The organism is Pseudomonas sp. G166, assembly GCF_037027455.2.
Taxonomy (GTDB): Bacteria; Pseudomonadota; Gammaproteobacteria; order Pseudomonadales; family Pseudomonadaceae; genus Aquipseudomonas.
Genome location: NZ_CP146985.1, coordinates 1,546,434 through 1,601,244 on the forward strand (window position 1 = coordinate 1,546,434; position 54,811 = coordinate 1,601,244).

At 60.6% G+C, this 54,811-nt stretch carries 57 protein-coding genes, 1 tRNA gene, 1 pseudogene and 1 riboswitch (2 of these 60 only partly in view); of the genes and pseudogenes, 27 read left to right on the top strand and 32 right to left on the bottom strand.

What is annotated here, in order from left to right; translation table 11 throughout:
* Nucleotides 1-1,370 carry the 5' portion of a beta-glucosidase BglX gene (bglX, locus tag SGN16_RS06930; RefSeq protein WP_210643246.1) on the bottom strand. Its footprint begins 922 nt before the window's first position, so only the first 1,370 of its 2,292 coding nucleotides appear in the window; the start codon lies at nt 1,368-1,370; its stop codon lies beyond the left edge, outside the window.
* Nucleotides 1,371-1,622: 252 nt separating this feature from the next.
* On the opposite strand from bglX, the gene SGN16_RS06935 reads away from it, so the two are divergent.
* The 6 genes from SGN16_RS06935 to SGN16_RS06960 all read left to right on the top strand — a co-directional run bounded on the left by SGN16_RS06935 (nt 1,623) and on the right by SGN16_RS06960 (nt 6,327).
* Entirely contained in the window at nt 1,623-2,231 is a 609-nt protein-coding gene (locus SGN16_RS06935) for a LemA family protein (RefSeq protein ID WP_210643247.1), read from the top strand.
* A 43-nt stretch (nt 2,232-2,274) separates the two neighbouring features.
* Nucleotides 2,275-3,027 (top strand): TPM domain-containing protein, encoded by a 753-nt coding sequence (locus SGN16_RS06940; protein ID WP_210643248.1) that lies wholly within the window; start codon nt 2,275-2,277, stop codon nt 3,025-3,027.
* A 28-nt stretch (nt 3,028-3,055) separates the two neighbouring features.
* Nucleotides 3,056-3,673: a TPM domain-containing protein gene (locus SGN16_RS06945; RefSeq protein WP_210643249.1), complete on the top strand. Its 618-nt coding sequence runs from the start codon at nt 3,056-3,058 to the stop codon at nt 3,671-3,673.
* Nucleotides 3,674-3,869: 196 nt separating this feature from the next.
* Entirely contained in the window at nt 3,870-5,087 is a 1,218-nt protein-coding gene (locus SGN16_RS06950) for an SAM-dependent methyltransferase (RefSeq protein ID WP_210643250.1), read from the top strand.
* Nucleotides 5,088-5,319: 232 nt separating this feature from the next.
* Nucleotides 5,320-5,901: a DJ-1/PfpI family protein gene (locus SGN16_RS06955; RefSeq protein WP_210643251.1), complete on the top strand. Its 582-nt coding sequence runs from the start codon at nt 5,320-5,322 to the stop codon at nt 5,899-5,901.
* Between the two features lie 81 nt (nt 5,902-5,982).
* Nucleotides 5,983-6,327 (top strand): YegP family protein, encoded by a 345-nt coding sequence (locus SGN16_RS06960; protein ID WP_335943585.1) that lies wholly within the window; start codon nt 5,983-5,985, stop codon nt 6,325-6,327.
* A gap of 179 nt (nt 6,328-6,506) precedes the next feature.
* Here SGN16_RS06960 and SGN16_RS06965 read toward each other — a convergent pair whose 3' ends face one another.
* Nucleotides 6,507-7,526, bottom strand: a complete 1,020-nt coding sequence (locus tag SGN16_RS06965) for a DUF4917 family protein (RefSeq protein ID WP_210643253.1) — start codon at nt 7,524-7,526, stop codon at nt 6,507-6,509.
* A 140-nt stretch (nt 7,527-7,666) separates the two neighbouring features.
* On the opposite strand from SGN16_RS06965, the gene yiaY reads away from it, so the two are divergent.
* Entirely contained in the window at nt 7,667-8,815 is a 1,149-nt protein-coding gene (gene yiaY / locus SGN16_RS06970; RefSeq protein WP_335943586.1) for an L-threonine dehydrogenase, read from the top strand.
* On the opposite strand, the gene SGN16_RS06975 is transcribed toward yiaY, so the two are convergent.
* Together SGN16_RS06975 and SGN16_RS06980 are read right to left on the bottom strand one after the other, a co-directional pair.
* Nucleotides 8,812-9,975, bottom strand: a complete 1,164-nt coding sequence (locus SGN16_RS06975) for an MFS transporter (protein ID WP_335943588.1) — start codon at nt 9,973-9,975, stop codon at nt 8,812-8,814. The genes yiaY and SGN16_RS06975 overlap by 4 nt on opposite strands.
* 13 nt (nt 9,976-9,988) lie before the next feature.
* Nucleotides 9,989-11,224: an aminotransferase class I/II-fold pyridoxal phosphate-dependent enzyme gene (locus tag SGN16_RS06980; protein ID WP_210643256.1), complete on the bottom strand. Its 1,236-nt coding sequence runs from the start codon at nt 11,222-11,224 to the stop codon at nt 9,989-9,991.
* Nucleotides 11,225-11,529: 305 nt separating this feature from the next.
* Here SGN16_RS06980 and SGN16_RS06985 point away from each other — a divergent pair, with 305 nt between their 5' ends.
* The 4 genes from SGN16_RS06985 (at nt 11,530) to SGN16_RS07000 (ending at nt 15,232) form a co-directional block, all read left to right on the top strand.
* Nucleotides 11,530-11,946, top strand: a complete 417-nt coding sequence (locus SGN16_RS06985; protein ID WP_210643257.1) for a VOC family protein — start codon at nt 11,530-11,532, stop codon at nt 11,944-11,946.
* Nucleotides 11,947-12,116: 170 nt separating this feature from the next.
* Nucleotides 12,117-13,466: a diguanylate cyclase gene (locus tag SGN16_RS06990; protein WP_210643258.1), complete on the top strand. Its 1,350-nt coding sequence runs from the start codon at nt 12,117-12,119 to the stop codon at nt 13,464-13,466.
* A 277-nt stretch (nt 13,467-13,743) separates the two neighbouring features.
* Nucleotides 13,744-14,247 (top strand): DUF4142 domain-containing protein, encoded by a 504-nt coding sequence (locus SGN16_RS06995; RefSeq protein ID WP_335943589.1) that lies wholly within the window; start codon nt 13,744-13,746, stop codon nt 14,245-14,247.
* Nucleotides 14,248-14,323: 76 nt separating this feature from the next.
* Nucleotides 14,324-15,232 carry an SDR family oxidoreductase gene (locus SGN16_RS07000; protein ID WP_210643260.1) on the top strand — a complete coding sequence of 303 codons (909 nt, stop codon included), beginning with the start codon at nt 14,324-14,326 and terminating at the stop codon, nt 15,230-15,232.
* Between the two features lie 48 nt (nt 15,233-15,280).
* Here the strand turns inward: SGN16_RS07000 and SGN16_RS07005 are convergent, their stop codons facing one another.
* A complete protein-coding gene (locus SGN16_RS07005; protein ID WP_210643261.1) occupies nt 15,281-15,685 on the bottom strand; it encodes a low affinity iron permease family protein in 405 nt (134 codons plus the stop codon).
* Nucleotides 15,686-15,859: 174 nt separating this feature from the next.
* On the opposite strand from SGN16_RS07005, the gene SGN16_RS07010 reads away from it, so the two are divergent.
* Nucleotides 15,860-16,006 (top strand): hypothetical protein, encoded by a 147-nt coding sequence (locus SGN16_RS07010; RefSeq protein WP_210643262.1) that lies wholly within the window; start codon nt 15,860-15,862, stop codon nt 16,004-16,006.
* A gap of 131 nt (nt 16,007-16,137) precedes the next feature.
* Here SGN16_RS07010 and SGN16_RS07015 read toward each other — a convergent pair whose 3' ends face one another.
* From SGN16_RS07015 to SGN16_RS07025, 3 genes are all read right to left on the bottom strand, one after another.
* Nucleotides 16,138-16,548, bottom strand: a complete 411-nt coding sequence (locus tag SGN16_RS07015; RefSeq protein ID WP_210643263.1) for a type II toxin-antitoxin system HicB family antitoxin — start codon at nt 16,546-16,548, stop codon at nt 16,138-16,140.
* 1 nt (nt 16,549) lies between these two features.
* Nucleotides 16,550-16,765: a type II toxin-antitoxin system HicA family toxin gene (locus SGN16_RS07020; protein ID WP_210643264.1), complete on the bottom strand. Its 216-nt coding sequence runs from the start codon at nt 16,763-16,765 to the stop codon at nt 16,550-16,552.
* Between the two features lie 282 nt (nt 16,766-17,047).
* Nucleotides 17,048-17,677: a LysE family translocator gene (locus SGN16_RS07025; RefSeq protein ID WP_335943590.1), complete on the bottom strand. Its 630-nt coding sequence runs from the start codon at nt 17,675-17,677 to the stop codon at nt 17,048-17,050.
* 143 nt (nt 17,678-17,820) lie between these two features.
* Here SGN16_RS07025 and SGN16_RS07030 point away from each other — a divergent pair, with 143 nt between their 5' ends.
* Nucleotides 17,821-18,300 (top strand): Lrp/AsnC family transcriptional regulator, encoded by a 480-nt coding sequence (locus SGN16_RS07030; protein ID WP_335943591.1) that lies wholly within the window; start codon nt 17,821-17,823, stop codon nt 18,298-18,300.
* A 23-nt stretch (nt 18,301-18,323) separates the two neighbouring features.
* Here the strand turns inward: SGN16_RS07030 and SGN16_RS07035 are convergent, their stop codons facing one another.
* The 13 genes and pseudogenes from SGN16_RS07035 to SGN16_RS07095 form a co-directional block, all read right to left on the bottom strand.
* Complete coding sequence (locus SGN16_RS07035) at nt 18,324-18,878, bottom strand: hypothetical protein (RefSeq protein ID WP_335943592.1); 555 nt, start codon at nt 18,876-18,878, stop codon at nt 18,324-18,326.
* Between the two features lie 144 nt (nt 18,879-19,022).
* Nucleotides 19,023-19,096: transfer RNA gene (locus tag SGN16_RS07040), tRNA-Gly, on the bottom strand.
* Between the two features lie 162 nt (nt 19,097-19,258).
* On the bottom strand, nt 19,259-20,143 hold the full coding sequence (locus SGN16_RS07045) for an alpha/beta hydrolase (RefSeq protein ID WP_210643274.1): 885 nt from the start codon (nt 20,141-20,143) through the stop codon (nt 19,259-19,261).
* Between the two features lie 308 nt (nt 20,144-20,451).
* On the bottom strand, nt 20,452-21,144 hold the full coding sequence (locus SGN16_RS07050) for a pseudouridine synthase (RefSeq protein ID WP_335943593.1): 693 nt from the start codon (nt 21,142-21,144) through the stop codon (nt 20,452-20,454).
* Nucleotides 21,145-21,179: 35 nt separating this feature from the next.
* The gene (locus SGN16_RS07055) at nt 21,180-21,398 is read right to left on the bottom strand and encodes a cysteine-rich CWC family protein (RefSeq protein WP_210643276.1); all 219 of its coding nucleotides are present in this window, start codon (nt 21,396-21,398) and stop codon (nt 21,180-21,182) included.
* Nucleotides 21,391-22,008 (bottom strand): annotated as a pseudogene (locus SGN16_RS07060) (GGDEF domain-containing protein); the annotation flags it as partial. The gene SGN16_RS07055 and the pseudogene SGN16_RS07060, both read right to left, overlap by 8 nt.
* 251 nt (nt 22,009-22,259) lie before the next feature.
* Complete coding sequence (atzF, locus tag SGN16_RS07065) at nt 22,260-24,038, bottom strand: allophanate hydrolase (protein WP_335943594.1); 1,779 nt, start codon at nt 24,036-24,038, stop codon at nt 22,260-22,262.
* Nucleotides 24,039-24,060: 22 nt separating this feature from the next.
* A complete protein-coding gene (gene uca / locus SGN16_RS07070) occupies nt 24,061-27,702 on the bottom strand; it encodes an urea carboxylase (protein ID WP_335943595.1) in 3,642 nt (1,213 codons plus the stop codon).
* Nucleotides 27,703-27,995: 293 nt separating this feature from the next.
* Nucleotides 27,996-28,637, bottom strand: coding sequence for an urea amidolyase associated protein UAAP2 (locus SGN16_RS07075; protein ID WP_335943596.1), 642 nt, complete (start codon nt 28,635-28,637; stop codon nt 27,996-27,998).
* Between the two features lie 11 nt (nt 28,638-28,648).
* On the bottom strand, nt 28,649-29,374 hold the full coding sequence (locus SGN16_RS07080; RefSeq protein ID WP_335943597.1) for an urea amidolyase associated protein UAAP1: 726 nt from the start codon (nt 29,372-29,374) through the stop codon (nt 28,649-28,651).
* A 13-nt stretch (nt 29,375-29,387) separates the two neighbouring features.
* Entirely contained in the window at nt 29,388-30,176 is a 789-nt protein-coding gene (locus SGN16_RS07085; protein WP_335943598.1) for an ABC transporter ATP-binding protein, read from the bottom strand.
* Nucleotides 30,173-30,988 (bottom strand): ABC transporter permease, encoded by an 816-nt coding sequence (locus SGN16_RS07090; protein ID WP_210643282.1) that lies wholly within the window; start codon nt 30,986-30,988, stop codon nt 30,173-30,175. Before SGN16_RS07090 ends, SGN16_RS07085 begins: the two co-directional genes overlap by 4 nt.
* Nucleotides 30,989-31,003: 15 nt before the next feature.
* On the bottom strand, nt 31,004-32,071 hold the full coding sequence (locus SGN16_RS07095; RefSeq protein WP_335943599.1) for a putative urea ABC transporter substrate-binding protein: 1,068 nt from the start codon (nt 32,069-32,071) through the stop codon (nt 31,004-31,006).
* 60 nt (nt 32,072-32,131) lie between these two features.
* Nucleotides 32,132-32,233: riboswitch (guanidine-I (ykkC/yxkD leader) on the bottom strand.
* A 304-nt stretch (nt 32,234-32,537) separates the two neighbouring features.
* Between SGN16_RS07095 and SGN16_RS07100 the strand changes: the two genes are divergently transcribed.
* Nucleotides 32,538-32,927: a hypothetical protein gene (locus SGN16_RS07100; RefSeq protein ID WP_335943600.1), complete on the top strand. Its 390-nt coding sequence runs from the start codon at nt 32,538-32,540 to the stop codon at nt 32,925-32,927.
* 167 nt (nt 32,928-33,094) lie between these two features.
* Here the strand turns inward: SGN16_RS07100 and SGN16_RS07105 are convergent, their stop codons facing one another.
* Nucleotides 33,095-34,207, bottom strand: a complete 1,113-nt coding sequence (locus tag SGN16_RS07105) for an enoyl-CoA hydratase/isomerase family protein (protein WP_335943601.1) — start codon at nt 34,205-34,207, stop codon at nt 33,095-33,097.
* A 131-nt stretch (nt 34,208-34,338) separates the two neighbouring features.
* Here SGN16_RS07105 and ung point away from each other — a divergent pair, with 131 nt between their 5' ends.
* Entirely contained in the window at nt 34,339-35,031 is a 693-nt protein-coding gene (ung, locus tag SGN16_RS07110; RefSeq protein WP_210643286.1) for a uracil-DNA glycosylase, read from the top strand.
* A 111-nt stretch (nt 35,032-35,142) separates the two neighbouring features.
* On the opposite strand, the gene SGN16_RS07115 is transcribed toward ung, so the two are convergent.
* The 4 genes from SGN16_RS07115 to SGN16_RS07130 are packed head-to-tail and all read right to left on the bottom strand — an operon-like array spanning nt 35,143 to nt 39,183.
* Nucleotides 35,143-36,180, bottom strand: a complete 1,038-nt coding sequence (locus SGN16_RS07115) for an AbrB family transcriptional regulator (protein ID WP_335943602.1) — start codon at nt 36,178-36,180, stop codon at nt 35,143-35,145.
* Nucleotides 36,173-37,687, bottom strand: a complete 1,515-nt coding sequence (locus SGN16_RS07120) for a tripartite tricarboxylate transporter permease (RefSeq protein WP_335943603.1) — start codon at nt 37,685-37,687, stop codon at nt 36,173-36,175. Before SGN16_RS07120 ends, SGN16_RS07115 begins: the two co-directional genes overlap by 8 nt.
* 1 nt (nt 37,688) lies before the next feature.
* Nucleotides 37,689-38,150 carry a tripartite tricarboxylate transporter TctB family protein gene (locus SGN16_RS07125; RefSeq protein ID WP_003198775.1) on the bottom strand — a complete coding sequence of 154 codons (462 nt, stop codon included), beginning with the start codon at nt 38,148-38,150 and terminating at the stop codon, nt 37,689-37,691.
* A 55-nt stretch (nt 38,151-38,205) separates the two neighbouring features.
* The gene (locus SGN16_RS07130) at nt 38,206-39,183 is read right to left on the bottom strand and encodes a tripartite tricarboxylate transporter substrate binding protein (RefSeq protein WP_335943604.1); all 978 of its coding nucleotides are present in this window, start codon (nt 39,181-39,183) and stop codon (nt 38,206-38,208) included.
* A 178-nt stretch (nt 39,184-39,361) separates the two neighbouring features.
* On the opposite strand from SGN16_RS07130, the gene SGN16_RS07135 reads away from it, so the two are divergent.
* Genes SGN16_RS07135 through SGN16_RS07145 form a run of 3 tightly spaced genes read left to right on the top strand, consistent with a single transcriptional unit; the run spans nt 39,362 to nt 41,666 of the window.
* On the top strand, nt 39,362-39,595 hold the full coding sequence (locus SGN16_RS07135; protein WP_158296349.1) for a hypothetical protein: 234 nt from the start codon (nt 39,362-39,364) through the stop codon (nt 39,593-39,595).
* Between the two features lie 15 nt (nt 39,596-39,610).
* Nucleotides 39,611-40,282, top strand: a complete 672-nt coding sequence (locus tag SGN16_RS07140) for a response regulator (protein WP_025212358.1) — start codon at nt 39,611-39,613, stop codon at nt 40,280-40,282.
* Nucleotides 40,275-41,666 (top strand): sensor histidine kinase, encoded by a 1,392-nt coding sequence (locus SGN16_RS07145; protein ID WP_210643290.1) that lies wholly within the window; start codon nt 40,275-40,277, stop codon nt 41,664-41,666. The genes SGN16_RS07140 and SGN16_RS07145 overlap by 8 nt, the downstream gene beginning before the upstream one ends.
* An 85-nt stretch (nt 41,667-41,751) precedes the next feature.
* On the opposite strand, the gene SGN16_RS07150 is transcribed toward SGN16_RS07145, so the two are convergent.
* Together SGN16_RS07150 and SGN16_RS07155 are read right to left on the bottom strand one after the other, a co-directional pair.
* Nucleotides 41,752-42,573 carry an HDOD domain-containing protein gene (locus SGN16_RS07150; RefSeq protein ID WP_210643291.1) on the bottom strand — a complete coding sequence of 274 codons (822 nt, stop codon included), beginning with the start codon at nt 42,571-42,573 and terminating at the stop codon, nt 41,752-41,754.
* A 35-nt stretch (nt 42,574-42,608) separates the two neighbouring features.
* Nucleotides 42,609-43,550, bottom strand: coding sequence for a folate-binding protein YgfZ (locus SGN16_RS07155; RefSeq protein ID WP_335943605.1), 942 nt, complete (start codon nt 43,548-43,550; stop codon nt 42,609-42,611).
* A 149-nt stretch (nt 43,551-43,699) separates the two neighbouring features.
* On the opposite strand from SGN16_RS07155, the gene SGN16_RS07160 reads away from it, so the two are divergent.
* The gene (locus SGN16_RS07160; protein WP_003184348.1) at nt 43,700-43,954 is read left to right on the top strand and encodes a succinate dehydrogenase assembly factor 2; all 255 of its coding nucleotides are present in this window, start codon (nt 43,700-43,702) and stop codon (nt 43,952-43,954) included.
* On the top strand, nt 43,938-44,390 hold the full coding sequence (locus SGN16_RS07165) for a protein YgfX (RefSeq protein ID WP_335943606.1): 453 nt from the start codon (nt 43,938-43,940) through the stop codon (nt 44,388-44,390). The genes SGN16_RS07160 and SGN16_RS07165 overlap by 17 nt, the downstream gene beginning before the upstream one ends.
* On the opposite strand, the gene nadB is transcribed toward SGN16_RS07165, so the two are convergent.
* Nucleotides 44,359-45,975 (bottom strand): L-aspartate oxidase, encoded by a 1,617-nt coding sequence (gene nadB / locus SGN16_RS07170; protein WP_335943607.1) that lies wholly within the window; start codon nt 45,973-45,975, stop codon nt 44,359-44,361. The genes SGN16_RS07165 and nadB overlap by 32 nt on opposite strands.
* Nucleotides 45,976-46,534: 559 nt before the next feature.
* On the opposite strand from nadB, the gene rpoE reads away from it, so the two are divergent.
* From rpoE to SGN16_RS07190, 4 genes are all read left to right on the top strand, one after another.
* On the top strand, nt 46,535-47,116 hold the full coding sequence (rpoE, locus tag SGN16_RS07175) for an RNA polymerase sigma factor RpoE (RefSeq protein ID WP_003172477.1): 582 nt from the start codon (nt 46,535-46,537) through the stop codon (nt 47,114-47,116).
* Between the two features lie 30 nt (nt 47,117-47,146).
* The gene (locus tag SGN16_RS07180; RefSeq protein ID WP_210643295.1) at nt 47,147-47,734 is read left to right on the top strand and encodes an RseA family anti-sigma factor; all 588 of its coding nucleotides are present in this window, start codon (nt 47,147-47,149) and stop codon (nt 47,732-47,734) included.
* Nucleotides 47,735-47,743: 9 nt separating this feature from the next.
* On the top strand, nt 47,744-48,691 hold the full coding sequence (locus SGN16_RS07185; RefSeq protein WP_335943609.1) for a MucB/RseB C-terminal domain-containing protein: 948 nt from the start codon (nt 47,744-47,746) through the stop codon (nt 48,689-48,691).
* Nucleotides 48,692-48,919: 228 nt separating this feature from the next.
* The gene (locus SGN16_RS07190; protein WP_210643297.1) at nt 48,920-50,350 is read left to right on the top strand and encodes a DegQ family serine endoprotease; all 1,431 of its coding nucleotides are present in this window, start codon (nt 48,920-48,922) and stop codon (nt 50,348-50,350) included.
* A gap of 63 nt (nt 50,351-50,413) precedes the next feature.
* Here SGN16_RS07190 and SGN16_RS07195 read toward each other — a convergent pair whose 3' ends face one another.
* Nucleotides 50,414-51,847 carry a M48 family metalloprotease gene (locus SGN16_RS07195; RefSeq protein ID WP_335943610.1) on the bottom strand — a complete coding sequence of 478 codons (1,434 nt, stop codon included), beginning with the start codon at nt 51,845-51,847 and terminating at the stop codon, nt 50,414-50,416.
* 97 nt (nt 51,848-51,944) lie between these two features.
* Here SGN16_RS07195 and SGN16_RS07200 point away from each other — a divergent pair, with 97 nt between their 5' ends.
* Together SGN16_RS07200 and SGN16_RS07205 are read left to right on the top strand one after the other, a co-directional pair.
* Nucleotides 51,945-52,184: a sulfurtransferase TusA family protein gene (locus tag SGN16_RS07200; RefSeq protein WP_335943611.1), complete on the top strand. Its 240-nt coding sequence runs from the start codon at nt 51,945-51,947 to the stop codon at nt 52,182-52,184.
* A 30-nt stretch (nt 52,185-52,214) separates the two neighbouring features.
* Nucleotides 52,215-53,285 carry an AI-2E family transporter gene (locus tag SGN16_RS07205; protein ID WP_335943612.1) on the top strand — a complete coding sequence of 357 codons (1,071 nt, stop codon included), beginning with the start codon at nt 52,215-52,217 and terminating at the stop codon, nt 53,283-53,285.
* A 117-nt stretch (nt 53,286-53,402) separates the two neighbouring features.
* On the opposite strand, the gene SGN16_RS07210 is transcribed toward SGN16_RS07205, so the two are convergent.
* Together SGN16_RS07210 and SGN16_RS07215 are read right to left on the bottom strand one after the other, a co-directional pair.
* Nucleotides 53,403-53,876, bottom strand: a complete 474-nt coding sequence (locus SGN16_RS07210; RefSeq protein WP_210643301.1) for a peroxiredoxin — start codon at nt 53,874-53,876, stop codon at nt 53,403-53,405.
* 10 nt (nt 53,877-53,886) lie between these two features.
* Nucleotides 53,887-54,447: a glycine cleavage system protein R gene (locus SGN16_RS07215; protein ID WP_210643302.1), complete on the bottom strand. Its 561-nt coding sequence runs from the start codon at nt 54,445-54,447 to the stop codon at nt 53,887-53,889.
* A gap of 316 nt (nt 54,448-54,763) precedes the next feature.
* Here SGN16_RS07215 and dapA point away from each other — a divergent pair, with 316 nt between their 5' ends.
* A protein-coding gene (gene dapA, locus SGN16_RS07220; protein WP_210643303.1) for a 4-hydroxy-tetrahydrodipicolinate synthase crosses the window boundary here: on the top strand, nt 54,764-54,811 show its 5' end (the start). Its footprint extends 831 nt past the window's final position; the window shows 48 of its 879 coding nt (coding positions 1-48); the start codon lies at nt 54,764-54,766; its stop codon lies off the right edge, out of view.

Genomic DNA, 54,811 nt, shown 5'->3' on the forward strand with positions numbered 1-54,811 from the left:
GCACCACGGGCGTAGATCAGTTTCGACTCAGCGCCCAGGGCGCGGGTCATGCCATCGAACAGGGTGACCGACTGCGCAGGGCGCCCGGCGGCGGCCCAACTGCCCATCATGTCGATCGGTGCCTTGGCCAGCGGGCCGACCAGGGCGATTTTCGCGTTTTTGTTCAGGGGCAGGGTCTGGTTGCGGTTTTCCAGCAGCACCAGGCTGCGGCGTGCCACGTCACGGGCATCGGCGCGGTGCAGGCGGCTTTCGGCGTAAGTGTCGGCCGGATCGTCCTCGGCCTTGCCGATGCGCAGGTACGGGTCCTTGAACAGGCCCATGTCGTATTTGGCCGCGAGCACTTCCCGTACCGCGTTGTCGATGTCGCTCTGCTCGATCTCACCGGCCTTGAGCAGCCCTGGCAGTTCCTTGCCGTAGAGCGAGTCGTTCATGCTCATGTCGATGCCGGCCTTGATTGCCAGCTTCGCCGCTTCGCGACCGTCCTTGGCGACACCGTGCTTGATCAACTCGAAGATGGCGCCATGGTCACTCACGGCCAGGCCCTTGAAGCCCCACTCCTTGCGCAGCAGGTCGTGCATCAGCCAGGTGTTGGCGGTGGCGGGCACGCCGTTGATGGAGTTCAGCGCGACCATCACCCCGCCGGCTCCGGCGTCGATGGCGGCGCGGTAAGGCGGCAGGTAGTCCTGGTACATTTTCACCGGGCTCATGTCCACGGTGTTGTAGTCCCGGCCGCCTTCCACTGCGCCGTAGAGGGCGAAGTGCTTGACGCTGGCCATGATGCTGTCGGCCGCGTTGGCGCCATTACCCTGGAACGCCTTGACCATCACCCCGGCGATGCGCGACACCAGGTAGGTGTCCTCGCCAAAACCTTCGGAGGTCCGGCCCCAGCGTGGGTCGCGGGAAATGTCGACCATCGGCGCGAAGGTAATGTCCAGGCTGTCAGCCGCGGCTTCCTGGGCGGCAATGCGGCCGGAGTGGTAGATGGCGTCCATGTCCCAGCTCGAGGCCAGGGCCAGGGGGATCGGGAAAATGGTGCGATGGCCGTGGATCACGTCATAGGCGAAGAACATCGGGATCTTCAGCCGGCTGCGCATGGCCGCGTCCTGCATCGGACGGTTTTCAGCGCGAGTGATGGAGTTGAACGTGCCGCCGATGTTGCCGGCAGCGATTTCCTTGCGGATCATCTCCCGGGGCATTTCCGGGCCGATGCTGATCAGGCGCAATTGGCCGATCTTTTCCTCTAGGGTCATCTGCTTCATCAGGTTGCTGATGAACGCGTCCTTGTTCTCTATGGGGGCAGGCAGGTTGTCGGCTAATACGGATTGACTGGCCAGACTGACAAACAGGCCCAGCAAACACAGCTTCTTCATGAATAGTTTTCTCGCAAGCCTAAAGGGCGGTAATCAGGACACGCCGGTCAGCCAAAATGTGAGGAGCGGCTATTGTTGTTCGGTTAAATGCAGCACACTTTCGAACCCATTGGGCTGAACTTAGTTTCGCACTGCGCATCTTTTAGCCCATCGACCCGATTCAATCCAGTGTGGCGGCAGATTATGCCCCAGACGCCGGTGAGATAGGTGGCAGTGTTTTTTCCAATGTATCGCAAGGGAGAGCTTCACCCGATGAATCTACGACTGAACCACCGCACAGGCCTGCAAATGCTGGCCCTGATGCTGTTCACCACGCTGCTGGCCGGTTGCGGTATCAACAACATCCCGACCCTGGACGAGCAGGCCAAGGCCGCCTGGGGCCAGGTGCAGAACCAATACCAGCGCCGTGCCGACCTGATTCCCAATCTGGTGGAAACCGTCAAGGGCTATGCCCAGCATGAGCAGGAAACCCTGACCGCGGTGATTGAAGCACGGGCCAAGGCCACCTCGATCCAGGTCGATGCCAGCACCCTGGATAACCCGGAAAAACTCAAGCAATTCCAACAGGCCCAGGATCAGTTGACCGGTGCGTTGAGCCGGTTGATGGTGGTGTCCGAGCGTTACCCGGACCTCAAGGCCAACCAGAACTTCCTGGCCTTGCAATCGCAGCTCGAAGGCACCGAGAACCGCATCGCCGTGGCCCGCCGTGACTTCATCCTGGCGGTGCAGAAGTACAACACTGAAATCCGCACCTTTCCCGGTCGCCTGTGGCACAGCGTGATGTACAGCGACCTGCCGATCCGCGAAACCTTCGAGGCCACCAGCCCCAACGCCGAGAAAGCGCCTGAAGTGAAGTTCTGATCAATGCTCCACAGGCTGTGGCGTTACCACGGATGAGGTTCCAATGCGCGTGTTGAAAATTGGCCTGGTGCTGTTGCTCTGGGTGTTTGCAGTCACGGCCCAGGCCGAATTGAAATTTCCGGCGCTGACCGGGCGGGTGGTGGACACCGCCCAGATGCTCGATCCATCGGTGCGTGGCCAACTGGACGCGCAGCTCAAGGCCCATGAACAGGCCACTGGCGAACAAGTGGTGGTCGTCACCCTGGCAGACCTGCAAGGCACCAGCATCGAAGACTTCGGCTATCAGCTGGGGCGGCATTGGGGCATCGGGCAAAAAGATAAGAACAACGGTGCGTTGCTGATCGTGGCCCGGGATGACCGTAAACTGCGGATCGAAGTGGGCTATGGCCTGGAGGATCGCCTGACCGATGCCCAGAGCTCGGTGATCATCAACCAGGTGATCACCCCGGCGTTCAAGACCGGTAACTTCAACAAAGGCATCAGCGACGGCGTGGCGGCGATGCTAGTGGTGTTGGGCGGCAGCCCGCTGGATGAGCCGGCGCCGGTGTACAGTGCGGACGGGGAGCAGGAGCAGGGGGATTTCGTCGAGCGTCATCCTGGGCTGTTCATCTTCCTGGTGCTGCTGTTTATCGTGACGATATTCATTTGCCAGATGCTGGGTATCCTGCCTGCGGGACGGGGTGGCTCCAGCGGCTCAAGCGGATCCGGAGGGGGAGGCTTTGGCGGTGGTGGTGGCGGCGGTTTCAGCGGCGGCGGTGGCAGTTTCGGGGGCGGCGGTTCGTCGGGCGGCTGGTGACAATAATAATGAGCAGGCATTTCTAACCATGGCATTACTGACTGAACACGAACAACGCAAGGTCGCCGAGGCCATTGCCCGGGTCGAGCGCGATACCGACGCCGAACTGGTCACGGTGCTCGCCGCCCGCGCTGACGACTACGCCTACATTCCGCTGCTGTGGGCCAGCCTGTTGGCCCTGGTGGTGCCTGGCGTGGTGCATTACCTGACAGGTTGGCTGGCCATGCACAGCCTGTTGCTGGTGCAATGGGTCAGCTTCGTCGTGCTGTGCCTGGTGTTCCGCATTCCCAGGATCACCACGCACCTGATCCCTCGTTCCGTGCGCCACTGGCGAGCCTCGAACCTGGCGCGTCGGCAGTTTCTCGAACAGAACCTGCACCACACCGTGGGCAGCACGGGGATGCTGATTTTTGTTTGCGAGGCCGAGCGCTATGTCGAGATCCTGGTGGACGAAGGCATTTCCAAGCGTCTGGACAACAAGCGTTGGGATGCCATCGTCGCGGCGTTCACCCAGCAGGTCCGCCAGGGGCAGACGCTGGAGGGCTTCGTGACCTGCATCGAGGCCTGTGGCGAGTTGCTCAAAGTGCATGTGCCGGTGACTCACGAGCGCAATGAACTGCCGAATCGGTTGGTGGTTCTGGGCTGATTTCCTGCCGGACCATTGTGGCGAGGGAGCAAGCTCCCTCGCCACAAAAGCCCAGTCCCTTTGCAAGAGATTGCTCATGATCGAGAGGGTATCTCGCGGATTTTGCACCATTGGGGAATTTCCCCGTGCCCTCTCACCCCATCCCCCCTAAAATACCCGCCATTCCCGATCCGCCCGCCCCGAGGCCGCTTTTTTCATGTCTGTCACTGCCACCCCCGCCCGTCCTGCGCCGGATCACCACGCCCAGTTCATCGAGCTGCTGCGCACCAGCCTCGAACAAAATGCTTTCATCAAGCTGGTGTTGGCCAAGTACGTCGGCGAGGAAACGGACCTGCAACGGCTGATCATCAAGCAACTGACGGTCAAGGACCAGCCGTGCCTGTCCTTCGTCTACCGCTACAAGACCCGCGACATCACCAAGAATTTCCCGCTGGCCGAAGGTGTAGCGACCGTTGCCGCGCTGTTGCCGGCATCGTTCAAGAACGCGCATTTGCTCGCGGTCACCGACGAGGCGCAGCTCGAATACAGCAAAAAGGGCAAGAGTTCGCTGTTCAAGAGCAAGCCCCAGCAACTGCGGGAAGTGCCCTCGGCCGAGCACAATCGCGAGAAAAACCGCTTCCTTGATCTGAGCCGGCCGTTCCTGGCTGATTTGGGCGTGACCAACCACAAGCACGAGCTGATTCCGGCGATGTCGCGCAAATGGAAGCAGATCAACAAATTCATCGAAGTCTTCAGCCATGCGCTGACGTCCTCGCCGCTGGCCCTGGACAAACCGGTACGGGTGTCGGATTTCGGTTCGGGCAAGGGTTACCTGACCTTTGCCATCCACGATTACCTGCGCAACACCTTGCAGGCCGAAGGCCTGGTGACCGGTGTCGAGTTGCGCGAAGACATGGTCAAGTTGTGCAACGAAGCCGCCGCGCGGCTGGAACATCCGGGCCTGAGTTTCCAGCACGGTGACGTGCGCAGCGTGGCGCCAAGCGCGGTGGATGTGATGATCGCCTTGCACGCCTGCGACATCGCCACCGATTACGCGATCCACATGGGCATTCGCTCGGGCGCCTCGATCATCATGTGCTCGCCGTGCTGCCACAAGCAGATCCGCCTGCAGATCCAGAGCCCGGCCTTGCTCAAGCCGATGCTGCAATATGGCCTGCATCTGGGCCAGCAGGCGGAAATGGTCACCGACAGCCTGCGGGCGCTGTTTCTGGAGGCGTGCGGCTACGAAACGAAGGTGTTCGAGTTCATCTCCCTGGACCACACCAACAAGAACAAGATGATCCTGGCCGTCAAGCGCGCCGAACCGATGGATTCGACCGAACTGCTGGCGAAAATCCAGGAGCTCAAGGCGTTCTACCACGTCACCGAGCACTGCCTGGAAACGCTGTTGCGGGCGGACGGTTACCTCGCCTGACAACGGCTTACGCCGATCCATTGTGGGAGCGAGCTTGCTCGCGATGAACGATTATGCGGCGTGTCTGAAAGATCACGTCGCCTGAATCGCGAGCAAGCTCGCTCCCACAGGACTCTCTGCAACCTCATTCCTATGCAGCCCGTCAGGTAATCACCGCTTATCCCACGTCTACCGGCCTACCGGACTACCTTTAATGCGTTCACCCCTCACGCATTCCCAAAGGAGCCCATCCATGGCCGCTAAGAAAATCCTGATGTTGGTCGGCGATTACGTTGAAGACTACGAAGTCATGGTGCCGTTCCAGGCGTTGCAGATGGTCGGCCACACCGTGCATGCAGTCTGCCCGGACAAAACTGCCGGGCAAACCGTGCGCACGGCGATCCATGACTTCGAAGGCGACCAGACCTACAGTGAAAAACCGGGGCACCTGTTTGCCCTCAATCATGACTTTGCCAGTGTCCAGGCCTCTGACTACGACGCGCTGCTGGTGCCGGGCGGTCGTGCGCCGGAATACCTGCGCCTGAATGAAGATGTCCTGCAACTGGTGCGCGATTTTGACCTGGCAGGTAAGCCGATTGCCGCAGTGTGCCATGCAGCGCAGCTATTGGCGGCGGCCGGGATTCTGGACGGCCGCGAATGCAGCGCCTACCCGGCGTGCGCACCGGAGGTACGCCTGGCGGGTGGCACCTATATCGACATTGCCGTGACCGAAGGCCACGTCCAAGGCAACCTGGCGACCGCCCCGGCTTGGCCGGCGCACCCGAAATGGCTGGCGGGATTCCTCACCCTGCTGGGCACGGCCATTACCCTGTAGCGCGGCGGGCCTGACTGGCAGAACACGCACAGCGGGTCTTTACTGCTTGGGCAACTATTTGCGCGCCTGAGGAGAACTCCTATGTCTGGATGGTACGAAATCAGCAAAAGCAGCAACGGCCAGTTTCGGTTCGTGCTCAAGGCGGCCAACGCCGAGACGATTTTGACCAGCGAGCTATATGCCACCCGCAGCGGTGCGGACGGCGGCATCGCTTCGGTGCAGAAAAACAGTCCGTTGGCCGAGCGCTACGAGCTCAAGAACACCAAGGACGGCCATCCGTACTTCAATCTCAAGGCTGCCAACCACGAAGTGATCGGCAGCAGCGAGGCCTATTCCTCGGACGCCGCCCGAGACAAAGGCATTGCCAGCGTCAAGGCCAATGGGCCGACAACGGTCATCAAGGACAAGACCGTGGCGGCGCTTTGAGTTTTCCCCCGGTGGGAGCGAGCTTGCTGTGGCGAGGGAGCTTGCTCCCGCTGGACCGCGAAGCGGTCCCCATAGCAGGCTCACAAATGACGACTGCTTCGCAGCCGAGCGGGAGCAAGCTCCCTCGCCACACTCATGCGCTGATCGGGCGTTGAGTTTCCAGATCATGTAGCCCGAGACTAAACCTCCACTGGCACCGACAGCTTAGGATCGCCCAGCGGATGGCTCTTGGCATCGAAGAACCGCAGTTGCACCTCCAATCCTTGGAACACTTTGGCGTAATGGCGCTTCTGGTGCTGGATGAACGCCTGGCTACGGGGGTAGATCGAAATCGCCACGGTTTTCGGTGCAGCCAGGCGCAGGGCCTGCACGATGTGGCTGTCCTGCTCGCCCAAGGCATGGCCAAACAGGCACAGGTTGTCGGCGTGGTGCAGCAGTTGGTCATAGCAGAACGACAGGTAGTCGGAGCTGCGGATGGTCTTGAGCTTGTCCTGGCTCGGGCCTTCATTGACGAACAGCGGCACGTCGTCGAGGGTCTTGATCGTGTTGTTGATGGCGAAACTGCCCAGCAGCGTGCCTTCGGTAGAGGTGAGTTTGCGCGCGGTGCCGTCCTGGTTGCGCACCAGGTGCAGGCCACCGTGCAGGTACAGCAGGCGCGGTTTATCCGTGGCCACTTGGCTCAGGTCAAAACTGTGATCGCTGCCGAAGAACAAGTCGGTGAGATTCTCGCTCGCGTGCTGGATCGCCCAGTAGTTGAGCAAATCGTAGTTGGTGGTGAACACCGTGCGGTAGCGGCTCAGTTCCTGGTTGAGCGTTGCCAGGGTCGACGGCTGCACCAGTCGCCACGGGATATGCACAGCGTGCACGGTGTTGATCAGCGCTTCTTTTATCGCGTAATAGCGGTTGCGCGGCGCGGCGGAGCTGACGGCCAGGGCTTTGTTGACCCGGCTGGTGGTTTTCAGCGCGCCGAGCACCTGTTCGAAACTGCGCGTCTGCATCGCCTCGAATACGCTCAGTTCCGACGGGCTAAGCGGTTTCTCTTCGACGGTGCGGGCGTTTTCGAACAGCGAGTCATAGCCGAAATCGTCCCATACGGCGCGGCTGGCACCATTACCCACCAGCAAGCCGCTGAAGAGGGTATTGGCGCGCACGGCCTCCCAATCTTCGAGCCGGGCGTCATATTCCTGGAAATCGGTCATCGCGAAGCTCATCCAAAACGTGGCAAAAGGCAGGGCGCGACTTTATCACGACCCAGTCTTGAGCCAGATCAAGATACGCCATGACTACTCGGTCATTCTGTAGGCCCTGCCGATCCGGCCTCAACCAGGAGCGTGACCCCATGAGCAGTACTTTTTTCATTCCCGCCGTGAACATCATGGGGCTGGGCTGCCTCGATGAAGCGATGACCGCCATCCGCAACTACGGCTTTCGCAAGGCGCTGATCGTCACCGACGCGGGGCTGGCCAAGGCCGGTGTCGCGAATATGGTGGCCGAACAACTGGCGCTGCAAGACATCGATTCGGTGATCTTCGACGGTGCCAAGCCCAACCCGAGCATTGCCAATGTCGAGCTTGGATTGGGCCTGCTGAAGGAGAGCCGATGCGATTTCGTGGTGTCGCTGGGTGGCGGTTCGCCTCACGATTGCGCCAAGGGCATTGCCCTGTGCGCCACTAACGGCGGGCAGATCCGTGACTATGAAGGCGTCGACCGCTCGAGCAAGCCGCAATTGCCTTTGATCGCCATCAATACCACGGCGGGCACCGCCAGCGAGATGACCCGTTTTTGCATCATCACCGACGAAACCCGCCACGTGAAAATGGCGATTGTCGACCGCAACGTGACCCCGCTCATGTCGGTCAACGACCCGGCCCTAATGGTGGCGATGCCCAAGGGCCTGACCGCCGCCACGGGCATGGATGCGTTGACCCACGCGGTCGAGGCGTATGTGTCCACCGCCGCCAATCCGATCACCGATGCCTGCGCGCTGAAAGCCATCACCCTGATCAGCAACAACCTACGTCTGGTCGTGCGCGACGGTAATGATCTGACAGCACGGGAGAATATGGCCTACGCGCAGTTTCTCGCGGGGATGGCGTTCAACAATGCATCGCTGGGTTTCGTGCACGCGATGGCGCACCAGTTGGGTGGTTTTTACGACTTGCCTCACGGCGTCTGCAACGCGGTGTTGCTGCCTCACGTGCAGAGCTTCAATGCCTCGGTGTGCGCTGCTCGTCTGACGGATGTGGGCTTGGCCATGGGGGTCGATGCGCGCGGGTTCAGCCCGGAAGAGGGCGCCCAGGCCGCCATTGCAGCCATTCGCAGCCTGGCTCATGACGTGGATATTCCAGCCGGTTTGCGTGACTTGGGTGTACGCCTCAACGACGTGCCGGTGTTGGCCGCCAACGCCTTGAAAGATGCGTGCGGCCTGACCAACCCACGGGCGGCGGACCAGCGGCAGATCGAGGAAATTTTCCGCAGCGCGTTTTAAGCGGCTCGGGGCGGCATGGACCTCACACATAGCATTGCCGCCACCCCCAGCAGCGCGCACAACGCCGCCAGCGGCCAGGCCTGTTGGCTCACCAACAGGCTGGCCATGGCGCCGATCACCGACGCCATCAGTTGGTGCACAAAGCCGCTCAACGCCATGGCATAAGCACCGGCCACGGGTGAACCTTCGTTGGCCAGGGACAGGCTGATGGGGTAATTCAACGACTGGCCGAACACCGCAAAGCAATACGGAAGCCAGAAGAGCAATGCGACGCTGCCCAGGGTGAGGCTGCCTGCCAGCATGGTCGCGCTCCCGCCCAGCACCAGTGCGATGCCCCAGCGCATCATCCGTCGTTGGCCAGTGCGCAGCACAAACGCGTTCACCGCCAGCGCGCCCAGCAGATAGGCCGCACTGATTGGCCAACCCAGGAGACCGTATTCAATGGGCGACCAGCGAAAACTTTCCTGCAGGATCAGCGGCGCTGCGGTATTGAAGGCCACGATCACGCCGTAACCCAGCCCACCCGCCAATGCCGGCAACAAAAAACCACGGCGCGTGAGGATCTGTCCGTAGATGCGCCACGCCGATTGCCCGTTGCCGCTTGGTGCCAGTGCCGCGAACCGGGCCCGGGACACGACTGCCGCCATGATCAGGCTGACTGCGCCCAACCCTTGGAAGATCGCCTCCCACCCGAAAGCGGCCTGGATCAGCGAGCCCAGGTACTGGCCGATGCCGAGAGCAATCACGAAGGCTATGGAGATCCAGGACAGGGCCTTGGCCAGCAGGTCACCGGTGAAACTGTCGCGAATCAACACCCGCGCCATCACTGAGATCCCGCTGGCGCCGATGCCCTGGATCAACCTGAGCGTCAGGAACGCTTCCACCGTAGTGCCTAGCGGCAGGGCCAGGTTGCCCAGGCCGTACAGCCCCAATGCCGCCAGCAGAACCGGTTTGCGCCCCAGGCGCTCGCCCAGGCTGCCCCATAACAACATGGGCAGGGCCATGCCGATCAGGTACACCGACAGCCCCCAGGATACCCGGGACGCATCGGCCCCCAGATCCCGGGCGATATCAGGCAGGGCCGGCAAGTAGATGCTCATGCCCAGTTGTGCCAGGAAGACTGTGGTGCAGGTGACGATCAGGGTTGTACGGGGCTTCATCAAGGGGCTCTTTTCAAGGGCGGATGTCACGCCCGTGGGCCAGCAGCCGGTCGGTGATTTTTTCGCAAAACGAGCGAATCACGTTGGGCTCCATGTCGGCACGCAGAGTGATACGGATTGCGGCCTTGCCTTGCGGCACCACGGGGAAAAAGACCGCTGAAGTGAAATACCCCAGCTCGGCCAGTTCGACCGCCACGCTGTTGGCCAGGGCTGCCTCACCGCAGGGCATCAGGCGGATCGCCATGGAATTGCCATGCTGTTCGGTACGAACGAGGCTGTCGAAGAAGCGGATATTAGCCTGTAAACGCTCCTGCAAGGCGCTGAATTCCCGGCTGCGATGCAGGCGGATCGAAGCCATGCCAGCGCCAATCGCTGCTGCGTTGAGGCTTTGCGACCAGTTGCTCGGCCCTCCGTAACGCTGCACCAGCGCTTTGTGCCGTTCACTGCCAAACATTGCCAGCCCGCCACTGGCCCCGAATGACTTGGCCAATGAGGCGACAATCAGGGTGCGTTCGTCTACCGCATGGAGGCGCGAGCGGGCCAGGCCGGCGCCGCACTGTCCTATGGTGGACAGCGCATGAGAGTCGTCCAGATAGAGAAACAGACCATAACGATGCTTGAGATACAGCAGGCTATCCAGATCCGCCACGCCGCCCATGCTATAGGCGCCATCGGCCACGTAGGCCACGTTGCGTTGCTGTTTGCACAGGTCTTCGAGGAAATCCATGTCGTTATGTGGGCACGTGACGACTTGGGTTTCATCGGCGCAGGCTGCCTTGATGTGGTTCATCGAGTAATGGGCGTGCTTATCAAACACCATCACGGGCGGTCGATTGCCGGTCAGCACACCGCTGGCCAGTAACGGTAAAATCCCGGCGCTGGCTGCACTGCAAGACAAGGCACTGAGACAACTGGCGCCAAACAACTCTGATAATTGGGTTTCGTATTGGTCCAGGATCGCCAGCTTGCAGCGATTTTTAGAGTTGGCGACACGCAGGGTCCCGCTTTCCCACAGGGCGGTCATGGCGCCATCCAGCAGCGCGGGGTGGTAATCCAGGCCCAGGTAGGACGTGGTGCAGAAGTGATGAAAGGTCCGGCCGTATTGGTCGACCAGGACATTGGGGGTCTTGACATCGACATTCAGGCCCGAGATTTTTCCGACTTCGGCGCTTTGCCAGTCCGGGTCTGCGAGGGAAATGACCTTGCGGTAGTTGGTGAAGTGATGGGGCGATTGTGCAGTCTGGTTCATGGCGCGATTACATTCCTTGGTTGATTGGTGCTGTCCGTGGGGTGTTTCAATATCTGTGTGTTTCCAGACTTTACAGATCGTTGTACAGGGCTTTGAATCGGCTGTTTCTGGTGTGCTTGAGTGTTACCGGAGACTTCTGTGTAGGACTTTGCCCAAGGGCTTGGGCGGGGAATCCATTTGCGCTGTCGGAGCGCAGTGAAGTGCCGCTTCTACCCCCGAATCTGCTGCGTTTCGCTGTGCCGGCGAGGCGGTCAGGCCATCGGTTGGCGGCGTAACGTCGATATTTTTCTCAAGGGTGCTTGTCCATGCTCTCAGGCTTGAATCATCTGACCCTTGCCGTCACCGACCTGGACCGGAGCGTGGGGTTTTATCACGGGTTATTGCAGCTTCATCTCCAGGCCAAGTGGGCCAGCGGCGCTTACCTGTCGCTGCCTGGGCTATGGTTGTGCCTGTCTTTGGACCCTTTGCGTAAAACCGAGCCGGCGGCGGACTACACTCATTACGCATTCAGCATAAGTGCCGAGCTTTTCCCGGTGCTGGTGGCGCGGCTTAATGCCGCACAGGTCACTCCATGGCGAGACAATCGCAGCGAAGGCGACTCGTTTTATTTTCTGGATCCGGATGGGCACAAGCTTGAAGTCCATGTGGGAGACCTGGCGTCGCGGCTGAACGCCTGTCGGCAGGCGCCTTATGCCGCTATGGAGTTTTTTACGGATCCGTGACGCTTGATGTGGTGTCACGTTCGGCCGAGTAGAGTGACGGTACAGGTGAGCTCCTCCAGTATTCATCCGATCGCATACGCTATCCTCATGGGTAACGGGCCGTACGTCTCGTATCGCCTGGCACACAAGGTTTCGTTCACCGCAGCATTATCCGGATGACCTCCAGCCCCATGGACACTCGAAGTTCCGCGCCGTTGGCCAGTTACATCGACCTTCTGCTGGACGCTGTGTGTGCCGTCGACGGTCAAGGGCGGTTTGTCTTCGTCAGTGCCGCCTGCGAACGCATTTTCGGCTACACCCCGCAGGAATTGATCGGCCGGCCGATGATCGATCTGGTGCACCCTGCCGACCGCCAACGGACCCTCGAAGCGGCGCGGGAGATCATGGACGGCGAACCCAAGCTCAATTTCGAGAACCGCTACCTGCGCAAGGACGGTCAGGTGGTGCATATCCTGTGGTCGGCGCGCTGGTCTGCGGTGGATCAATTACGCATCGCCGTGGCGCGGGACATCACCGAGCGCAAGCAGGCTGAGTCCCGGCAAGCGGCGTTGTACGCGATTTCCGAAGCCGCTCATGCCGCGGCGGACTTGTTGGCGTTGTTCAAACGCATCCACCTGATCATTGGCGAGTGGCTGCCGGCGCTGAACTTTTCGGTAGCATTGTATGACGAGCAATGCGCGCAACTGAACTTTCCTTACCACGTCGACGACCTCGAGCGACAACCTGAGTTGCCGGGCACGGTTACCGGGCGGTTGTGTGCCGAGGTGATTCGCAGCGGCCAGCCGATCCTGCTGACCCCCGGTTCCAGCCAGTTGCCGCCAGGCTTCTGCGACCTCGTGGCGCAGCCGGACGCGCCTTGTTGGCTGGGGGTGCCATTGAACTCCCAGAATGGCACGATCGGCGCGCTGATTGTAAAGAGCGCCCCACACCACGAACGCTACACCGAGCAGGACAAGGAACTGCTGCAGTATGTCTGTGCGCAGATCACCATCGCTGTCGAGCGCCAGCAATTGCACGCCCGGTTGCAGCACATGGCGCAGTACGATCAACTGACCCAGGTGCCCAACCGCGCATTGTTGCGTGACCGGTTCAAGTCCGCACTGATCACCGCCCGCGCCGCGTCAGGGCGCATGGCCTTGTTGTATATCGACCTCGATCGCTTCAAGCAGATCAACGACACCTACGGTCACGGAGTGGGCGATATGCTGCTGCAAGCGGTGGCCAGTCGTCTCAAGGGATGTATACGGGACACCGATACCGTAGCGCGCATTGGCGGCGATGAGTTCGTGGTCCTGCTCCATAGCATTCAGGATCTGGAAGACGCCCATCGCGTACAGGAAAAAATCCGCCATGCGCTGGCCCAGCCGCTGCGCCTGGACGGGCATTGCTTGAGCATCGAGCCGAGCATTGGTGTGGCCTGTTTTCCTGACCATGGCACTGAAGATGTGGACCTGTTCCGCCACGCGGACGCGGCAATGTATGCCGCCAAGCGTCGCAATCACCTGGCGTTCGGTAACTGACCACGCGCCACCGTTCGTCGTGGTATTGGATGTTTTTTCAAACCTTTCAGGCCTTGTTCCTTTCGGATGTAGGGCGAGTCCCACTCGCCGGAAAGATGACCCACGATCGAACGAAGGTGTTTGATGCGGGTCGCAAAAGTGGGAGAACCACCATCGCGAGCACCGTGAAAGCCGAATCTGGCCGTTAACGGGACAGACGTCTCGCTGATTTTTCACCGGTGGTTCTGATTCAGAGGCGGGACACCCGCCAGAACTTTTATCAGAGGAGGGCGCGACCATGAGCCGTATGGCCAGCTTTTTTCGCACCATCAGTCTTGTCGTGTTGATGGGCCTGGGTGCCAACAGTGCCTGGGCCCAATCGCCTGTCGAATTCATCAACGACGCTTCGGCCAAAGGCATGGCCGACATCGAGGCCAGTCGCTTGGCCCACGGGAAAGCCGAGTCCAGGGAGGTCAAGGATTACACCATCATGGTGATCAACGACCGCACCACGGCCAATCAACATCTGGCCAAGATTGCGAAAAAGCTCGACTTGCCCGTTGCGCCCAGAGAGGAAGTGGCTGACAAGGCCAAGGCCCTGATGCCACAGGTGCAGGAAGGGGAGTCGTTCGAAGCCGCTTATGCTGCCAGCCAGGTCAAGGCCACCGAGGAAGCCATTGCGCAGATCCAGCAGCAGGCCCAGACGACCGAAGTGCCGGAAATCAAAGCCTTCGCCGATGAAACCCTGCCTAAATTGCAGACTCATCTCCAGATGGCCAGGGCGCTGCAGGCCAGTCGCTGATTCGTATCACTTCTTGAATTCAGGATCGGGGCGTTCACGCCCTGGTTCAACTCGCCCGCAAAAAAGGAGAAGTTCGATGTCCACACGTCGAGAACCCAACCAATACGCGATGCAGAACCCGTTGACCCAATATCCTCGTCCGCCATTTCCCGACCAGCCGCAATCGCCGCCGGGCATTGATCAGGACATGGTGCCCAAGCCCGATCATGGCGAAAAAAGTTATCAAGGCTTCGGGCGCCTGGAAGGGCGCAAGGCACTGGTCACCGGTGGTGACTCGGGCATCGGCCGTGCCGCCGCCATCGCCTATGCTCGCGAGGGCGCTGACGTAGCGATCAATTATTTGCCCAGTGAAGAGCGGGATGCGCGGCAAGTCATTGAACTGATCGAAGCCGAAGGCCGCAAGGCGATTGCGATCCCGGGCGACCTCAAGGACGAAGCCTTCTGCGTCCAATTGGTGAAAAGCGCCCACGAGCAATTGGGTGGGCTGGATATTTTGGTGAATGTCGCCGGCAAACAGCAAGCGCAAAAAGATATCGCCGATATCACCACCGCGCAGTTCGATGACACCATGAAAACCAACATCTATGCGATGTTCTGGCTCTGCAAGGCGGCGCTGCCGCTGATGCCGGCGGGCGCGACGGTCATCAATACTGCATCGATCCAATCCTATGATCCGTCCGCGACGTTGTTGGACTACGCCACCACCAAAGCGGCCATCGTGGCGTTCACCAAGGCGCTGGCGGGGCAGGTCATCAGCAAGGGCATCCGCGTCAACGCGGTGGCACCCGGGCCGATCTGGACCGTGCTGCAACCTAGCGGTGGGCAACCTCAGGAGAAAATTCCCACTTTTGGCTCACAGGTGCCGATGAAACGTCCAGGCCAACCTGCCGAGTGCGCGCCACTCTACGTATTGCTGGCGTCCCAGGAGTCGAGCTACATCACCGGGGAAGTGTTCGGCGTGACCGGCGGCAATCCGTTGCCTTGATCCTTGGCCGGGCCGAGCGAGTGGTACATCACCACTCGCGCTCCCCGCTTAACACTGGTTCAGGTCGATCTTGGTTTTTTCTTCCAGGCCTTCAAGGTTTTTCACTTCGCCTTGCCCCATGTCCTGGTAATGCTTCCTCAACGCCTCCAGTTGCTTGAGGTCTAGCGATTCGAGCCCGAGCATCGCATTTTGTGCATCCTTGGTTGCTCGCAATAGCTCATCGATCTTCAGGTGCAAGATGTCGGTATCGCGGTTCTGCGTGTTCTGAATCAGGAACACCATCAGGAAGGTGATAATCGTCGTTGAGGTATTGATGATCAGTTGCCAAGTGTCATTGAACTGGAACAGAGGCCCGCTGAGGGCCCAAAGCACCAATAACACGATGGCCCCCAAAAAGGTCTTGGGGCTCCCCGCCCAGAGGGCCAGTTTTTGGGCGATTTTTGCGAAGGTCATTGCTGTTTTCCTTGTGGGATGCACCTGTCTGGTGAGACAGCGACGACACAGTGAAAATTCTGCTCACATTTGAGCTGCAGTCTTTTGGCGAACGTTTATCGCCCTGCCAGATGACCATCGCAACATTTGCCGTATCCACGGGTCACTCCTTAACGCCCTCGACCGGACTACACCATGAACCTCACCCGCACCTTCTGCCTTGCCTGTTGCCTGTTCGCCCTGCAAGGCTGCTTCGACAACTCGGACAATGAGACCAAGGACAACACCGATGGCACCAAGTCTTCAGTGCAGATGCAGGAGTCTGGCTCAGAGAAAAAATAGCGGTTAAGAAACGGCCGCCCCTTGGTACGCGAGCCATGCGGGAGCGGGCTTGCTCGCGAAAGCGGTGTATCTACAGCATTCATGTTGGCTGACACACCGGCTTCGCGCGCAAGCCCGTTCCCAGAGGTTTTTCAGCGCCCCTGCTGCAACACCTTCAGCGCCGCCGAAGCCAGAAAGCCTGAGCGGCTTTTTTCCTCAGGATGGTGCAACACATATTCGTCGATACGATTGAGCAGGTAGCCAGGCAACGTGATGTTGAGTTTTTGCGCCTTGCCCAGGTATTTGGTCACATCGATGTCCACCAGCGCCCAGGTGCAGCCGGCATATTTTGGATTCGCCGCATGCAAGGTGACGGTGTTGGCCGGCGGAATCGCCGAACCGTCCTCAGCCAAAATCTCGAAGTGCCCCTCAATGGCCTCACGGGCCATCGCCATGGCCTCGTCCAGGTCGTCGCCAGCGGAAAAACAGCCGGGAATATCCGGCACTTCAACGCCCCAGGCGTGTTTTTCATCGCCCATGGAAATCGCAATCGGGTAAAGCATTTCAATCGTCCTCCGCAGACGTAGCGCAACTGGCCGTCTGAAGCAGGGCCTGTTGCAAAATACTGATGGCCGTTTTTTTGAGCAGGTCCTTCTTTGGATGGGGCACCGTCACCAGCCCCGGTTTGGTCGGATGCTTGAAGTGATGATGACTGCCCCGCACCCGCACCAGATACCAACCGTCCGCAATAATTTGGCTTATCAGAAATCGGCTATTCACATCACCTCCGTGTGGTGTGCTTGGTAGGTACTATACCTACTAAGATTCAATGATCAACACTATAACCACCGAGGGCGAGATCGGTAGGCAAGCGCAGTCATCGTAGCGAAGTCTGGAAGCAGCGTCGCACAAGGGCGGCAGCGAGGCGGGGTGGGTCTATTTCGGGATGTGAAACAGGGCGCAAATGCTTGGGTGGCGAGGGAGCTTGCTCCCGCTGGGGGGCGAAGCAACCCCTGGGTTTACAGCTCAAATATCAGCAGCTGCTTCGCGAAACTTCAGTCGCTATGATTGCTGCACAAATGTCAGTCGCAGCGCAAACCCGATCAGAAGACTCCCAAACAACCACTGCTGCGCGCGCTGGGCCGAAGGGGAACGCTGAAGCCAGCGCCCGAGTGCCACACCTACCAGCGCGTAGGCGCTATCAAACAAGAAACCGACGCTGACCAACATCACGCCCAGGGTCGCAAACTGCCCCAGCACCGGCCCGCCCTGTGGGTCGATGAACTGCGGCAACAACACCGAGCAAAACAGCAAGGCCTTGGGATTGAGCAGATTCGTCAGCAGCCCACGCCGAATCGCCTGGTGCCAACACCGCTTTGCGGCTTCCACACCGGCATCGTCAATACTCGGCAACAACGTGGTCCGCAGGCACTGAAAACCAATCCATAACAAATAAGCCGCACCGGCCAGACGCACCACATCAAAGGTCCATGGCGCTGTCTTGAACAACGCCGAGAGCCCCAACGCCGCCAGCGCAACATGACAGCCCCGAGCAACGCCGAGCCCCAGCGCCGTTGCCAGCGCCGCGCCTTTACCCTGACGGGCGCCGGTTTGCAGCAGCAGAATCATGTCCGGCCCGGGCAGCACATACACCACCATCAAGGCCATCAAGAACAACCAGAGCTCTGCCATGTCACTCCCCTTCATCGACGATTCGGTGGTGCCAGTCTAGGGCCGATGGGGAGGGCAGGTGGTTGCGAAGTCAGCTTCTATAGCCAATGAAATTAGCATAACCTGCTACATATTCACGGTAATAAATTGGAATCTACCAATTCATGAAGCTAGACGCCTTCGACCGCAAAATCCTCGCCGCGCTGCAACGCGATGGCCGCTTGAGCAACGTGCAACTGGCCGAAGAAATCGGCCTGTCCGCCTCGCCATGCCTGCGCCGTGTGCGGATGCTGGAAGAGGCCGGTGTGATTCGCGGTTATCAGGCCATTCTCGACCGTGACGAAGTGGGGCTTGGGCTGACGATCTTTGTCGGGGTCAAGGTTGAACGGCACAACGACGAACAGGCTGAAGCGTTTCGCCAGGCGGTCACGGCCTTGCCGGAAGTGATTTCGGCGTTTCTGGTGTCAGGCGAATCGGATTTTCTGTTGCAAGTGGTGGTGCCTGATTTACGGGCCTACGACCGTTTCCTTACCGGGCGGCTACTGAAATTGCCGGGGGTGAGTGATATCCGGAGCAACTTTGCGATTCATACGATGAAGACGCCGGGAGTATTGCCGTTGGGGCATTTGCCGGGGGGCGGTTGATATTTTCGGATGTGCGTCAGCACCTATTCATTGGCGCAACGTCTCGCTATCGCCTTCAACATGCGACGGCGAATGAGGCCACTGGCTGGTCGAATCAGATACCAGTACGAAGTGAAACTTCGCAACGCATCGGCATCGAGGCAATGCACCCGCGTCTGTGTGGTGACTCTCGTCAAGCCCGGCCGCAACAACTGGCAGGTGAAACCGATCACCAGCTTCACACAGCCCGGTTCATCGAATACCCGGAACGCCTCGGCATCAGCTACAGGGACTTGGCCGTAGTCAGCTTTCCAAAGCTTGCCAGCAAGGCCGTAAACAACTTCCGTGTCGTTATCGCGCTGCAGAATCGTGAAGTTATCCAGGCCGAACGGAGCGGGTCGGTCACCCCCTTCGCGCCAAGACCGGCCCAGCAGGCGCATAGGGAGTTCGCGGAGCTTGATTGCATATCGAAAAAAGCGGTCGTCTTCAGGACGATGAGCGAGGACCTGCGCCATCGCACGGGAAGGGTCTACGGGAACGTCCACTGAATGTTGTTCACTGAACTGATACGTAGGCAGATGTGAGTCAATGAGGCGCATCCTTGCTTCCCTGCATCTTTACTCGGGGTGGCCATTACATTAGGGCGGAACATCCACAAATTCCAGACCCAAAAAAACCGGCCACCAAGAGCCGGTTTTTTACGTCCCTCGTCAAAACCACACGACGCGAGACCAGAATTCGATTGGAGCGGGTGAAGGGAATCGAACCCTCGTTATCAGCTTGGGAAGCTGGAGTAATGCCATTATACGACACCCGCTCAGAGCGGCTGACTTTGTACCAGATGTGGGCAAGGATTTGAAGTTTTTCTTTACGCGCGGCGAGGTCAGTCGTCTACGCAAGTCTCAAACCAGAGCGGTCGTTCGCGGGCAAGCCCCGTTGCCAAAAGCGCAGGGAGGGGCTTGCTCGCGAGGACTCGGTTTCAGATAGCCAGTGCATGGTAGCCCTGTACGTAGTTATAGCGCGGTCGGCTTTCGTGGTGAGCCGGCTTGAGGAAATCCAGCAGGGCGTTGCGGCTGTCCCGGCAGGCGGCTTTGTGTTCCATGTCCAGGAAGTGCCCGGTGGCTTGCAGTGTGCTGAAGCTGCTGTGCTGCACGTGATCGGCAAAGAGCTTCGCGTCTTCGGCCGCCGTGTATTCGTCCCATTCGCCGTTGAGAAACAAGACAGGCACGTTGATTTTTTTCGCTGCGTTGACGTAGCACAACCGATCGCTGTGGAGCACGTCGCTGATGTGGAAATGCATCTGCCCGTATTCATGCTCGGCCAGGCTGCTGACGTGGCGATAGTTGAAGCGCTTGAACAGCGGCGGCAGGTGTTTGCCAATCGTGCTGTTGACCAGGTGCCCGACACGGTCGCCATCCAGGCTGCCGAGGTAATCCACACCGCGTTCCAGGTAGTCGCGCATCGGCGCATTGAGCACCGGTGAAAACGAGCTGATCACCGCTTTTTCGATGCGCCGTGGACGCTCTGCCAATGCAGTCAGCGTGGCGGCGCCGCCCCAGGAAAACGACAGTACATGCTCGGCGGCGAAGTGGTCGATCAGTTCCAGGAGGATCTGACCTTCGATCTCTTTCGTCAGCATTTGCTCATGTCGATTGTGGGCTTTGGACTTGCCCGCGTAGGGTTGGTCGTACAGCACGACATTGAATTGCGGATAGAGGTTTTTGGCGGTCTGTGCAAACGACGCAGTCGTGGCCATTGAGCCGTTGACCAAAATGATGGTCTTTTGTGCGGCGTCTGCGCGATAGAACTCCGTGTAAACCCGATACTGACCCTGTATATCCAGCACAGCGATTTCTGGCCTCATGTCATAAGACTCCTGGCAAGCGGGTATGCGCGCAATGAGATTGCACGGGCAATGTGACAGGTAGGCATACGCCTGAAAGATAAGGCCCATGTCGATCCGAAAAATGGTCGACGGGTGTTGTTATAGGCGGGCAGTTTGCCGGGGAGCAAGGCGGAACCTGAGGGTTCCAACCGGCAAAAGGTTTCTTGGAAGTATGTTGTGACTCATCGGTCACATTTCGGCCGACGGTTTGATTCAAGCAGGGGGCCGACCGTTGCGCAAGTACCGATTGGAAAATTGTTCGACACTTCTGCCCAGCGGTAGCGGGCTCAGATCAAGCGGATCTCTTCAGGGCTCAAGGCGCGGTACTGGCCTGGCTCTAGATGGGCGTCCAGCAGCAATGGCCCCATGCGTTCACGGTGCAGGCGCAATACCTTGTTATCGAAGTGGCCGAACATGCGTTTGACCTGATGATAGCGTCCTTCAACGATGCTCAGTCGCGCCGATCTGGGGCCCAGCAGCGTCAATTCCGCCGGCTGGGTGGTGAGGTCTTCGAAAGCGAAGTACAGGCCACGAGCGAAGGTGGCGGCGTATTCGGCGGTGATGGGTTGCTCGGTCTCGACATAATAGACCTTGGGCAATTTGGTCTGCGGTTGGGTCAGGCGCCGCGACCAGCTGCCATCATTGGTGATCAGCATCAATCCGGTGGTGTTGAAGTCCAGGCGCCCGGCTATGTGCAGGTCGTTCTTGTCCGGTTCGTCCAGTAAGTCGAGGACGGTGGGGTGCTGCGGATCGCGGGTGGCGCTGACGCAGCCGGGTGGTTTGTGCAGCATGAAATAGCGCGCCGCTCGGCCTGCTTGCAGCAGGTCGTCGTCGACTTCGACGCGGCTGAACTCACGCACTTGCGCATGGGGATCGCTGACTGCCTGGCCGTCGATCCGCACTCGACGTTCCACCAGCAGCACTCGGACCTGTTGGCGATTGAAACGCGGCAGATTACTGAGGAAACGGTCAATGCGCATGGGCAGGGCAGGCAAGAGGGCGGAGGGCGCGCATCTTACGTGATCGGCCGGGGCTTGGCTTGCAACTGTGCTTCGACCTGGGCGCAGCGCGGGCACAGACAGGATTGATCTCGCCACTCGGCCGGCAATGCTTCAAGCACAGCTGGGTCGATACTCACCCCGAAACACCAGCAGGCATGGTCGGCGGTTTTCGGGTTGGCCAAGGTGCAATCGTTGGTGGCACCGCAGGCTGGACAAAGCTGGGGTTTATTCATAGCTGGAGTGAGGCAGTTCCACGCAGGTTCGGTTGCACCCGGTCTGCCGGGCGCGTTGCAGCGCATGATCGGTCCGCAATAGCAGGCTGTGCAAGACGTCTTCGTCTTGCAAGGTGGTGAGGCCAATGCTGACGGTCACCAGCAATTGTTTGCCACTGCAGAAATAGCGCTGATTTTCGATGTGCTGACGAATTTTCTCAGCGATTTTCAGACCAGTCTGGCCATCGGTGTCCTTGAGCAGTATGACAAAGGCATCTGTACTCCAGCGACACACAATGTCTGATTGCCGCAGGCTTTCAGTCAGGTCGCGTGCGAGCCCGGTCAGCAGTTGATCACTGGCGATGTGACCGTGGGTGGCATCCAGTGTCTTGAAGTCGTCCAGCTCCAGCAACAGCGCGGTCAAGGGTTTGGGCTCGCGCTGGGCTTCGTGCAGGGCCTGCGCAGCCAACAGATCGAAGCCGCGACGGTTCGGCAGTTCGGTCAGGCCGTCGAGGATGGTCTGGGCGTCGATGCGCCGTTCATAGTTGTCGATCAGTCGATAAAGGAGTGCCAGCGCGGCCAGTGTCACGAGCAGGCCGATCAGCAGGTTCAGGTATAGCGCCTTGATGACGTTCTCGCGCATCGAAGTGCCAGCGGCGTAATACCCCAGTAGTGAGGTCACCAGGAAACCGACACCGAGTAAAATCGCCAGCATCAGCAGCAGTGAACGTTGGGCATACAACGGTGAGCGGAGCGACATGGCGATTCCCCTGGCACAGACCCAATGGAGTCAGTTTAGTGGCCTTGTGGGAAAAGACAGTCGAATTTGCAGGTTTGTAGGACGGTGGCGAAGGAGCTTGCTCCCTCGCCACGGGGTCGGCCTTATTCCAGGCTACGCAGATAAGCCCGCCATCCCCCCAAATGGCTGATCTCCCGTGCGCCTTCCAAACCATACGCCTCGCAAATGAATCCGCTTTCCCAACGACCATCGGCCAATTGCACCTTGCCCAGCCCCAACGGTGCGGGGATGCCGGTCAGGAACGAGCCCAGTTCACTGCTCGGCAGTTCCCAGACCTCTACCTCAATCGCCACGCCGCCGTCACTGACCCGAAGCATGCCGGGGCGCAAGGGTGGGCCGCCGGCCAAAGCGTAGAGGCGGTAGTCGGCTGAACTGTGGGTGGCTTCGACCAGATGGGCACCGCGTTGCTTGAGCTGCCAATTGAGCGCCAATCCGTCCAGGTGCGCACCACACACCACCAGCCGTGCCCGGTCGTGGCGTGCCGGGTTGGCTGGTGTTGGCAACGCCGAATCCTGCTGGCGCTGCAAGGCATCGGCCACGCCGAGCAGGTATTGATCAGTGAAGGCTCGACCGAACAGCGTCACCCCCCAAGGCAGGCCGTTGGCCATGAACGCGCTGGGAACGGCGACGGCGGCATAGTCCAGCAGGTTCATGAAATTGGTGTAGTAACCCAGCTCGGAATTGCGCAACACCGGTTCGGCGGCCAACTCGGCGAGGGTCACCGGCCGACCGATGGTGGGTGTGAGGACGCAATCGAGCGTTTCCATGATGCGGTCGCATTGGGCTTTGAGTGCTTGCAAACGGTACTGGGCGCGGAACGTCTGTACGCCGTCCACGCTAGGCGCTTTCGCCAATACGGCGCGGATCACCGGTAATACGGCGTCAGGCTCGCGCTCCATCAATTGGCCGGCGACGCTGTAGCGCTCGGCGACCCAAGGCCCTTCATAAAGCAGGCGTGCGGCTTCCAGGAACGGCGACAGGTCCAGTTCCACCGCTTCGCCACCGATGCGTTCGAGCCGCTCGATGGCATCCAGAAACAGTTGCGGACCTTCGTCGCAGCCGAAAAAGGCCAGGTCCTGAGGACGAGGCACGCCGAAGCGAAAGCGTCGGGGGGCGCCGAACGCTGAGCCGTCGTTCCACAGTGGGTTGCTGCGGCTGTATTCGTCGCGAGGGTCGAGACGGGCCGTCAGCGCCAGCAACTGGCTGGCTTCCCGCGCCGTTGCGGTAAAGGTCGTGACGCAGTCCAGCGTGCGACAGGCCGGTACCACGCCAGCGGTGGAGATCAAGCCCTTGGTCGCTTTCAATCCCAGCAGATTGTTCAATGCCGCTGGCACTCGACCCGAACCTGCGGTGTCGGTGCCCAAGGCAAAACTGGCCACGCCCAGGGCCACCGCCAGTGACGAACCGGCGCTCGAACCGCCCGCCGGATAGTCGGACAGCACGCTGTTGCGGCAGGCGCCATACGGCGAGCGGGTGCCATTGAGCCCGGTGGCGAACTGATCGAGGTTGGTCTTGCCCAGCGGAATCGCCCCCAACGCCAATAGCTGCTCGACAATGGTGGCCGAGCGCTGCGGTACGTAGGCAAATGCCGGGCAGGCGGCGGTGGTAGGAATACCGGCCAGGTCGATGTTGTCCTTGATGGCGAAGGGCACGCCGTACAGTGGCAGGCTTTCCAGGTCGCGGCCTTCCAGTGTGGCCAGGAAGGGTTCGAGTTCCTCAAGCGTCAGCAGGTGGATGAACAGGTGATAGTCCGGGTTGAGTGCGGCGGCTTTTTCCCGCAGGTCCAACAGCAATTGGCGGGGCGTCAGTTCACCGCTGCGGTAGGCGTCGCGCAGGTCGTCCAGGCGTAAAGAGAGCTTCATGGCATTGATCCTTTGATTGAGTTCAGTCACGTTCCAGCACCACGACGCGCTGTCCGGCGCGCACCGCTGAACCTGGCTGGACGCGAACTTCGCGCACCACCCCGGCCACGGGCGCCAGTACCGGGATTTCCATCTTCATCGACTCCAGAATCACCAGCACATCACCGACGGCGACCCGAGTGCCCAGCTCCACCTGGACCTGCCAGAGGTTGCCGGCAATGTGGCTGTCGACGCTCAGTTGATGTTCGTCCAGCAATGAGTCTTCGCTTGGCGCGGGTGTCGGTTCTTCGCTGTCGAAGTGAGCCTGGCCGCTGGCGATCCAGCGCTCGCGCTCGGCATTGAAGGCGCCTTGTTGCTGCTGTCGGAATGCGGCGATGCTGTTCGCCTCCTGCGCCAGAAAATGCTGGTAATCCGCGAGGTTGAGCTGGCTGTGTTCGATGTTCAGATCGAAGCGGCCCAGGGGGAAATCCCGGCGGATGCGCAGCAGTTCATCGGCACTGACTGGATAGAAGCGGATCTGGTCGAAAAACCTAAGCAGCCAGGGCTTGCCGTCGAAGGCAGCGACGTCCCGATAACGATTCCACATCTGCAAAGTGCGCCCGACGAACTGATAGCCACCCGGACCTTCCATGCCGTACACGCACATATAGGCGCCGCCGATGCCCACCGAGTTTTCCGCAGTCCAGGTGCGGGCCGGGTTGTATTTGGTGGTCACCAGCCGATGCCGTGGGTCCAGCGGCGTGGCCACCGGCGCGCCGAGGTAGACGTCCCCCAGGCCCATCACCAGGTAGCTGGCGTCGAACACGGTGCGTTGCACTTCGTCGAGGTTGGGCAGGTCGTTGATACGCCGGATGAACTCCAAGTTGCTCGGGCACCAGGGCGCGTCCTTGCGCACCGTGGTCATGTATTTTTCGATGGCCAGCTGGCACGCCGGGTCATCCCAGGACAGCGGCAGGTGGACGATGCGCGACGGCACTTGCAGATCCTGTGCGGCGCACACCGCGTCCCATTCACCGGCGACGATTGTCAGAAGGTCGACCAGGGGCATTTGCTCGGGTTGATAATGCACTTGCAGCGAGCGAATGCCCGGCGTGAGGTCGATCACCCCGTGTAGCTCTTTGTGTTCCAGGGCTTGCATCAAGGCGTGGGCACGAAAGCGCAGCACCAGGTCCAGTTCGGGGGCGCCGATTTCCAGCAGCAGATGGGTATCGCCGGCCAATCTCGCCACCAGGCGGGTAGCGTCCTGCCCGATATCCAACACCACAGGCGACCCCATCCCCTGTGGGAGCGAGCTTGCTCGCGATAGCGGCGGCACATCCAACCGTGATGACACTGACAGACCGCTATCGCGGGCAAGCTCGCTCCCACATTGATCCCATTTCAAGGCCAGAGATCGGGCGCTCGATACATCCACCGGTACAAACCGCACCTTGTCCCCAGCCTTGAGTTGTCCCAGTTGCCAGAGGTCCGCCTCGATCACCGTCACCGGGCAAACGAAGCCGCCCAGGCTCGGACCGTCGGGGCCGAGGATGACGGGCATGTCGCCGGTAAAGTCCACGGCACCGATGGCGTAGGGGTTGTCATGGATATTGGATGGGTGCAGCCCGGCTTCGCCACCGTCGGCGCGTACCCATTCGGGTTTCGGCCCGATCAGGCGTACGCCGGTGCGGCTGGAATTGAAATGCACTTCCCATGCAGTGTCGAAGAAGGTCTGGATGTAGCGCTCGGTAAAATATTCCGGTGCGCCGTGAGGGCCATAAATCACCCGGATCTGCCGTTGCGGCGGCAACTCCAGGATCGGCGCGCTCTGTTGTGGCAGCGCGGCGTGTTCATCCAGTTCAGTCAGATGCAGTACATCGCCGGTACACAATGCCCGTCCGCCGTGACCGCCGAATTGGCCGAGGGTGAAGGTGCTTTTACTGCCCAGGTAGTCCGGCACCTGCACGCCGCCTTGCAGGCACAGGTAACTGCGCGCCCCGGCCCCAGTGATGGTGCCGATCGCCAGGGTGGCGCCGGCCCCAATCGATAACACGGTATTCATCGGCACGGCTTCACCGTCCAGAGCCAGGGCAATCACCGCACCGGTCACGGCCACCCGGGCAGCGCAGTTGAAGCGCAACAGCGGCCCGCTCATGGTGATTTCCAACGCTGCTGCGCCTTCTTCGTTGCCCAGCAGGCGATTGCCCAGGCGCAGCGAGCGGCTGTCCATCGGTCCCGACGGCGGCACACCCACCGCCCAATAACCGAGGCGACCGGGATAGTCCTGGACGCTGGTCTGGGTGCCGGGGCTGAGGACTTCAAAAGTGTTGGCGCGGTAGACCAGCGACTCCAGGCAACGCGTCCAAGGCTGGCCGCTGGCGAACGGTGCGTCGAGGAGAATCTGTTGCAGGTATTGGCGGTTGGTTTCCACGCCGTACAGCAGGCTTTCATCCAGTGCTTGATGCAAGCCCAGGCGCGCCTGCTCGCGAGTGGGTGCCCAACGAATGACTTTGGCGATCATCGGATCGAAGTAAGGCGGGATCTGGCAACCGGCCTCGACCCAGGTGTCGATGCGCAGTTGTTTGCCATCGCATTGCGGGAATTGCACGGCCGTCAGCAGCCCTGGGCTCGGCTGGAAATCCCGGCCCGGATCTTCGGCATACAACCGTGCCTGAATCGCGTGACCCTCGGCCTTCAAACCCTGGCTCAACTCGCTCAGTGGCGGCAGGTCTCCGGCGGCCAGTTGCACCATCCAGCGCACCAGGTCCACGCCCCATACCTGTTCGGTGACACCATGCTCGACTTGCAGTCGAGTGTTCACCTCCAGGAAATAGAAGCGTCCGGCATCACTGTCGAATACGAACTCCACCGTACCGGCGCTGCGGTAGTTCACGGCCTTGGCCAGTTGGATCGCCGCCGCGCAGAGTTCTTCGGCCATGCCCTCGGGCAGGTTCGGCGCCGGGGTTTCCTCGAGGACTTTCTGATTGCGCCGCTGCACCGAACAGTCGCGCACGCCCAGGGCGATCACCTGGCCCTGGCCGTCGCCGAACACCTGCACCTCAAGGTGCCGGGCGCGCTCGATGTACTTCTCGATGAACACCCCGGCATCGCTGAAGTTGTTCTGGCCCAGGCGCTTCACGGCTTCAAAGGATTCGCTCAGCTCGCCGGCAGTGCGGCATACGCGCATGCCGATGCCGCCACCGCCGGCGGTACTTTTGAGCATCACCGGATAACCGATCTGGGTAGCGGCCAACAGCGCGGCGTCGAGGCTGTCGAGTAGTTCGGTGCCTTCGAGCAGCGGCACGCCGTGTCGGCGCGCCAGGTCGCGGGCGGTGTGCTTGAGGCCGAACACCCGCAATTGTTCTGGCGTCGGACCGATGAAGGCGATACCGGCAGCCACGCAGGCTTCGGCGAAAGCGGCGTTTTCCGAGAGAAAGCCATAGCCGGGATGAATCGCCGTCGCGCCGCTGCTTTTGGCGACGGCCAGGAGCTTGTCCACCGCCAGATAGGTAGTGGCCGCTGCGCCTTCGCCCAGGCAGTGGGCTTCATCGGCTTGCAGGATATGCAGGCTGGCGGCATCGGCTTGGGAGTACACCGCGACGCCTTGGACCTTAAGTTCGCCCAAGGTCCGCAGGATGCGGCAGGCGATGGCGCCACGGTTGGCGATGAGGATTTTTTCGAACATGGCATTGCCCCCTCAGGCATGAGCGCTGCCTGAACTGGGATGCGGGCCGTCCCGCAGTTTTCGATGGCCGCCGGGGTCGTCCCTGGCGGCAAACCTCCAAACACCTTCTTCCCTGTGGGAGCGAGCTTGCTCGCGATAGCGGCGGCACATCCAACATTGATGTAATTGACAGACCGCAATCGCGAGCAAGCTCGCTCCCACATGGATCGTGGGCGTTGATAAAAGCTATTTAATGCACTGCCCCGACCGGCTCTGGCACAACACAAACAGCCAGCGCCGCAGGCGGCTGAGTTTCAGTTCCATATCAAGAGCTCCGCTGGCGTGGGGTTGTAGGCGTTGCATGGGTTGTTCAGTTGCGGGCAGTTGGAGATCAACACGATCACGTCCATCTCGGCCCGCAGGTCGACGTATTTGCCTGGCGCCGAGATGCCGTCTTCGAAGGTCAGGCCGCCGTCGGCGGTGACCGGCACGTTCATGAAAAAGTTGATGTTCGGTCCGATATCGCCCTTGGCCAGGCGACCGTCGTGGGCGCAGGCCCGCAGGTAGTTGTCGCGGCAGCTGTGCATGTAGCGCTTTTCCAGGGCGTAGCGCACGGTGTTGCTTTCCTGGGCGCAGGCGCCGCCGAGGGTGTCGTGGCGCCCGCAAGTGTCTTCGACGATGGTCAGCATCGGGTGGCCGAGGTTGGAGTACAGGACGCTGCCGGTGCTCAGGTAAACGCTGTTTTGCCGGCGCAGGGTGCGCTGCACGTCGTAGCGTTCCTTGGGGTTGGCCAGGCTGTAGAACAGCGTATCGACCGCCTGGTTGCCCTCCAGGTCGAGGATGCGCAGGGTCTGGCCGGCCTTGACCTCCACCAGCCACGGTTCTCCGGCGGGAATGGTGGCGCGATAGATGGCGGTTTCAGGCTGCTTTTGTACGGTGGCGATGGCGAGTGACATGGCAGCGATCCTCAGGCGAACAGACGGTCGGTGTTGATGAAGCCGCGCTGGTTTTCCGGGCGCGACTGGCGGCAGTGCTCGGCGACGCAGGGGTCCGCGTTCATCCAACTGAGCTTGAGTGGTTGCGGGGCGTATTGCGGGTTCGGGTCCATCGGATGTTGCAGCGCGGTCAGCACCACCAGGGTGTCCATCGGCGCGTACAGCTCGATGTAGTCACCGGCTTTGGAATGGCCTTCGACAAAGTGAAAGTGTCCGGCCTCATCGACGTTGACCCGACTGAACAAGTTGAGGGTCATCAGCAGGTCGGACAGGCCCAAGCCCCATTTGCCCAGTTCCACCAACAGGTTGTCGGTGCCGTTGCGAAAGAAGCCGTTGCGCAGTTCCTGATAGCGGCCCTGGCCATATTTTTCAGCGACTTCCTCGGCGCAGAGCACGCCGCCAAGGCTATCGCTCCAGCCGCAGGTGTCGGCGGTGATGGCTGCCAGTACCCGACCCATATCCGAGTACAGGCAATGGCCGGCGGTGAGTTTGGCGGTGTGTTGGCATTTGAGGCTGTCGGGCAGGTTCAGGCGTTCGGTTTTTTCGTTGGCATTGAGCAGCGTCAGGCTCACGTTGGCTGCGCCGCGCAGGTCAGTCAGGCGCAGCAACTGGCCGCGCTTGAGCACGAAGGAACGGTGGCCGCCACCGGGCAGCAGTTCTTCGGCGAAGGGCGCAAACAACGGGGTCGAATCGGTCATGGAAAAACTCCTTTCAAGCGATACGCAACGTGCCGGCCAGTGCGGCGGACAGGGCGTCGACGGCGGCCCGGGCGGTGCGCCGGTCGCTGTTGAGTGGAATGTCGTAGGTGATGCGTGCGCCATAGGCGCCGGGGGCGTGCGGGTCGGCACGGACCTTGTCGAATACCAACAGGCGCGTGCCGAGGCTGAAACCTTCGGACAGGTCATGGGTGACCATGAACACCGTCAGCCGGGTTTCGCGCCACAGCTCCAGCAACAGGGTGTGCATGTCTTTGCGGATGCCCGGGTCGAGGGCGCCGAAAGGTTCGTCCAGCAGCAGCACCCGGGGTTTCATGATCAGCGCTTGGGCAATGGCCAGCCGTTGTTGCATGCCGCCGGACAACTGCGCCGGGTATTTGTCCAGCGCATGGCCCAGTCCAACCTTATCGAGCAGTCGTGCGGCTTCTTCGCGGGCCTGGCGCTTGGCGCTGCCGAACAGTCGTCCCAACAGCGGCGAGCGCGGCAGTTCCAGGCCTAGGGCTACGTTGTCCAGCACCGTCAGATGCGGGAACACCGAGTAGCGCTGGAACACTACCCCCCGGCTGGCATCCGGCTCGCCGGCCAGGGGTTCACCGTCCAGCAGAATCTGCCCGCGACTGGCGCGCTCCTGGCCCAGCAGCAAGCGCAGGAAGGTCGACTTGCCGCAACCCGATGCGCCCACGAGGGTGCAGAACTCACCCTCGGCGACGCTCAGGTTCAAGCGCTCAAGCACCACCTGATCGCCATATTGTTGCCAGACGTTGTTCACGGTAATGAAGCTCATGCCTTCGCCCCTTCATACCAAGGGAACGCTTGCCGCGTCAGGCGCTTGAGGCCCCAATCCATCAGCCAGGCGAGCAGGGTGATCCACACCACGTACGGCAAGATCACGTCCATTGCCAGGTAACGCCGCACCAGGAAAATCCGATAGCCCAGCCCGTCGGTGGAGGCGATGGCTTCGGCGGCGATCAGAAACAGCCAGGCCGACCCCAGCATCAGTCGCAGGGAAATCAACAGGCGCGGCAGCAATTGCGGCAGCACCACCCGCAGCATCAGGGTCCAGGTCGAAGCGCCGAGGGTCTGGGCCTTGATCAGCAACTCGGGCGGAATTTCCCGGGCGCGCTGTTCCAGATCCCGGGCCAGGCACGGCGTGATGCCAATCACGATCAGCATGACTTTCGATAATTCCCCCAATCCGAAGACGATGAACAGGATTGGCAGGATCGCCAGCGGCGGCACCATCGACACCACGGTGAGCAATGGCGATAGCGGCGCGCCCAGCAGCGGCAACGTGCCGGCGGCGATGCCCAGGCACAGCCCCGCCAGGGCACTGATGCCCAGGCCGATGGCCAGCCGACGCAGACTCGACGCGGTGTCTTGCCAGAGCAAGTAATCGCCACTGCGTGCATCGGCGGTGAAGGCCAGGCGTTTCACCGCATCGGCCATCTGCACGGCACTGGGCAGCAACTTGTCGTTAGGGTTATCCGTCAACCGGTCGGCCGAGCCCATGAAGTAGGCGAACAACACCAGCGCGAATGGCAGGATCACCAGCAACAAGCGGCTGGGACGATCCGGGTAGCGGTTGATCAGGCGCATGCCAGCTTCTCCGGTTTACAGCTTGGCGTCGGCGGCCAACTGTACGTAGGTCGGGTCGAAGCGCAGCTTGAGGTTGGCCTTGTCGCCGCGGGTCACGCCATTGGCGAAAGCCATGCCGACCGCGTCGGTATTTTTGGCGCCTTCGCCGAGCAAGCCGTGCTGGAACGAGAACTCGGCCACCTTGCCCATGGTCGTCGGCAGTTGCTGGCTGGTGGCGAAGCTCAGGGCTTCCTTGGGCGTGGCGAACAGCTTGGTGGTGTCCAGTTGCGACTGAAAGCCGGCCAGGTCGGTGCCCGAGGCCTTGGCCATGTGTTCCAGTGCCGCCTTGCTGGCGGCGTTTTTCGCGTTCATCAGCGCCACCACTTCAAACCAGGCGCCGGTCAACGCCTTGCCCAGGGCTGGGTTGTCCAGCAGGGTCTGGGTGTTGACCACCATCATGTCCATGATCTCGCCGGGGATCTGGCTGGAGTTGAACACTTCGCTCACGCCGGGCTGGGCCTTGATGTCCGAGAGCATCGGGTTCCAGGTGGTAACGGCCTTGACCTGATCAGTGTTGAAGGCGGCGGAGATATCGGCGTCGGAGGTGTTGACCACTTTCAGGTCTTTCTCGGTAAGACCGGCCGAATCCAGGGCGCGGGCCAGCAAGTAATGGGAGACCGACAGTTCCACCAGGTTGACGTCCATGCCCTTGAGATCAGCGACTTTCTTGCCCGCGCCCTTGAGGACGATGCCGTCGTTGCCGTTGGAGAAATCGCTGACGATCAGTGCGGTGCTGTCCACGCCACCGGCGGCGGGAATGGTCAGGGCGTCCATATTGGTCATGGTGCAGCCGTCGAACTGACCGGCGGTGTACTGGTTGATGGATTCGACGTAATCGTTGAGTTGCACGACATCGATCTTGATGCCGTATTTTTTCGCCCATTTGTCGACGATGCCTTGGCTGCCGGCGTATTCCCAGGGCATCCAGCCAGCGTAAATGGTCCAGCAGACGCTGAAGTGGTCTTTTTGCGCAGCGGGGGAGGAAAGGCTCACCAGGGCCGAAAAGGCGGCGATGAGCAGAGTGGCCAGACGAAGCTTGAGCATGGTGGTTCTCCAGTTGATCAAGGGCGGACAGGAGCAACGCAGCACCGCGAACGGTGGCTTGTCTCCCGGGCTTTTGTCCCGCCGTGTAACCTCAACTGGAGGTCGCCAACTCTCGGACCAGTCACTCGCCAGAGGCGAGCCGGAACCCTAGTCAGCCATTGCAAATTGTGGTGCCGCGAACCTGTGATGACTCCTGCACGGAGTTTGTTAAAGCGAGAGCCGTGCCAATTCGAGCAAAGGCCCGGGCCAGATAGGGTAGGTGGTGGGGACGGATGATGGAGGGCGGATTTGTGCTTGCTTGTGGTGCTACCGCGCACCGGAAGAGGGCGACGAGTGACATGTTTCCAGTTGTTGCCGGGTCGCACCAGATTCCCATTTTGCTGTCTGAGTATTTGTCAGTCACACAAAGTTGACTGCCGCCCATCAGCGTCGCTGATGTGGCCCATCCGCGGTCCAGGAGGCCGCCATGTATCGACGACTGCTACTCCTTGCGTTTCTCGGTTTGAGTCTTTCGGCTTGCGTGCCTTATTACGACGCAGACACCAGCTACTACCGTTCCGAGGTCTACACCTCACCGGCGCCGATCTATTACAGCGGCGGGAGCTACTATTCGGCGCCGCGTGGTTATTACGCCCCGCGGTATTACCAACCGGCGCCACGTTATTACTCGCCGCCGCGTTACTACCAACAAGGCCCACGCTATTACTCGCCACCGCGAGCGGCGTACCGGTCTTATCCGAATCGGGGCGGCTGGGACGGCCGTGACCGGGGTGGCTGGAGTGACGACCGAGGCGGTCGAGGCGGACGTGATCATCGTGGCCGCGGCGATCACGATGGACGGGGCGGCCACCGCTGATCCATCGGCAACAGAAAGCGGCGCATTGAGCGCCGCTTTTTTGTGCCTGCATAAAACTTGTGGGAGCGAGCCTGCTCGCGATGGCGTCGGGTCAGTCAGCATTGATGTGTCTGACATGCCGCTATCGCGAGCAAGCTCGCTCCCACAGGGATCTCTTCCTGGATCGTTTACTCGTTGGACAAATCCGCCAACGGATGCCGCCCTTCCCACGCCTTGTGAAAATGCGCCTCGACCGCCGCTTCGGGCACATGATTGATGTCCGGCCAGTGCCAGTGGGGTTTGTGATCCTTGTCGATCAGCCGCGCGCGCACGCCTTCGCTGAACTCCGGATGACGGCAGCAGTTGAGGCTCAGGGTGTACTCCATCCTGAACACCCCGGCCAAGGACAGATGCCGGGCACGGGCGATCTGTTCCCAGACCAGATGAGCGGTCAGTGGTGAGCCTTCGGTCATGGTCTTGGCCGCCCGGGCGATCAACGGATCCGGGTGCTCCACCAGCAGGCTGAGGGCTTTCCAGGCGCAGCGCACATCGCTGACATCCAGCCACTCATCGATTTTCTGTCGACGTGGCAGCCATTGGGCTTCGGGCATTTGGCCGACCGCTTCCTGCTGCAGGGCCTTGAGCAGGCTGTTGAGCTGCATCTCGGTCTGTTCCTGCCAATTGAGTTGCAGCAGGCCTTCGATCAGATCGTCCTGTTGTTCATCCAGCAGGAAGCGATCGGCCAGCCCCAGGTCGATGGCGTCCCGGGCGTTCATATGGGCACCGGTCAGGCCGAGAAACAGGCCGAGCTTGCCGGGCAGGCGCGACAGAAACCAACTGGCGCCGACATCCGGGTACAGGCCGATGCTGATCTCCGGCATTGCCAGGCGACTGCTCGGCGTGACGATCCGGGTGCTCGCGCCTTGCAGCAGGCCCATGCCGCCGCCCAGGACATAGCCGTGGCCCCAGCACAGCAAGGGCTTGGGGTAGGTGTGCAGGTTGAAGTCCAAGCGGTATTCCGCTGCGAAAAATTGCGCAGCCAGGGGCGGTACTTCACCGGGGTTGGCCCGGCAGGCCTCCACCAGGCTGCGCACTTCGCCGCCGGCGCAGAAGGCCTTGGCGCCATTGCCGCGCAATAAAACACAAACGATTTGCGGGTCTCTGGCCCAGGTATCGAAACGATCACGCAGGGCGTTGATCATCGGTAGCGAAAGGGCGTTCAGGGATTTCTCGGCATCCAGCGTGGCGATGCCGATGCGGGCACCGTCGATGCCAGTGAGCTCTTCGAAGTGCAGATTCATCGTGACCTCGATCAGAAAATTGAATGTTCAGTATGACCGCTGCGTAGGAAAGTGCCGGTTCTACGTCAGATCAATTGACAAGCCATGTAGGCTTTCCTAGGGTGCGCCCATTGTTTTTACCGGGTGCAACCATGACTGCTGACGACCGTATCAAACTCGAACCGAGCTGGAAGCAGGCACTGCGTGCCGAGTTCGACCAGCCCTACATGACAGAGTTGCGCGAATTCCTGCGTCGGGAATACGCGGCCGGCAAGGAGATTTATCCACCGGCATCGTTGATTTTCAATGCCCTCAATTCCACGCCGTTGGACAAGGTCAAAGTGGTGATCCTCGGCCAAGACCCGTACCACGGCCCTGGCCAGGCTCATGGTTTGTGTTTCTCGGTACAGCCGGGTGTGCCAGCTCCGCCGTCGCTGGTGAACATCTTCAAGGAATTGAAGCGCGATTTGAACATCGACATCCCGAATCACGGTTACCTGCAAAGCTGGGCCGATCAGGGCGTGTTGTTGCTCAACACCACCATGACCGTGGAGCGCGCCAATGCCAACGCCCATGCGGGCAAGGGGTGGCAGCACTTCACCGACCGAATCATCGAAGTGGTCAGTGAGCACCAACCGCACTTGGTATTCCTGTTGTGGGGCGCCCATGCCCAGGGCAAGCAAAAGCTGATCGACGCCACCAAGCACCTGGTGCTGACCTCGGTCCATCCGTCGCCGTTGTCGGCTTATCGCGGTTTCCTGGGTTGCGGGCATTTCAGCCGGACCAACAAGTTTCTCGAACAACAGGGTGAAACGCCGATCGATTGGCGGTTGCCGCCGGTTTGAGTGGTCGGCTATGAGGGCCCCATCGCGAGCAGGCTCGCTCCCACATTGATCTGTGTATGCCGCCAATCCATGTGGGAGCGAGCTTGCTTGCGATGAAGGTGCCTCGGACGATCAGACCAAACCCGGCCTGCGCATCCAGTACCTGAACAACGGCTCCGCCAGAAACAGCACGAACAACAACCGCATCACTTGCAACGCCGTCACCAGCGGCACCGACAGTTGCAGCGTCTCTGCCGTCAGGCTCATTTCCGCGATGCCGCCGGGCATCATGCCCAATGTCAGCGAACGCAAGTCCAGAAGCGTCAAGGTGCTCAGGCCCAAGGCCGCAAGCGTGGCGATCAGCATCGTCAGCACCGTGCCGATCAGGGTACGCCCCATGAACGATGGCGCCCGACGGAAGAACTGCCGGTTGAAATGACAGCCCAACCCGCTGCCGATCAGCCACTGGCCGATCTGGCTGGCGCCGTTGGGCAGGCCGATGTGCAGGTCCCAACCGACGCTCACCGCCGAGCTCACCAGCAACGGCCCGAACAACCATGGATTGGGTTGGCGCAAGCGCTCCCAAATCCAGGCGAGCAGGGCGCCCGCCGGGAACAGCATCGCCAGCCACAGCCAGTCCACCGTAGTGGCGTGTTGCACCGGGGCGCCTTCGCCCAACAGGTATTTGAACGCCGCCGGCACGCACAGCACCACCACCAGCACCCGCAGGCTCTGGCCCGCAGCGACGCGACTGAGATCAGCGCCGTTGCGGGCACCGAGGTTGACCATTTCGCCGGAACCGCCCGGCATGCTGGAGAAGAATGCGGTGGCGCGGTCTTCGCCGGTGCGACGCATCAGCCACACACTCACTACGCTGGACACGCTGGTGATCAGCGCGCCGAAGAAGATCAGGCCGAAGTGGCTCAAGACCTGTTCCATCACCACCGGAGTGAAGTGCAGGCCGATGCCGATGCCCACCACCCATTGGCCGCATTTACGGCCGCCGGGGATTTCCATCAGTTGCCAAGGCGTCAAGCAGCGCACCAGGATGATCGCCAGCAACGAGCCGACCATCCAGGGCAAAGGCCAGCCGATCAGGCTGGCCAGATACCCGCCGGCCAGACCGACCAGCGGGGTTCCCCACCATTGTCTGAATGTTGCCTCAGACATTGGCCAGGGCACGACGTTGTGCAGCGCGGCGACGCCAGATCCGCACCAGTGGCATGAACAGCATGATCGCCGTCAGGATCCAGCAACCGAAGGTGATCGGGCTCGACCAGAGGATCTCCAGCGCACCGTTGGAAATCGACAGCGCGCGCCGCAGGTTTTGCTCCATCAGCCCACCAAGGATGAAACCCAGCAGGACCGGCGACAGCGGGAAGTCCAGCTTGCGCAGGATGTAACCGAAGATACCGATGCCGATCATCAGGAACAGGTCGAACGTGGTGGCATGCACCGCGTAGACGCCAATCCCGGTGATGATCGCGATGACCGGTACCAGTGCCCAGTTCGGCACGGCCAGGATGCGGGTGAAAACGCGGATCATCGGAATGTTGAGGATCACCAGCATGATGTTGGCGACGAACAACGACGCGATCAGGCCCCAGACGATATCCGGCTGTTGCTGGAACAGCAGGGGACCGGGGGTGATGTTGTACAGCGACAGGGCGCCGATCATCACCGCCGTGGTGCCCGAGCCGGGCACGCCGAGGGTCAGCATCGGTACCAGCGCACCGCAGGCTGCGCCGCCGATGGCGGTTTCCGGAGCGGCGAGGCCGCGCTTGTCACCCTGGCCGAACGTGCCACTGGCACCGGCAATGCGTTTTTCAGTCATGTAGGCCACGGCACTGGCCAGGGTCGCACCGGCACCCGGCAACACGCCCATGATGAAACCGAGTACGCCGCAACGCAGGTTGACCGTAAAGACCGACGCCGCTTCCTTGAAGTTGAACATCATCCGCCCGGTGGCTTTCACCGCTTCCTGGCCGCGATGGGTTTTTTCCAACAGCAACAGGATTTCGCTGATGGAGAACAGGCCCAGCACCAGCACGACGAACTGGATACCGTCGGTCAAGTGGATGTTGTCACCGGTGAAACGGTACACGCCGCTGTTGGCATCGATCCCGACGCAGGACAGGAACAGCCCGATCAGCGCCGCGATGAACGTCTTGAGCGGTCGATCGCCGGCCATGCCGCCGAGGCAGACGATGGCGAACACCATCAGCACGAAATACTCCGCCGGTCCGAAGGCAATCGCCCATTTGGCCAGCAGCGGTGCGAACAGCACCATGCCGCAGGTGGCGATGAACGCACCGATGAACGAGCTCCACGCCGACAGCGACAATGCCACCCCGGCCAAGCCCTGGCGCGCCATCGGGTAGCCGTCGAGGGTAGTCATCACGGTGGAGGCTTCGCCGGGGATGTTCAGCAGAATCGAGCTGATACGTCCGCCGTATTCGCAACCCAGGTACACCGCCGCCAGCAGGATCAGTGCCGACTCCGGTGGCAAGCCCAGGGCAAAGGCAATCGGGATCAGCAGCGCCACGCCGTTGATCGGGCCCAGGCCCGGCAGCAGCCCGACCACGGTGCCGATCAAGGTGCCGGTCAGTGCTGTGACGAGATTGTAGGGAGTCAGTGCAACGCCAAAACCCTGGCCGAGATAATTCAGGGTATCCATATCAATTCTCCAGGACGTCGAGCAGGCCCAAGGGCAGCGGCACGTCCATCAGCTTGTCGAACAACAGGTAGAGACCGATGGCCATCAGGCTGATGATCACTACGCTCGGCACCCAGCGACCGCCATACAGGCGCGCCATCGGCACGCCAATCAGGATGCTGGCGAGGATGAAGCCCAGGGGTTCGAAGGTTCCGGCGAATACCAGCAGCAGCACCACGCAGATGCCGATCTTCTGCAAGGTTTCGCGGTCCAGGTGCGGGTCTTCGTCGCTGTGCACGATGGGCGTAGGACGAAACAGCATGTACAGCAATGCCAGTCCCATCAGCCCGAGCATCAGCAAGGGAAAGGCGCGGGGACCGACCGGTTCGTAGGAAAAGGCGGCCTGATAGGGCCAAGCCATCAGCGCCAGACCGATACAGACCAGTAGCAGCACCGCGGCAAAAATACGTTGGATGGTGAGCATGACTAACTCCTGGGCGGCGCCGGCAGTGCCAGCGCCGCCGCGAGAACAGAGACGATTACTGGATCAGGCCGAACTCTTTGGCCAGCACCTTGTAATCGGCCACTTGTTTCTTCACATAGGCGTCCAGTTCCGGGCCGGTCATGGCAAATGGGAACAGCTCGCGCTGGTCACGCAGCTTGGCGAATTCCTCGGAAGCCAGCAGTTTGTCGAAGGCATCTTTCCACCAGGCATAGTCTTCGTCGCTGACCTTTGGCCCGAGGTAGAAGCCGCGGACCACTGGCCAGAGGATGTCGTAGCCTTGCTCGCGAGCGGTCGGGATGTCTTTCATTTCCGGCTCGTCCAGGCGCTTCTCGGCGAACACGGCGAGCAGGCGCATATCACCGCTCTGGATGTGTGGCATGGAGTCGGAAATGTCCGTACTGCCTACCTGAATATGGCCGCCGAGCAAGGCGGTGGCGATTTCACCGCCACCTTCGAGGGCCACGTAGCGCAGTTTGCGAGGATCGATGCCGGCGGCCTTGGCGATCAGGGCGGTTTGCATCCAGTCCTGGCTGCCGACGGTGCCGCCGGAGCCGATGACCACGGAACCCGGATCTTTCTTCAGGGCCTGTACCAGATCGTCGAGGTTCTTGTAGGGCGAATCGCTCTTCACCGCGATGGCGCCGTAGCTGGTGCCGACGGCCGCCAGCCAGCGCACGGCGTTTTCATCGAAACGACCGAACTTGCCTTGCGCCAGGTTCAACAACGAACCGCTGGACCAGGCCACCAGCGTTCCGGCGTCGGCCGGACGCTGGGCGACCACTGCGTTGTAGGCCACAGCGCCGACACCGCCGGGCATGTAGGTCACACGCATGGGCTTGGTCAGCAGTTTCTGGTTGACCAGCGCGCTTTGCGCCAGTTTGCACGTCAGGTCGAAACCGCCGCCGGGGGCGGCCGGAGCGATGCATTCAGGGCGCTTAGGTTCGGCGAGCAACTGCCCGGCGAACATCAGGCATCCGGCGGCCAAGGCTACTTTACGCAGTGATAGGTTCATTGTTGTCTCCACAGGAATTGTTGTTGTGCGTGGTGAAAAATTGTCGTTGACGGATCCCCGCCCAAGTCATCGTTGATGGGGCGCGCAGGTCGTTACCGGAATTGAATGCGGGGCGACATCGCTCAAGGCGGTCTGGTTCAAGCGAGAAGGGCGAGCAGGCGCTGGGGCCTGGAGCTGCATGGACAGCATGGTGAATACTCCGCTTTTATTTTTCTTATTGGGACGAAAACGCTTCGTGGCATTTTTCATTCGCGATCGGGCGTCGCGGCGGGCAGTCGAAACTATCCGTAAAGGGACTCTAATGGCTCAACCTTTCGCTAACCTTTCAGAAGCTTTCAGAATGTTTTTTGCCTTCACAGCTGCCCATGCGGCTGTAAACTCCGCGCCAAAGAATGGCGTCGACCATCCCTGAATCGAGGAAAAATCCATGCGTGTTCTGCTCGTCGAAGACCATCTGCAGCTCGCCGAAAGTGTAGCCCAGGCCCTCAAGAGCACCGGCTTGACCGTGGATGTATTGCACGACGGGGTGGCGGCCGACCTGGCCTTGAGCAGTGAGGAATACGCCGTGGCGATCCTCGATGTGGGGCTGCCGCGCATGGATGGCTTCGAGGTGCTGGCGCGTTTGCGGTCCCGGGGCAAGACCCTGCCGGTGTTGATGCTGACCGCGCGCAGTGACGTCAAGGACCGGGTCCATGGCCTGAACCTGGGAGCCGACGATTACCTGGCCAAGCCATTCGAGCTCACGGAGCTTGAAGCACGGGTCAAGGCATTGCTGCGCCGCAGCGTATTGGGGGGGGAACGCCAGCAGCGTTGTGGTGGGCTGGTCTATGACCTGGATACCCGCCGCTTCACCCTCGATGACGAACTGCTGACCCTGACGTCACGTGAGCAAGCCGTGCTGGAGGCGTTGATCGCCCGGCCGGGGCGGGTGATGAGCAAGGAGCAGGTGGCGGCCCAGGTGTTCGGCCTGGACGAAGAAGCCAGCCCTGATGCCATCGAAATCTACATCCACCGCTTGCGCAAGAAGCTCGATGGCCATGCCGTGGCCATCGTGACGTTCCGCGGCCTGGGCTATCTGCTGGAAAACCGTGATGCATAAGCCCGACAGCCTGCGCTGGCGGCTGCTCAGGAACCTGGCGCTGTTGTTGGTGGTGCTGATGCTCGCCAGCGGCTTGAGCGCCTATTGGAACGGTCGCGAGGCTGCGGATACCGCCTACGACCGGACCCTGCTGGCCTCGGCCCGGACTATCGCGGCCGGTCTTTCGCAACGCGACGGCAGCCTCAGCGCAGATGTGCCCTACGTGGCCCTGGACACTTTCGCCTACGACAGCGCCGGACGTATTTATTACCAGGTCAATGACATCAACAGGAAGCTGATTTCCGGCTACGAAAATCTCCCAGGCCCGCCGCCCGGCACGCCGCGTACGGACGATTACCCAGCCCTGGCACGCTTCTACAACGCCAGTTACCAGGGCCAGAACGTGCGGGTGGTGAGCCTGCTCAAGGCGGTGAGCGAGCCGAACATGAACGGCATGGCGGAAATTCGTGTGGCGGAAACTGAAGAAGCGCGGGTCAGCATGGCCCGCAGCCTCATGGCTGACACGTTGTTGCGCTTGGGCATGCTGGCCGTGGGGGCGCTGTTGTTGGTGTGGTTCGCGGTCAGTGCCGCACTGCGCCCGTTGGAACGCTTGCGTACGGCGGTGGAGGAGCGCCAGCCGGACGATCTACGGCCATTGCCACTGGTGGAAGTCCAGCATGAACTCTGGCCGCTGGTGCGCGCCCTCAACCATTTCACTGAGCGTTTGCGCGGGCAATTCGAGCGACAGGCGCAATTCATTGCTGATGCCGCCCATGAACTGCGCACGCCCCTGGCTGCGCTCAAGGCCCGCCTTGAACTGGGCTTGCGCGCCAGTGAGCCGGCGACCTGGCGTGAAACCCTGGAAACCGCGGCCCAGGGCACCGATCGCCTGACCCATCTGGCCAATCAACTGCTGTCCCTGGCGCGCGTGGAAAACGGCGCTCGGGCCATTGCCGAGGGCGGCGCGCAGTTGCTTGACCTGAGCCAATTGGCTCGTGAACTGGGCATGGCCATGGCCCCGCTGGCCCACGCCAGAGGTGTGGCGTTGGCCTTGGAGGCCGACGAGCCGGTATGGCTGCGGGGCGAGCCAACCTTGCTGAATGAACTGTTGAGCAATCTGGTGGACAACGCCCTGGCCCATACACCGTCGGGCGGCAACGTGATTTTGAGGGTCAGCGCACCGGCGGTGCTGGAAGTCGAGGATGATGGGCCGGGCATTCCGCTGCATGAGCGGGATCGGGTGTTCGAGCGCTTCTATCGACGCAACCAGCAAGTGGCCGGGTCCGGCCTGGGATTGGCGATCGTCGGTGAAATCTGTCGCGCACACTTGGCACAGATCACCCTGCATGACGGGCAAGAGCGTGGGTTGAAGGTGCGGGTGAGTTTTATCCCCGGCTCAGATTGATCCAGAGCGAGTCTCTGTGGCGAGGGGCTAAATCCCCTCGCCACAGGATCAAGCCTGACTCGAGTTCGTTGGCTATCTGGCCTGCTTAGTCAAACATCGCCCGCGCTTCTTCGATATCCGCGCACCGGGCCTTGTTGTCCAGGTCGATGCCCAGCTTCCTGAAAGCCGGAACCGCGAACAGGTCGACCTGGCTGAGGGGGTGGTCGGTGCCTTTGTAGCAATACAGCGCCGCGATCTGCACCAGGTCGACGTAATCGATGTGCTTCGAATCCCGAGTGAAGTCCAGATACAACCCCGGAAGCTTCACCAGTCGCTCTGGAAATTCCCAGACACTGAGCAACTTGTCTCCCAGCACCGGGTGAATCGTTTCAATGACATGGTTGAGGCTGACCGGATCCGACAGCAGTTCATTGTTGTCTTGGGCATAAGTCAGGATCGGCAACACGCCGATCTGGTGCACCAACCCACCGAGCGCGGCCTGGTCGGGCTTGAGTTGGGTATAACCGCGGCACAATGCATAGCTGACGCCGGCGATCTCCAGGCTCTTGCGCCAGACCTCGCGCATCTTCTGTTCCACTACGTCGGAGCGGGCATGGAATATCTGTTCCATGACCAGACCGATGGCCAGGTTGCTGCTGTAGTTGACCCCCAGCCGAGTGATGGCTGTATGCAGGTCGGTGACTTCCTGGGTAGCACGCAGCAGCGGGCTGTTGACCACTTTTATCAAGCGTGCCGAGAGCGCCGTGTCGCGGCCGATCACTTTGCTCAGGTTGCTGACGCTGATTTCCGGGTCTTCGGCGGCCCGGCGAATCTGCAGGGCCACTTCCGGTAATGTTGGCAGAACCAAGTCATCGTTATCGATGGCCTGTACCAAATCCCGTTGGACCTTATCCGCCAAATCGCTCATTTCGGTTCTCTAGGGTGTTGCGACAAATGCTGCGATCAGCGCTGGATTTCGCGGTCACGGTCCAGCTCGTAAGGCAGGTCCAGCAACTGCAAGACCGGGCCCTCCAAATCACCGAGATGAAGATTGCCATCCTCTGCTGCTTCGGCCTGCAACACTGCCAGCAGTTCAATGTTTCGCTCGGCACGAGCGGCGATCACCACCTCGCCGATGGAACTGCTGTGAGTAGGTGAGAATAGCGCGGTGCCGGGAGCCGGCAATTCGCTGGCGTCCAGCTGCAGGCGATACAGGCGCCGCTTGAGCTTGCCGAGGTACTGCATGCGGGCGACGATTTCCTGGCCGGTGTAGCAACCCTTCTTGAAACTCACGCCGCCGACGGCTTGCAGATTGAGCATCTGCGGGATGAACAATTCGCGGGTGGCCGGCATGACCTGGCCGATCCCTGCGCGGACCTGGCCCAGCAGCCACAGGTTCAAGTCCGCCTCGGTCAGTGTCGCGCGCAGCCGTGACGCCAGCGTCTGTGCCTGCCCAGCGGGGGCCCACAGTTCGGCGCGACCGGGGGAGACGCGGATGGCGATCAAGGATTCATGGCGAGCCACGCTGTCGGTGTCGGCCGGCAGCTCGAGGCCCAGGCCGGTCAACGCTGCATCGGCGTTTTCCAGGCCGAAGCGGACCCAGGCGGCACTTTCATCGGTTAGTTTGGATTTGGAGAAAACGGCATATTTTTTCAGGTCGGCCAGCTGTGGTTCGAGCAACTCGCTGGCCATGGCCATCAGCACGCCATCGCCTTCAAGCAGGATGCGGAAACTCGATTGCATCCGGCCTTTCTGGGTGCAGCGCGCGCCGAGGCTAGCCCGGCTGTCGCTCAGGTGGTTGAGATTGCAGGTCAATTGGCCTTGCAGGAATTTGCCGGCATCCGCGCCGCGGACTGCGAGAACGCCTTCGTGGGACAGGGTGCAAAAAAAAGCGGAATCAGCCATGGGTCATCGCAGGGTAAAAAGTCTGGTGGACATCATAAGGGGACGCCCTTGAAATGGGTAGTTCACAAAGGATCGGTGATGCCCGACCAAAGCCGTCTGTTCCACCGTGGCGGGGCCTGTATACTTGCGCTCTATTTGAGGAGCGCTCCATGGTCGAAGATGTTGAACTCAATCGCCTCTACTGGCACAGCCGCCGCGGCATGCTTGAGCTGGACGTGTTGCTGGTGCCGTTTGTGAAAGAGGTTTACCCCCATCTCAATGAAGTGGATCGTGCCTGCTACGTCCGTCTGCTCGAATGCGAGGATCAGGACATGTTTGGCTGGTTCATGGAGCGCAGCGAATCCGAAGACCCGGAGTTGCAGCGCATGGTTCGGATGATCCTGGACCGTGTCCAGCCCAAGTAGTCGCTTCGAATGCCGCTGGCATGCCTCCGGGCACTTGCTGGCGGCCTATCTCCTGGCCCAGGTGTTCGCCCTGGGTGCGTTGTTTCTGTTGTCTGTCCCGTTCTGGCTCGCCGTGCTGGGTATTGCGCTGTGCCTGGCTCATGGCGCCTGGACGATACCTCGACATCTGTTGCTGAGTCATCGCCGAGCCTTTTGCGGCTTGCGTCGTGATGCCGCAGGCTGGCAGCTCTGGAGCCGGGCCCGTGGCTGGCAGCCGGTGCAGTTGCGCGCCGACAGCCTGGCCCTGCCAATGATCGTCGTATTGCGTTTCCGCCTGCCGGATGAATGGTGGGTCCGGTCGCTGTGCGTGCCCCGCGACGCGCTGGCGCCGGATGAACATCGGCGCCTGCGGGTGCGGCTCAGGTTCAGTCGGCGTAGGTGGGCGGCACCAGGATAGTGTCCAGCGCCTCGGGCAACAGGTTCGGGTAGTCGAGGGTGTAATGCAGTCCCCGGCTTTCCTTGCGCTCCATGGCCGAGCGGATCATCAATTCTGCCACCTGGGCCAGATTGCGCAGCTCGATCAGGTCGCGGCTGACTTTGTAGTTACTGTAGAACTCATCGATTTCATCGAGCAGCAGGCGCACCCGGTGCTGCGCCCTTTGCAAGCGCTTGTTGGTGCGCACGATGCCGACATAGTCCCACATGAAACGCCGCAATTCGTCCCAGTTGTGCGCAATGATCACGTCTTCATCCGAATCGGTGACCTGGCTGGCGTCCCAGGAGGGTAGGGCGGTCGGAATGGCGATTTGCGGCAACTGCTGCAGAATGTCTGCCGCTGTCGAGCGTGCATAGACGAAACACTCCAGCAGTGAGTTGCTGGCCATGCGGTTGGCGCCGTGCAGGCCGGTGAAGCTGGTTTCGCCAATGGCATACAGCCCTGGCACGTCGGTACGCCCCCGCTGGTCGACCATCACGCCCCCGCAGGTGTAATGCGCCGCTGGCACCACCGGGATCGGTTGCTTGGTGATGTCGATGGAAAATTCCAGGCAGCGCTCGTACACCGTCGGGAAGTGGCTCTTGATGAACGCTTCGGGTTTGTGACTGATGTCCAGGTAAACGCAATCAATGCCCAGGCGCTTCATTTCATGGTCGATGGCCCGGGCGACGATGTCCCGTGGCGCCAGCTCGGCGCGCGGATCGAAGCGCTGCATGAAGCGTTCGCCGTTAGGCAGCTTCAAGTGGGCGCCTTCGCCTCGCAGGGCTTCAGTCACCAGGAAGCTCTTGGCCAACGGGTGATAAAGGCAAGTAGGGTGGAACTGATTGAACTCCAGGTTCGCCACTCGGCAACCAGAGCGCCAGGCCATGGCGATGCCATCACCGCAGGCACCGTCGGGGTTGCTGGTATACAAGTAGACTTTCGCCGCGCCACCGGAGGCCAGGATCACGAAGCGCGCGCCGTAAGTGTCGACTTCGCCAGTGCTGCGATTGAGCACATAGGCGCCCAGGCAACGTTCGCCATCCAGGCCCAGGCGTTTTTCGGTGATCAGGTCGACCGCGACGCGCTGTTCGAGCAATTCGATATTCGGTCGTTGCCGAGCCTTGGCCAGCAGAGTCTTGAAGATCGCCGCGCCAGTGGCATCAGCCGCGTGAATGATGCGTCGATGGCTGTGACCGCCTTCGCGAGTCAAATGAAACTCGAAACCGCCGTCTTCGGTGCCGGATTGCTCGTCGCGGGTGAACGGTACACCCTGGTCGATCAGCCACTGGATGGCTTCCCTGCTGTGTTCGACGGTGAAGCGCACCGCCTCTGGATTGCACAGGCCACCGCCGGCGTTGAGGGTGTCTTCGACGTGGGATTCAATCGTGTCGGTGTCATCCAGTACGGCCGCGACACCGCCTTGGGCCCAGAATGTCGAACCGTTGGCCAGGTCGCCTTTGCTCAGCACTGCGATGCGCAGATGCTCAGGCAAAGTCAGTGCAAGGCTCAATCCGGCGGCGCCGCTGCCGATTACCAGAACATCGTGTTGGAACTGTTGGCTCATTTGGAAGGTTTCCGCTCAAAGCGACCCGGGTCGGGGTTGGCGCAAGACATCCGCATCAACGGGTCAGGCAGCCACGCAGCCCACTAGTATATAGAGGGGGGGATCGGCACAATAGCCGGGCATTCATGGCAATGTGAAACCAGGGTGACAGAAAAGCGACACGCTTCGTCGGATCACGATTTGGGTGGATGGGCGATAAGGCGGCCGTTTCGAGGACAGAACGCTGTTTTTCTCGTCCTGGTTGCCCAATGTTCAATTCACAGCGCTATAAATAGTGGGAACTTTTGCCAGGCGCCTACGTTCAATAGACGGTTGTCTGCAAAAGGGAGCAGCGTCGGGTTGGTAGAAGATTTCGATTCGAGTCTTTGCCGTTAGGCCCGCCGACAGATTATTCGCGCAGCCGGGGCATCTCGCGCTGCGTTTTTCGTGCGTGCCGAGATCAGAGCGCGCCGGAAACTTGCTTGAAAGGGGGAGAACTTTTGCGAAAAGCCCGAGTCTATGTTTGCAAGCCCGGTCAATTAGTAATGCAAGCCTCCTTCGAGCTTATCGAGGAGTGTTCATGCTAACCCAGGAAGAGGATCAGCAGCTGGTCGAGCGCGTACAACGCGGCGACAAGCGAGCTTTCGATCTGCTAGTGCTGAAATACCAGCACAAAATTCTCGGGTTGATCGTGCGTTTTGTGCACGACACCCATGAAGCCCAGGATGTTGCTCAGGAAGCCTTTATCAAGGCTTACCGTGCACTTGGAAATTTTCGCGGAGACAGCGCGTTTTACACGTGGCTTTACCGCATCGCCATCAACACGGCGAAAAACTATCTGGTTTCACGCGGCCGCCGGCCGCCGGATAGCGATGTGAGTTCCGAAGATGCAGAGTTCTATGATGGCGATCATGGTCTCAAGGATCTCGAATCACCGGAACGAGCGTTGCTGCGGGATGAGATCGAAGGCACCGTCCATCGAACTATCCAGCAACTGCCTGAAGATTTGCGTACGGCTTTAACTTTACGTGAATTCGACGGTCTGAGTTACGAGGACATTGCGAGCGTCATGCAATGTCCGGTGGGTACCGTGCGCTCCCGGATTTTCCGCGCTCGGGAGGCCATCGATAAAGCCCTGCAACCGTTGTTGCAGGAAAACTGAGACAGCGGCGACAGCCAAGAGAGGAACGCCATGAGTCGTGAAGCCCTGCAGGAATCGCTGTCCGCAGTGATGGATAACGAAGCGGACGAATTGGAATTGCGTCGGGTGTTGAATGCCTTCGACGATGTTGAAACCCGTGAGACCTGGGCTCGTTACCAGATCGCCCGGGCTGTCATGCACAAGGACCTGCTGCTTCCGCGTCTGGACATCGCTGCGGCCGTTTCTGCTGCATTGGCTGACGAAGCCGTACCGGCAAAAGCTTCCCGCGGACCATGGCGCAGCCTGGGTCGCCTGGCAGTTGCCGCTTCGGTCACCGTAGCTGTTTTGGCTGGTGTACGCCTGTATAACCAGGATGAGATTGCTGGCGTGCAGATGGCACAGCAGTCCACCCAGCCTGGCCTGGCTGCTCCACAGGTCAAGGGCCCGGCGGTACTGGCCGGTTATAGCGAAAGTTCGGAAGCTGCAGGTCCAATGGTCAACGGTGTTCTGCAAGGCCAACCCGGCTGGCATGATCAGCGTCTGCCCAACTACCTGCGTCAGCATGCCCAGCAGGCTGCCTTGAAGGGTACCGAGAGCGCGCTGCCTTACGCCCGTGCTGCCAGCCTGGAAAACCGTTAAGGAGGAATATTGCGCGCCATACCTCTATTCACGCTTTTGCTGGGTGGCTGGTGTGCTGTTCCAGCCTATGCCGGTGAGGCTCAAGATTGGTTGAATCGTCTGAGTCAGGCCGAGCAGCAGCAAAGCTTTCAGGGCACTTTCGTTTACGAGCGCAATGGTAGTTTTTCTACCCATAACATCTGGCATCGTGTCCAGAATGGCAAAGTCCGCGAGCGGTTACTCCAGCTCGACGGTTCGGCACAGGAAGTCGTACGCATTGATGGCTATACTCAATGCGTCAGCGGCTCCCTGATCGCAGGGCTGGGCAATACGCCTGATGGCACCGCACGTGCGCTCGATCCGCAAAAACTCAAGAATTGGTATGACCTTGCTGTCATTGGCAAGTCGCGCGTGGCCGGGCGTCAAGCGGTCATTGTGTCATTGACGCCCAAGGACCAGCATCGCTACGGTTTCGAGCTGCATCTGGACAAAGAGACGGGCCTGCCGCTCAAGTCGTTGTTGCTCAACGACAAGGGCCAATTGCTCGAGCGCTTCCAGTTCACTCGCTTGAACATTGCAGAGCCGTCAGACGGCGAATTGCAAGCCAGTTCCGAGTGCAAGGCGGTCGCGCAGGAGCCGGGTACAGCTACTGCGGTGAAGGCTGCCTGGCACTCGGATTGGCTTCCGCCTGGTTTTGAATTGTCCAGCAGCACTACACGCAAGGATCCGGACACCCAGATCCAGGTCAATAGTCTGATGTACGACGATGGCCTGGCTCGCTTCTCGGTGTTTCTGGAGCCGTTGAACGGCGCTACCGCTACCGATACCCGCACTCAGCTTGGCCCGACGGCTGCTGTCTCCCGTCGCCTCACGACGCCTCAGGGTGAAATGATGGTCACGGTGGTCGGCGAGATACCCATCGGGACAGCGGAACGGATTGCGCTCTCCATGCGATCCGATGTCACGGCTACTCAATAGTGCTGCTTGGGTGGTTCGATTGCGCAAGAGGCTGATAACGCCAGGGCTTGATCGAGATGCCGAAACTTTCTGTCAGCATTTTCATTTGCAAAACTTCAGGTTTTTTTCTATAGGTCAGAGCCGCTCGGCTCTGGCCTTGTCTGTTCCCGGAACAAAAATACCGGCGTATCTTGCCTTGGTGTTTCTTGCTCCATATCGCTTAACCATGCTCGTCGTAACGGGAGCCGTATGTCGATACCACGCTTGAAAACCTATCTCTCTATTTTTGCCACCGTGCTGGTGCTCGGTCAGGCCGTGCCTGCGGTGGCGGTCGAGTTGCCTGACTTCACTCAACTGGTCGAGCAGGCTTCCCCAGCGGTGGTGAATATCAGTACCACCCAGAAGCTGCCGGATCGCCGGGTGTCGGATCAACAGATGCCCGACCTGGAAGGTTTGCCGCCGATGCTGCGCGAGTTCTTCGAGCGCGGCATGCCGCAGCAACCGCGTTCACCCGGCGGGGGCCGTCAGCGTGAAGCCCAGTCCCTGGGCTCGGGCTTCATAATCTCGCCCGATGGTTACATCCTGACCAACAACCATGTAATCGCCGATGCTGACGAAATCCTGGTGCGCCTGGCTGATCGCAGTGAGCTCAAGGCCAAGCTGATCGGCACCGACCCACGTTCCGACGTGGCGTTGCTGAAAATCGAAGGCAAGGATCTGCCGGTACTCAAGCTGGGCAAATCCCAAGACTTGAAAGCCGGCCAGTGGGTGGTGGCCATCGGTTCGCCGTTCGGCTTCGACCACACCGTGACCCAAGGCATCGTCAGTGCCATCGGTCGCAGCCTGCCGAATGAAAACTATGTGCCGTTTATCCAGACCGACGTGCCGATCAACCCAGGTAACTCCGGTGGTCCGTTGTTCAACCTCGCCGGTGAGGTGGTGGGCATCAACTCCCAGATCTACACCCGTTCGGGCGGGTTCATGGGCGTGTCCTTCGCCATTCCGATCGATGTTGCGATGGACGTCTCCAACCAGCTGAAAAGCGGAGGCAAAGTCAGCCGCGGCTGGCTGGGCGTGGTCATCCAGGAAGTGAACAAGGACCTGGCCGAGTCGTTCGGGCTGGAGAAGCCGGCTGGTGCGCTGGTGGCGCAGATCCAGGAAGGTGGGCCGGCTGCCAAGGGCGGCCTGCAAGTGGGTGACGTGATCCTGAGCATGAACGGTCAGCCAATCGTCATGTCCGCGGACCTGCCGCATTTGGTCGGCGCCTTGAAGGCTGGTGCCAAGGCCAATCTGGAAGTGATTCGCGAAGGCAAGCGCAAGAACGTCGAATTGACTGTCGGTGCCATTCCTGAAGAAGGCAAGGAACTCGATTCGCTGTCTAAGTCCGGTGTCGAGCGCAGCAGCAACCGCCTGGGCGTGGCCGTGGCCGAACTGACCGAAGAGCAGAAGCGGACCCTGGAGCTCCAAGGTGGCGTAGTGATCAAGGAAGTGCAGGAAGGGCCTGCCGCTTTGATCGGCCTGCAGCCGGGCGACATCATTACGCACCTGAACAACCAGGCAATCGGTTCCGCCAAGGAGTTCACCGATATTGCCAAGGCACTGCCGAAGAATCGTTCGGTGTCGATGCGGGTTCTGCGTCAGGGGCGTGCGAGCTTCATCACCTTCAAACTGGCCGAATGACCGGTTAGCGGCTCAATAAAAAACCGCCTCGACAGAGGCGGTTTTTTTGTGCGCGATGAATACTCAGCCCATCATGTCCTTGACCATGCGCTCTTGCTCCATGAGCTCTCGTTGTCGCGCATCGATGCGTGACGACAGCGGGAAGTTGGTGCCGGCACGGCGTTTGGCGAAGTCCAGTTGCTGGATCGCCTGACGGTAATCGCCTACCAGGGCGAAGTACTCGGCACGCGCCTGGTGCAAGCCGATGATATTGCCCGACAGCCCACGGGTCTCGGCCACCATGTACCAGACGTCAGGGTCGTCCGGACGGGTCTTGAGCAGGTTCTCCAGAGCCTTCTCGGCGTCGGCGGGGCGGTTCTGCTTGAGCAACAGGTCGACGCGCACCTGATTGAGCGGATAGTTGCCCGGGTATTGGCTCAGCATGCGGTCGACGCGAGATTGCGCGTCGGCCAGCTTGTTGCTGGTGATGTCCAAATCAACCTGGGCCAGGTTGTAGATGATCTCGTTGGGCGATTTGGCCAGCAGCGGTTTGAGATTCTCCCGGGCTTCATTCAACTGGCCACCCTTGATCTGCGCAATTGCCAAGCCATAACGGGCCACGTCGTTCTTCGGGTTCTCATCCAGTTGCGCCCGGAAGCGCTTGGCGCCCAGGCCAGGTGTTTCTTCATAGATCAACTGGACTCGGGCGCGAATCAGTTGATAGCGCACGCTGTCCTCGATGCCACCCGGTTTGGCCTGTTCGGCGCGGTTACGGGTGTCGGCGATCCGGGATTCGGTTACCGGGTGAGTCAGCAGGAATTCGGGCGGTCTGGCATCAAAACGATACTGGCGCATCAGGCGTTCGAACATGGTCGGCATGGACCGCGGATCGTAGCCGGCCTTTTCCAAGTTCTGGATGCCGATGCGGTCGGCTTCCTGTTCGTTCTGGCGCGAGAAACGTCGTTGTTCCTGGATGGCGGCCGCCTGGGTCCCGGCAATGGCCGCGATCCCGGCGTCACCGCCACCGGCGGCGGCAATCACGATGCCGGTCAGCAACGCCGCCATCATCGGCACTTGCATGCGTTGCTGGGCCTCGACGCCACGGGCAAAGTGGCGCTGCGACAAGTGCGCCAGTTCGTGGGCCATGACTGAGGCGTATTCGCCTTCGGTCTGCGCATTGAGGAACAGGCCACCGTTGACCCCGACGATTCCGCCGGGGGCGGCGAAAGCGTTGAGCTGAGGGCTGTTGATCAGGATGAATTCCAAGCGTCGGTCATTGACCTGGCTGGTCTCGACCAGCTTGTAGACGCTGGACTCGACGTAGTCCTTGAGCTGTGGGTCGTTGAGCTGTGAAACCTGGCTGCGCAGCAGGGCCAGCCAGGCGCGCCCCAGCTGGTGTTCCTGTTCCGGTGAAACGATGGCAGAACTGGCATCGCCAAGTGACGGCAAGTCGTCGGCGAAGCCCGGTGAGGCAAGCAGGCAAGCGAGCGTCAGCAGGGTGGGGCGCAGAAATGTCATGCACGGAGCCTTAGTCGACAAAGACCCTACTGTAGCCGGACACCGGGCGCGGGACCAGATATTCTAAGCCGCTCAACCACTGCTGCGGAGTGAACCGATGACCGATGCTGTAGCCCACGATGCCGAATTGGACGCCAGCGGCCTGAATTGCCCGCTGCCGTTGCTCAAGGCCAAGCTGGAACTCAATCGCCTGGCCAGCGGTGCGGTGCTCAAGGTGACCGCGACGGATGCGGGCTCCCAGCGGGATTTCCGCACCTTCGCCCGACTGGCCGGTCATACGCTGCTGCATGAAGAAGACGATAGCGGCGTCTACCGTTACTGGCTGAAGAAAGCCTGAAAAATCGACAGTGTTTCTTAAGGATTTTTAATGTTCAAAGTGTTACGCGACTGGATCCAGCGCTACTTCTCCGACGAAGAGGCTGTGGTGCTGGCAGTGCTGCTGTTCCTGGCCTTTACTGCGGTCCTTACCCTGGGCGGAATGCTGGCGCCGGTGCTGGCGGGGATGGTGCTGGCGTACCTGATGCAAGGATTGGTCACGACGCTGGAGCGCTTGCGGTTGCCGGGTGCGGTGGCGGTAGGCTTGGTGTTCGCCCTGTTCATGGGCTTGTTGTTGGTGTTCATCGTCGTGATCGTGCCATTGCTCTGGCACCAGTTGGTGACGCTGTTCAACGAGTTGCCGGGGATGCTCGCCAAATGGCAGTCCGTGCTGTTGCTGCTGCCCGAGCGTTACCCGCACTTGGTGTCTGACGAGCAGGTGTTGCAGGCCATCGAAGTGGTGCGCGGCCAGATCGGCAAGTTCGGCCAGTGGGCGCTGACGTTTTCGCTGTCCAGTTTGCCACTCCTTGTAAACATCATGATCTACCTGGTGCTGGTACCGATCCTGGTGTTTTTCTTTCTCAAGGACCGGGAAATGATCGGGCGTTGGGTCCGTGGCTATCTGCCCCGCGAGCGAGCGCTGATTACCCGGGTAGCCCAGGAGATGAACCGCCAGATCGCCAATTACATTCGCGGAAAAGTCATTGAGATTTTTATCTGCGGCGCGGTGACTTATGTCGGTTTCGTGGCCCTGGGCCTCAATTACGCCGCACTGTTGGCGTTGCTGGTGGGCATTTCGGTGGTGGTGCCCTATGTCGGCACCATCGTGGTAACCGTGCCTGTGGCGTTGATTGCGCTGTTCCAATGGGGTTGGAGCGACCAGTTCATTTATCTGATGGCGGTCTACGGGATCATCCAGACCCTGGATGGCAACGTGCTGGTACCGCTGCTGTTCTCCGAGGCGGTGAACCTGCATCCGGTTGCGATCATCTGTGCGGTGTTGTTGTTTGGCGGGTTGTGGGGGTTCTGGGGGGTGTTCTTCGCAATTCCCCTGGCGACGCTGTTCAAGGCGGTGCTGGATGCGTGGCCGAGCAAGGAGCCGATTGTGGCGCCGTTGCTGTAGCGGATGCTTATGGCCTCATCGCAAGCAGGCTCGCTCCCACTTTGAGCCTGCGTGGTGGCATAGAACCCTGTGGGAGCGAGCCTGCTCGCGATAGCGCCAGAGCAGGCAACGAAAACCTCAGGCCTTGTTCAGCGCCTGAGCCGCCGCCAACACCGCATCCACATGCCCAGGCACCTTCACGCCACGCCATTCCTGGCGCAGCACGCCGTCCTTGTCGATCAGGAATGTGCTGCGATCAACACCCAGGTACTCCTTGCCATACAGCTTTTTCAGCTTGATCACGTCGAACAACTGGCAGACGGCTTCGTCCTTGTCGCTGATCAGCTCGAAGGGAAACTCCTGTTTGCACTTGAAGTTCTCGTGGGACTTGAGGCTGTCCCGGGAAACGCCGAACACCTCGGTGTTGGCGGCCTTGAACTGCGCATACTGGTCCCGAAAACCCTGGCCTTCGGTGGTGCAGCCCGGGGTGCTGTCCTTGGGGTAGAAGTAGATCACCACCTGCTGGCCTTTGAGGGCGGCGAGGCTGATGGTCTGCCCGCTGGTGGCGGGCGCCTGGAAATCGGTAACTGGCTGGTCGACGGCAACGGCCATGAACGCTTCCTTACATTGGGTTTTGTGGGCGCCACGGTTCGATCAGTGCATCCAGGTTCATCGCATCGGCGAAATCCAGGAACTGATCGCGCAGCCAACTGATCTGGGTGCCGGCCGGCAGGGTCACGGTGAACGTGGCGTTGAGCATGGTGCCGCCGGTCTGCGGGGCCTGGTAGGTGTCGCACGTCAGGTTTTCCAGCTCGACCTGATGGTCCATGAAAAACTGGCACAGCTCGTTGATGATGTCCGGCCGATAGGCCGAACTCACATAGGCCACGTAGGGCAGGGCCTGGGGACGGTTCTCCAGGGCGGCGCTGCGCACGACGTTGACGGTGAAGGCGTGTTTCTTGGCCAGCACCGGCAGGCTGCCTTCCAGGCGGGCCAGGGCGTCCCAGCTGCCGGAGATTTCGAGCACGAGTGCACTGCATTCGCCATGGCGGGTCAGGCGAGAGGTTACGACGGCGCAGCGATTTTCATGGCTGGCGCGGCACAGGACGTTAGTCAGCTCCATGGGGTTGGCGCCAAGGGCACTGATAACAAGGAATTGTTCGCGGACTGTGGGGGTGGACATGCAGCATTCCTAAAGCGATGAGCGGTCGGTACTTTTGCAGCTCGACACGGCGTCAGGCCCGGATAAACGAACGGCTCAAGCCCTGGGCCTGGGGTTGCGCTGCGTTCCGAGGACGACGGGAACGCACCAGGACAAACGCAGGATCGGGGCTTGTGGCGACGAAAACGGAGGCTGGGAACCGGTGAATGAGCTTATCAGTACCGATCAAAGCATGAAGGGTAGCGAAAACCATCGCCAAGGGGAATGGTAGTTCGCTTGTACAAGCATCTTGGCGCCAGTACCATTACCGCTCTCTTTTTCCGGCAGGAGCGGTTTCATGATTGCGGGCAGTATGGTGGCACTGGTCACACCCATGGATGCACAA

Bases quoted from the DNA above. Each gene is read 5' to 3' on its own strand.
- SGN16_RS07085 (WP_335943598.1), bottom strand. From the start codon at position 30,176: ATGAGCTTCATTACCGTGAACAACGTCTGGCAACAATATGGCGATCAG.
- atzF (WP_335943594.1), bottom strand. From the start codon at position 24,038: ATGAAGCTCTCTTTACGCCTGGACGACCTGCGCGACGCCTACCGCAGC.
- SGN16_RS07010 (WP_210643262.1), top strand. From the start codon at position 15,860: ATGAACCTCACCCGCACCTTCTGCCTTGCCTGTTGCCTGTTCGCCCTG.
- SGN16_RS06945 (WP_210643249.1), top strand. From the start codon at position 3,056: ATGGCATTACTGACTGAACACGAACAACGCAAGGTCGCCGAGGCCATT.
- SGN16_RS07075 (WP_335943596.1), bottom strand. From the start codon at position 28,637: ATGTCACTCGCCATCGCCACCGTACAAAAGCAGCCTGAAACCGCCATC.
- SGN16_RS06985 (WP_210643257.1), top strand. From the start codon at position 11,530: ATGCTCTCAGGCTTGAATCATCTGACCCTTGCCGTCACCGACCTGGAC.
- SGN16_RS07115 (WP_335943602.1), bottom strand. From the start codon at position 36,180: ATGTCTGAGGCAACATTCAGACAATGGTGGGGAACCCCGCTGGTCGGT.
- SGN16_RS07195 (WP_335943610.1), bottom strand. From the start codon at position 51,847: ATGACATTTCTGCGCCCCACCCTGCTGACGCTCGCTTGCCTGCTTGCC.
- SGN16_RS07150 (WP_210643291.1), bottom strand. From the start codon at position 42,573: ATGAGCGATTTGGCGGATAAGGTCCAACGGGATTTGGTACAGGCCATC.
- SGN16_RS06950 (WP_210643250.1), top strand. From the start codon at position 3,870: ATGTCTGTCACTGCCACCCCCGCCCGTCCTGCGCCGGATCACCACGCC.
- uca (WP_335943595.1), bottom strand. From the start codon at position 27,702: ATGTTCGAAAAAATCCTCATCGCCAACCGTGGCGCCATCGCCTGCCGC.
- SGN16_RS07025 (WP_335943590.1), bottom strand. From the start codon at position 17,677: ATGGCAGAGCTCTGGTTGTTCTTGATGGCCTTGATGGTGGTGTATGTG.
- SGN16_RS06980 (WP_210643256.1), bottom strand. From the start codon at position 11,224: ATGAACCAGACTGCACAATCGCCCCATCACTTCACCAACTACCGCAAG.
- SGN16_RS07005 (WP_210643261.1), bottom strand. From the start codon at position 15,685: ATGACCTTCGCAAAAATCGCCCAAAAACTGGCCCTCTGGGCGGGGAGC.
- SGN16_RS07100 (WP_335943600.1), top strand. From the start codon at position 32,538: ATGTATCGACGACTGCTACTCCTTGCGTTTCTCGGTTTGAGTCTTTCG.
- SGN16_RS06990 (WP_210643258.1), top strand. From the start codon at position 12,117: ATGGACACTCGAAGTTCCGCGCCGTTGGCCAGTTACATCGACCTTCTG.
- SGN16_RS07200 (WP_335943611.1), top strand. From the start codon at position 51,945: ATGACCGATGCTGTAGCCCACGATGCCGAATTGGACGCCAGCGGCCTG.
- SGN16_RS07080 (WP_335943597.1), bottom strand. From the start codon at position 29,374: ATGACCGATTCGACCCCGTTGTTTGCGCCCTTCGCCGAAGAACTGCTG.
- SGN16_RS07125 (WP_003198775.1), bottom strand. From the start codon at position 38,150: ATGCTCACCATCCAACGTATTTTTGCCGCGGTGCTGCTACTGGTCTGT.
- SGN16_RS07045 (WP_210643274.1), bottom strand. From the start codon at position 20,143: ATGAGGCCAGAAATCGCTGTGCTGGATATACAGGGTCAGTATCGGGTT.
- SGN16_RS07190 (WP_210643297.1), top strand. From the start codon at position 48,920: ATGTCGATACCACGCTTGAAAACCTATCTCTCTATTTTTGCCACCGTG.
- SGN16_RS07155 (WP_335943605.1), bottom strand. From the start codon at position 43,550: ATGGCTGATTCCGCTTTTTTTTGCACCCTGTCCCACGAAGGCGTTCTC.
- SGN16_RS07120 (WP_335943603.1), bottom strand. From the start codon at position 37,687: ATGGATACCCTGAATTATCTCGGCCAGGGTTTTGGCGTTGCACTGACT.
- SGN16_RS07050 (WP_335943593.1), bottom strand. From the start codon at position 21,144: ATGCGCATTGACCGTTTCCTCAGTAATCTGCCGCGTTTCAATCGCCAA.
- SGN16_RS07210 (WP_210643301.1), bottom strand. From the start codon at position 53,876: ATGGCCGTTGCCGTCGACCAGCCAGTTACCGATTTCCAGGCGCCCGCC.
- SGN16_RS07140 (WP_025212358.1), top strand. From the start codon at position 39,611: ATGCGTGTTCTGCTCGTCGAAGACCATCTGCAGCTCGCCGAAAGTGTA.
- SGN16_RS07030 (WP_335943591.1), top strand. From the start codon at position 17,821: ATGAAGCTAGACGCCTTCGACCGCAAAATCCTCGCCGCGCTGCAACGC.
- SGN16_RS07130 (WP_335943604.1), bottom strand. From the start codon at position 39,183: ATGAACCTATCACTGCGTAAAGTAGCCTTGGCCGCCGGATGCCTGATG.
- SGN16_RS06960 (WP_335943585.1), top strand. From the start codon at position 5,983: ATGTCTGGATGGTACGAAATCAGCAAAAGCAGCAACGGCCAGTTTCGG.
- SGN16_RS07035 (WP_335943592.1), bottom strand. From the start codon at position 18,878: ATGCGCCTCATTGACTCACATCTGCCTACGTATCAGTTCAGTGAACAA.
- SGN16_RS07145 (WP_210643290.1), top strand. From the start codon at position 40,275: ATGCATAAGCCCGACAGCCTGCGCTGGCGGCTGCTCAGGAACCTGGCG.
- SGN16_RS07015 (WP_210643263.1), bottom strand. From the start codon at position 16,548: ATGCTTTACCCGATTGCGATTTCCATGGGCGATGAAAAACACGCCTGG.
- SGN16_RS07000 (WP_210643260.1), top strand. From the start codon at position 14,324: ATGTCCACACGTCGAGAACCCAACCAATACGCGATGCAGAACCCGTTG.
- SGN16_RS07160 (WP_003184348.1), top strand. From the start codon at position 43,700: ATGGTCGAAGATGTTGAACTCAATCGCCTCTACTGGCACAGCCGCCGC.
- SGN16_RS07135 (WP_158296349.1), top strand. From the start codon at position 39,362: ATGGACAGCATGGTGAATACTCCGCTTTTATTTTTCTTATTGGGACGA.
- SGN16_RS07055 (WP_210643276.1), bottom strand. From the start codon at position 21,398: ATGAATAAACCCCAGCTTTGTCCAGCCTGCGGTGCCACCAACGATTGC.
- SGN16_RS07105 (WP_335943601.1), bottom strand. From the start codon at position 34,207: ATGAATCTGCACTTCGAAGAGCTCACTGGCATCGACGGTGCCCGCATC.
- SGN16_RS07215 (WP_210643302.1), bottom strand. From the start codon at position 54,447: ATGTCCACCCCCACAGTCCGCGAACAATTCCTTGTTATCAGTGCCCTT.
- SGN16_RS06975 (WP_335943588.1), bottom strand. From the start codon at position 9,975: ATGAAGCCCCGTACAACCCTGATCGTCACCTGCACCACAGTCTTCCTG.
- SGN16_RS06965 (WP_210643253.1), bottom strand. From the start codon at position 7,526: ATGACCGATTTCCAGGAATATGACGCCCGGCTCGAAGATTGGGAGGCC.
- rpoE (WP_003172477.1), top strand. From the start codon at position 46,535: ATGCTAACCCAGGAAGAGGATCAGCAGCTGGTCGAGCGCGTACAACGC.
- SGN16_RS06940 (WP_210643248.1), top strand. From the start codon at position 2,275: ATGCGCGTGTTGAAAATTGGCCTGGTGCTGTTGCTCTGGGTGTTTGCA.
- ung (WP_210643286.1), top strand. From the start codon at position 34,339: ATGACTGCTGACGACCGTATCAAACTCGAACCGAGCTGGAAGCAGGCA.
- SGN16_RS07090 (WP_210643282.1), bottom strand. From the start codon at position 30,988: ATGCGCCTGATCAACCGCTACCCGGATCGTCCCAGCCGCTTGTTGCTG.
- SGN16_RS07205 (WP_335943612.1), top strand. From the start codon at position 52,215: ATGTTCAAAGTGTTACGCGACTGGATCCAGCGCTACTTCTCCGACGAA.
- yiaY (WP_335943586.1), top strand. From the start codon at position 7,667: ATGAGCAGTACTTTTTTCATTCCCGCCGTGAACATCATGGGGCTGGGC.
- SGN16_RS06935 (WP_210643247.1), top strand. From the start codon at position 1,623: ATGAATCTACGACTGAACCACCGCACAGGCCTGCAAATGCTGGCCCTG.
- SGN16_RS07180 (WP_210643295.1), top strand. From the start codon at position 47,147: ATGAGTCGTGAAGCCCTGCAGGAATCGCTGTCCGCAGTGATGGATAAC.
- SGN16_RS06955 (WP_210643251.1), top strand. From the start codon at position 5,320: ATGGCCGCTAAGAAAATCCTGATGTTGGTCGGCGATTACGTTGAAGAC.
- SGN16_RS06995 (WP_335943589.1), top strand. From the start codon at position 13,744: ATGAGCCGTATGGCCAGCTTTTTTCGCACCATCAGTCTTGTCGTGTTG.
- SGN16_RS07095 (WP_335943599.1), bottom strand. From the start codon at position 32,071: ATGCTCAAGCTTCGTCTGGCCACTCTGCTCATCGCCGCCTTTTCGGCC.
- nadB (WP_335943607.1), bottom strand. From the start codon at position 45,975: ATGAGCCAACAGTTCCAACACGATGTTCTGGTAATCGGCAGCGGCGCC.